This window comes from Mycobacteroides sp. LB1 (assembly GCF_013449725.1).
In the GTDB taxonomy this organism is placed as follows: domain Bacteria; phylum Actinomycetota; class Actinomycetes; order Mycobacteriales; family Mycobacteriaceae; genus Mycobacterium.
Genome location: NZ_JACCFF010000002.1, coordinates 459,044 through 515,619, shown reverse-complemented (window position 1 = coordinate 515,619; position 56,576 = coordinate 459,044). Strand labels below are relative to the sequence as shown.

At 61.9% G+C, this 56,576-nt stretch carries 55 protein-coding genes and 3 pseudogenes (2 of these 58 running past the window's edge); 28 read left to right on the top strand and 30 right to left on the bottom strand.

What is annotated here, in order from left to right; genetic code table 11:
- From MLB1_RS13245 to MLB1_RS13230, 4 genes are all read left to right on the top strand, one after another.
- A protein-coding gene (locus MLB1_RS13245; protein WP_180750251.1) for a helix-turn-helix domain-containing protein crosses the window boundary here: on the top strand, positions 1-27 show its end. Its footprint begins 642 nt before the window's first position; the window shows 27 of its 669 coding nt (coding positions 643-669); the start codon falls outside the window, past its left edge; the stop codon is at positions 25-27.
- A gap of 283 nt (positions 28-310) precedes the next feature.
- Positions 311-1,147: a metal-dependent hydrolase gene (locus tag MLB1_RS13240; protein ID WP_180750250.1), complete on the top strand. Its 837-nt coding sequence runs from the start codon at positions 311-313 to the stop codon at positions 1,145-1,147.
- Between the two features lie 917 nt (positions 1,148-2,064).
- Positions 2,065-2,409, top strand: a complete 345-nt coding sequence (locus MLB1_RS13235; RefSeq protein WP_180750249.1) for a heme-binding protein — start codon at positions 2,065-2,067, stop codon at positions 2,407-2,409.
- Between the two features lie 1,140 nt (positions 2,410-3,549).
- Positions 3,550-4,311, top strand: a complete 762-nt coding sequence (locus tag MLB1_RS13230) for a hypothetical protein (RefSeq protein WP_180750248.1) — start codon at positions 3,550-3,552, stop codon at positions 4,309-4,311.
- A 176-nt stretch (positions 4,312-4,487) separates the two neighbouring features.
- Here MLB1_RS13230 and MLB1_RS13225 read toward each other — a convergent pair whose 3' ends face one another.
- Positions 4,488-4,736, bottom strand: a complete 249-nt coding sequence (locus MLB1_RS13225) for a DUF3297 family protein (RefSeq protein WP_134087310.1) — start codon at positions 4,734-4,736, stop codon at positions 4,488-4,490.
- 534 nt (positions 4,737-5,270) lie between these two features.
- Here MLB1_RS13225 and MLB1_RS24270 point away from each other — a divergent pair.
- Together MLB1_RS24270 and MLB1_RS13220 are read left to right on the top strand one after the other, a co-directional pair.
- Positions 5,271-5,392, top strand: a pseudogene (locus tag MLB1_RS24270) (DUF2334 domain-containing protein); the annotation flags it as partial.
- Positions 5,393-5,446: 54 nt separating this feature from the next.
- Complete coding sequence (locus MLB1_RS13220) at positions 5,447-5,998, top strand: YaeQ family protein (RefSeq protein WP_134148056.1); 552 nt, start codon at positions 5,447-5,449, stop codon at positions 5,996-5,998.
- Between the two features lie 144 nt (positions 5,999-6,142).
- Here the strand turns inward: MLB1_RS13220 and MLB1_RS13215 are convergent, their stop codons facing one another.
- Both MLB1_RS13215 and MLB1_RS13210 read right to left on the bottom strand, forming a co-directional pair.
- Positions 6,143-6,568: an SRPBCC family protein gene (locus MLB1_RS13215; protein WP_180750247.1), complete on the bottom strand. Its 426-nt coding sequence runs from the start codon at positions 6,566-6,568 to the stop codon at positions 6,143-6,145.
- Positions 6,569-6,781: 213 nt separating this feature from the next.
- Complete coding sequence (locus tag MLB1_RS13210; protein WP_180750246.1) at positions 6,782-7,387, bottom strand: hypothetical protein; 606 nt, start codon at positions 7,385-7,387, stop codon at positions 6,782-6,784.
- 281 nt (positions 7,388-7,668) lie between these two features.
- Between MLB1_RS13210 and MLB1_RS13205 the strand changes: the two genes are divergently transcribed.
- Positions 7,669-8,199, top strand: coding sequence for an FKBP-type peptidyl-prolyl cis-trans isomerase (locus MLB1_RS13205; RefSeq protein ID WP_180750388.1), 531 nt, complete (start codon positions 7,669-7,671; stop codon positions 8,197-8,199).
- 45 nt (positions 8,200-8,244) lie between these two features.
- Here MLB1_RS13205 and MLB1_RS13200 read toward each other — a convergent pair.
- Positions 8,245-8,672: pseudogene (locus MLB1_RS13200) on the bottom strand (cellulose-binding domain-containing protein).
- Between the two features lie 452 nt (positions 8,673-9,124).
- On the opposite strand from MLB1_RS13200, the gene MLB1_RS13195 reads away from it, so the two are divergent.
- From MLB1_RS13195 to MLB1_RS13185, 3 genes are all read left to right on the top strand, one after another.
- Positions 9,125-10,375 (top strand): helix-turn-helix domain-containing protein, encoded by a 1,251-nt coding sequence (locus MLB1_RS13195; protein WP_180750245.1) that lies wholly within the window; start codon positions 9,125-9,127, stop codon positions 10,373-10,375.
- A gap of 120 nt (positions 10,376-10,495) precedes the next feature.
- A complete protein-coding gene (locus tag MLB1_RS13190) occupies positions 10,496-12,499 on the top strand; it encodes a fatty acid desaturase (RefSeq protein ID WP_180750244.1) in 2,004 nt (667 codons plus the stop codon).
- Between the two features lie 170 nt (positions 12,500-12,669).
- On the top strand, positions 12,670-14,073 hold the full coding sequence (locus MLB1_RS13185) for an aldehyde dehydrogenase family protein (RefSeq protein ID WP_180750243.1): 1,404 nt from the start codon (positions 12,670-12,672) through the stop codon (positions 14,071-14,073).
- A 96-nt stretch (positions 14,074-14,169) separates the two neighbouring features.
- On the opposite strand, the gene MLB1_RS13180 is transcribed toward MLB1_RS13185, so the two are convergent.
- Positions 14,170-15,171, bottom strand: a complete 1,002-nt coding sequence (locus MLB1_RS13180) for an NADP-dependent oxidoreductase (RefSeq protein WP_180750242.1) — start codon at positions 15,169-15,171, stop codon at positions 14,170-14,172.
- Between the two features lie 27 nt (positions 15,172-15,198).
- Positions 15,199-15,789, bottom strand: a complete 591-nt coding sequence (locus MLB1_RS13175) for a TetR/AcrR family transcriptional regulator (RefSeq protein WP_180750241.1) — start codon at positions 15,787-15,789, stop codon at positions 15,199-15,201.
- A gap of 116 nt (positions 15,790-15,905) precedes the next feature.
- On the opposite strand from MLB1_RS13175, the gene MLB1_RS13170 reads away from it, so the two are divergent.
- Positions 15,906-16,742: an alpha/beta fold hydrolase gene (locus MLB1_RS13170; protein WP_180750240.1), complete on the top strand. Its 837-nt coding sequence runs from the start codon at positions 15,906-15,908 to the stop codon at positions 16,740-16,742.
- Between the two features lie 25 nt (positions 16,743-16,767).
- Entirely contained in the window at positions 16,768-17,622 is an 855-nt protein-coding gene (locus MLB1_RS13165; protein ID WP_180750239.1) for an alpha/beta fold hydrolase, read from the top strand.
- A gap of 215 nt (positions 17,623-17,837) precedes the next feature.
- Here the strand turns inward: MLB1_RS13165 and MLB1_RS13160 are convergent, their stop codons facing one another.
- From MLB1_RS13160 to MLB1_RS13130, 7 genes are read right to left on the bottom strand one after another with little or no spacing between them, the layout of a single operon-like run.
- The gene (locus MLB1_RS13160; protein WP_180750238.1) at positions 17,838-18,674 is read right to left on the bottom strand and encodes an SDR family oxidoreductase; all 837 of its coding nucleotides are present in this window, start codon (positions 18,672-18,674) and stop codon (positions 17,838-17,840) included.
- On the bottom strand, positions 18,671-20,209 hold the full coding sequence (locus MLB1_RS13155; RefSeq protein ID WP_255485842.1) for an aldehyde dehydrogenase family protein: 1,539 nt from the start codon (positions 20,207-20,209) through the stop codon (positions 18,671-18,673). Before MLB1_RS13155 ends, MLB1_RS13160 begins: the two co-directional genes overlap by 4 nt.
- A gap of 8 nt (positions 20,210-20,217) precedes the next feature.
- On the bottom strand, positions 20,218-21,078 hold the full coding sequence (locus MLB1_RS13150; RefSeq protein WP_180750236.1) for an alpha/beta hydrolase: 861 nt from the start codon (positions 21,076-21,078) through the stop codon (positions 20,218-20,220).
- A gap of 4 nt (positions 21,079-21,082) precedes the next feature.
- Positions 21,083-21,970 carry an SDR family oxidoreductase gene (locus MLB1_RS13145; protein WP_180750235.1) on the bottom strand — a complete coding sequence of 296 codons (888 nt, stop codon included), beginning with the start codon at positions 21,968-21,970 and terminating at the stop codon, positions 21,083-21,085.
- A 33-nt stretch (positions 21,971-22,003) separates the two neighbouring features.
- Complete coding sequence (locus MLB1_RS13140) at positions 22,004-22,438, bottom strand: SRPBCC family protein (RefSeq protein WP_180750234.1); 435 nt, start codon at positions 22,436-22,438, stop codon at positions 22,004-22,006.
- Positions 22,439-22,485: 47 nt separating this feature from the next.
- On the bottom strand, positions 22,486-23,685 hold the full coding sequence (locus MLB1_RS13135) for a lipid-transfer protein (RefSeq protein WP_180750233.1): 1,200 nt from the start codon (positions 23,683-23,685) through the stop codon (positions 22,486-22,488).
- A gap of 13 nt (positions 23,686-23,698) precedes the next feature.
- Positions 23,699-24,553, bottom strand: a complete 855-nt coding sequence (locus MLB1_RS13130) for a MaoC/PaaZ C-terminal domain-containing protein (protein WP_180750232.1) — start codon at positions 24,551-24,553, stop codon at positions 23,699-23,701.
- 141 nt (positions 24,554-24,694) lie between these two features.
- Here MLB1_RS13130 and MLB1_RS13125 point away from each other — a divergent pair, with 141 nt between their 5' ends.
- Complete coding sequence (locus MLB1_RS13125) at positions 24,695-25,687, top strand: AraC family transcriptional regulator (RefSeq protein ID WP_180750231.1); 993 nt, start codon at positions 24,695-24,697, stop codon at positions 25,685-25,687.
- Here MLB1_RS13125 and MLB1_RS13120 read toward each other — a convergent pair.
- The 4 genes from MLB1_RS13120 to MLB1_RS13105 all read right to left on the bottom strand — a co-directional run bounded on the left by MLB1_RS13120 (position 25,684) and on the right by MLB1_RS13105 (position 29,785).
- Positions 25,684-26,805: a CaiB/BaiF CoA-transferase family protein gene (locus MLB1_RS13120; RefSeq protein WP_180750230.1), complete on the bottom strand. Its 1,122-nt coding sequence runs from the start codon at positions 26,803-26,805 to the stop codon at positions 25,684-25,686. The genes MLB1_RS13125 and MLB1_RS13120 overlap by 4 nt on opposite strands.
- Positions 26,805-27,929 carry an acyl-CoA dehydrogenase family protein gene (locus MLB1_RS13115; protein ID WP_180750387.1) on the bottom strand — a complete coding sequence of 375 codons (1,125 nt, stop codon included), beginning with the start codon at positions 27,927-27,929 and terminating at the stop codon, positions 26,805-26,807. Before MLB1_RS13115 ends, MLB1_RS13120 begins: the two co-directional genes overlap by 1 nt.
- Before the next feature lie 244 nt (positions 27,930-28,173).
- Positions 28,174-28,935: an alpha/beta hydrolase gene (locus MLB1_RS13110; protein ID WP_180750229.1), complete on the bottom strand. Its 762-nt coding sequence runs from the start codon at positions 28,933-28,935 to the stop codon at positions 28,174-28,176.
- A gap of 232 nt (positions 28,936-29,167) precedes the next feature.
- A complete protein-coding gene (locus MLB1_RS13105) occupies positions 29,168-29,785 on the bottom strand; it encodes a TetR family transcriptional regulator (RefSeq protein WP_219602996.1) in 618 nt (205 codons plus the stop codon).
- A gap of 119 nt (positions 29,786-29,904) precedes the next feature.
- Here MLB1_RS13105 and MLB1_RS13100 point away from each other — a divergent pair, with 119 nt between their 5' ends.
- Positions 29,905-31,647: a CocE/NonD family hydrolase gene (locus MLB1_RS13100; RefSeq protein WP_180750228.1), complete on the top strand. Its 1,743-nt coding sequence runs from the start codon at positions 29,905-29,907 to the stop codon at positions 31,645-31,647.
- 42 nt (positions 31,648-31,689) lie between these two features.
- Here MLB1_RS13100 and MLB1_RS13095 read toward each other — a convergent pair whose 3' ends face one another.
- The 3 genes from MLB1_RS13095 to MLB1_RS13085 form a co-directional block, all read right to left on the bottom strand.
- On the bottom strand, positions 31,690-31,917 hold the full coding sequence (locus tag MLB1_RS13095; protein WP_180750227.1) for a hypothetical protein: 228 nt from the start codon (positions 31,915-31,917) through the stop codon (positions 31,690-31,692).
- A gap of 130 nt (positions 31,918-32,047) precedes the next feature.
- Positions 32,048-32,500 carry a TIGR03618 family F420-dependent PPOX class oxidoreductase gene (locus tag MLB1_RS13090; RefSeq protein ID WP_180750226.1) on the bottom strand — a complete coding sequence of 151 codons (453 nt, stop codon included), beginning with the start codon at positions 32,498-32,500 and terminating at the stop codon, positions 32,048-32,050.
- Between the two features lie 103 nt (positions 32,501-32,603).
- Positions 32,604-33,515 (bottom strand): hypothetical protein, encoded by a 912-nt coding sequence (locus MLB1_RS13085; RefSeq protein WP_180750225.1) that lies wholly within the window; start codon positions 33,513-33,515, stop codon positions 32,604-32,606.
- Positions 33,516-33,937: 422 nt separating this feature from the next.
- On the opposite strand from MLB1_RS13085, the gene MLB1_RS13080 reads away from it, so the two are divergent.
- Positions 33,938-34,549 (top strand): FKBP-type peptidyl-prolyl cis-trans isomerase, encoded by a 612-nt coding sequence (locus MLB1_RS13080; protein ID WP_180750224.1) that lies wholly within the window; start codon positions 33,938-33,940, stop codon positions 34,547-34,549.
- A 9-nt stretch (positions 34,550-34,558) separates the two neighbouring features.
- Here MLB1_RS13080 and MLB1_RS13075 read toward each other — a convergent pair whose 3' ends face one another.
- The 5 genes from MLB1_RS13075 to MLB1_RS13055 all read right to left on the bottom strand — a co-directional run bounded on the left by MLB1_RS13075 (position 34,559) and on the right by MLB1_RS13055 (position 41,660).
- Positions 34,559-35,371 carry an SDR family oxidoreductase gene (locus MLB1_RS13075; RefSeq protein WP_180750223.1) on the bottom strand — a complete coding sequence of 271 codons (813 nt, stop codon included), beginning with the start codon at positions 35,369-35,371 and terminating at the stop codon, positions 34,559-34,561.
- Positions 35,368-35,832, bottom strand: a complete 465-nt coding sequence (locus MLB1_RS13070) for an SRPBCC family protein (RefSeq protein ID WP_180750222.1) — start codon at positions 35,830-35,832, stop codon at positions 35,368-35,370. Before MLB1_RS13070 ends, MLB1_RS13075 begins: the two co-directional genes overlap by 4 nt.
- 63 nt (positions 35,833-35,895) lie before the next feature.
- A complete protein-coding gene (locus MLB1_RS13065) occupies positions 35,896-36,276 on the bottom strand; it encodes a nuclear transport factor 2 family protein (protein WP_180750221.1) in 381 nt (126 codons plus the stop codon).
- Between the two features lie 28 nt (positions 36,277-36,304).
- Positions 36,305-40,432 carry a bifunctional nitrate reductase/sulfite reductase flavoprotein subunit alpha gene (locus MLB1_RS13060; RefSeq protein ID WP_180750220.1) on the bottom strand — a complete coding sequence of 1,376 codons (4,128 nt, stop codon included), beginning with the start codon at positions 40,430-40,432 and terminating at the stop codon, positions 36,305-36,307.
- A gap of 142 nt (positions 40,433-40,574) precedes the next feature.
- Positions 40,575-41,660, bottom strand: a complete 1,086-nt coding sequence (locus MLB1_RS13055) for a glycosyltransferase family 4 protein (RefSeq protein ID WP_358149152.1) — start codon at positions 41,658-41,660, stop codon at positions 40,575-40,577.
- Positions 41,661-42,023: 363 nt separating this feature from the next.
- On the opposite strand from MLB1_RS13055, the gene MLB1_RS13050 reads away from it, so the two are divergent.
- The 3 genes from MLB1_RS13050 to MLB1_RS13040 are packed head-to-tail and all read left to right on the top strand — an operon-like array spanning position 42,024 to position 45,612.
- Entirely contained in the window at positions 42,024-43,121 is a 1,098-nt protein-coding gene (locus MLB1_RS13050) for a glycosyltransferase (protein ID WP_255485841.1), read from the top strand.
- The gene (locus tag MLB1_RS13045; protein WP_180750218.1) at positions 43,118-44,128 is read left to right on the top strand and encodes a glycosyltransferase; all 1,011 of its coding nucleotides are present in this window, start codon (positions 43,118-43,120) and stop codon (positions 44,126-44,128) included. The genes MLB1_RS13050 and MLB1_RS13045 overlap by 4 nt, the downstream gene beginning before the upstream one ends.
- Complete coding sequence (locus MLB1_RS13040) at positions 44,125-45,612, top strand: glycoside hydrolase family 130 protein (protein ID WP_180750217.1); 1,488 nt, start codon at positions 44,125-44,127, stop codon at positions 45,610-45,612. Before MLB1_RS13045 ends, MLB1_RS13040 begins: the two co-directional genes overlap by 4 nt.
- Before the next feature lie 24 nt (positions 45,613-45,636).
- Here MLB1_RS13040 and MLB1_RS13035 read toward each other — a convergent pair whose 3' ends face one another.
- Positions 45,637-45,996: a DUF5994 family protein gene (locus MLB1_RS13035; protein ID WP_180750384.1), complete on the bottom strand. Its 360-nt coding sequence runs from the start codon at positions 45,994-45,996 to the stop codon at positions 45,637-45,639.
- A gap of 440 nt (positions 45,997-46,436) precedes the next feature.
- Between MLB1_RS13035 and MLB1_RS13030 the strand changes: the two genes are divergently transcribed.
- Positions 46,437-47,420, top strand: a complete 984-nt coding sequence (locus tag MLB1_RS13030) for an acyl-ACP desaturase (RefSeq protein ID WP_180750216.1) — start codon at positions 46,437-46,439, stop codon at positions 47,418-47,420.
- Between the two features lie 50 nt (positions 47,421-47,470).
- Here MLB1_RS13030 and MLB1_RS13025 read toward each other — a convergent pair whose 3' ends face one another.
- Positions 47,471-47,830: an Rv2640c family ArsR-like transcriptional regulator gene (locus tag MLB1_RS13025; protein WP_180750215.1), complete on the bottom strand. Its 360-nt coding sequence runs from the start codon at positions 47,828-47,830 to the stop codon at positions 47,471-47,473.
- Positions 47,831-47,932: 102 nt separating this feature from the next.
- Between MLB1_RS13025 and MLB1_RS13020 the strand changes: the two genes are divergently transcribed.
- The 9 genes and pseudogenes from MLB1_RS13020 to MLB1_RS12980 all read left to right on the top strand — a co-directional run bounded on the left by MLB1_RS13020 (position 47,933) and on the right by MLB1_RS12980 (position 55,572).
- Complete coding sequence (locus MLB1_RS13020; protein WP_180750214.1) at positions 47,933-48,373, top strand: ArsI/CadI family heavy metal resistance metalloenzyme; 441 nt, start codon at positions 47,933-47,935, stop codon at positions 48,371-48,373.
- A complete protein-coding gene (arsB, locus tag MLB1_RS13015; RefSeq protein WP_371750616.1) occupies positions 48,370-49,473 on the top strand; it encodes an ACR3 family arsenite efflux transporter in 1,104 nt (367 codons plus the stop codon). The genes MLB1_RS13020 and arsB overlap by 4 nt, the downstream gene beginning before the upstream one ends.
- A pseudogene (locus MLB1_RS13010) lies at positions 49,473-49,886 on the top strand (arsenate reductase ArsC); the annotation flags it as partial. The gene arsB and the pseudogene MLB1_RS13010, both read left to right, overlap by 1 nt.
- A 339-nt stretch (positions 49,887-50,225) precedes the next feature.
- On the top strand, positions 50,226-51,278 hold the full coding sequence (locus tag MLB1_RS13005; RefSeq protein WP_180750212.1) for an acyltransferase: 1,053 nt from the start codon (positions 50,226-50,228) through the stop codon (positions 51,276-51,278).
- A gap of 34 nt (positions 51,279-51,312) precedes the next feature.
- The gene (locus MLB1_RS13000) at positions 51,313-51,918 is read left to right on the top strand and encodes a class I SAM-dependent methyltransferase (RefSeq protein ID WP_180750211.1); all 606 of its coding nucleotides are present in this window, start codon (positions 51,313-51,315) and stop codon (positions 51,916-51,918) included.
- A gap of 165 nt (positions 51,919-52,083) precedes the next feature.
- Entirely contained in the window at positions 52,084-52,833 is a 750-nt protein-coding gene (locus tag MLB1_RS12995; RefSeq protein WP_180750210.1) for a glucose 1-dehydrogenase, read from the top strand.
- 91 nt (positions 52,834-52,924) lie between these two features.
- The gene (locus tag MLB1_RS12990; RefSeq protein WP_180750209.1) at positions 52,925-53,737 is read left to right on the top strand and encodes a helix-turn-helix transcriptional regulator; all 813 of its coding nucleotides are present in this window, start codon (positions 52,925-52,927) and stop codon (positions 53,735-53,737) included.
- A 93-nt stretch (positions 53,738-53,830) separates the two neighbouring features.
- On the top strand, positions 53,831-54,694 hold the full coding sequence (locus MLB1_RS12985; protein WP_180750208.1) for an aldo/keto reductase: 864 nt from the start codon (positions 53,831-53,833) through the stop codon (positions 54,692-54,694).
- Positions 54,695-54,732: 38 nt separating this feature from the next.
- Positions 54,733-55,572 carry an LLM class F420-dependent oxidoreductase gene (locus tag MLB1_RS12980; RefSeq protein ID WP_180750207.1) on the top strand — a complete coding sequence of 280 codons (840 nt, stop codon included), beginning with the start codon at positions 54,733-54,735 and terminating at the stop codon, positions 55,570-55,572.
- A gap of 14 nt (positions 55,573-55,586) precedes the next feature.
- On the opposite strand, the gene MLB1_RS12975 is transcribed toward MLB1_RS12980, so the two are convergent.
- The 3 genes in view from MLB1_RS12975 to MLB1_RS12965 are tightly spaced (at most 35 nt apart) and all read right to left on the bottom strand, a layout consistent with a single transcriptional unit that may run on beyond the window.
- Positions 55,587-56,102, bottom strand: a complete 516-nt coding sequence (locus tag MLB1_RS12975) for a flavin reductase family protein (protein WP_255485840.1) — start codon at positions 56,100-56,102, stop codon at positions 55,587-55,589.
- A gap of 26 nt (positions 56,103-56,128) precedes the next feature.
- Positions 56,129-56,356 (bottom strand): YdeI/OmpD-associated family protein, encoded by a 228-nt coding sequence (locus tag MLB1_RS12970; RefSeq protein WP_219603087.1) that lies wholly within the window; start codon positions 56,354-56,356, stop codon positions 56,129-56,131.
- Between the two features lie 35 nt (positions 56,357-56,391).
- Positions 56,392-56,576, bottom strand: partial view of a hypothetical protein gene (locus MLB1_RS12965; protein WP_180750205.1) — the end only. It continues 349 nt past the right edge of the window; 185 of the gene's 534 nt are visible here — the last part of the coding sequence; the start codon falls outside the window, past its right edge; its stop codon occupies positions 56,392-56,394.

Genomic DNA, 56,576 nt, shown 5'->3' with positions numbered 1-56,576 from the left:
GCTACGGCTGTGCCCGATCCTCGCTAGCCGGCGGCTTCGAGGCCGACTCGTCGGGCGGTGGGCCGTGGGCAAACTTCGATAAGCGGGTGGCGTGAGATCGACTTGGGGCGAACATCTTTCATCGTCCGGTAGGAGTCCAGAAGTATCAGATGATTAACTCCACAGGCCAACATCTGAGGCCGTCTTCACTCTCATTTTTGGTGCACATATGCATCTAATTTCAGTGAACGCTTGTGCACTGTTCAAGTTGGATATACCGTTGATACCAGAATATTGGAGCACGGCCAATGGTGCGGAGGTGTGGGTGGCTATGCAGAATCAGATTAGGGTTCGCCGTGTTGCGTTCAGATACTCGGCTGGAACGTTGGATCGTCACTACGTCAAGGGCGACCTGATCATGAGTCACATGGTTGCCGTTCTCTCCGCGGTGTTTCCCGAGGGGGAGGAGTTCTTCATCCGGTCGGTGCAGCATTTCTCGGCTCAGGTCACGGAGCCGGAGTTGCAGGCCGCAGTGCGGGGGTTCACCGGACAGGAGATCACCCATGGACGCGAACATCGGATTCTGAATGATCAACTGTACGAGATGGGTTACCCAACGCGCGGGATCGAATGGCTTGTGCAGAAGTACCTTTCGCGAGTATTCCGGCACATGCCGAAGCTGTACTCCTTGGCGTTGACCGCCGCATTGGAACACTTCACTGCGGCCGGTGCGGAAACCCTGTTGGAAGACCCGGAAGCTCGGGAACTTTTGGGTGACACCGAGGTTCGCTCAATCTTGCTGTGGCATGCGTTGGAGGAGAGCGAACACAAGGCGGTGGCATTCGATGTTTACCGCGTTGCCGGCGGAACCGAAACGATGCGAATCTGGACGATGCGACTGCTAATTGCCGGTGGCATGGCGACTCTGTTCTGTGCCACCGCGATCTCCATGCTGAGGGATCGTGCTACGTACAATCCGATTCGGCTGATCCGGAGTATCAATACGGTATGGCACTCACCGTTCTTTAGTCGCCAGTTCCTAGTACGGATACGTGAATACAACCGAGTTGGATTCCACCCCAATGACATCGACCGCACCGAGCTGGTCCGCACATGGCAAGAGAAACTGTTTGGCGAGGAAGGCGCACTTGCCGACCACCTCAAATAGGCTCGCTTTGCCATTGGTTCAGCGCGGCCTTGCATCACACACAACGGATAGCCGATTTCCACGATCGTATTGAAGATGTTGTGGGGCAACGTGATTCGAGATCCATTCGTCACCGTGACGTAATGCCCTGGTGGGGTAATGGCGGTGTATTAGGTTGGGTAGCTTCGGGTTTACCGATTGAACTGCAGCGTTCAACAAGTATGTTGGAACGTTTTAGTGGCGGCAGATGAGTCGCGGGGCAGATTGGAACCGTGGAGAAGTTTCGTTTCTGAATGGGCCGTCATTCTGCGTCATCTGCTGCGGTCCATGGCCGAGGTAAGCACGGATGCCCGTTGATGGTGGTTACCGGGGACGATCGATGGCCCTAGTCCGGGATCTGGAAGTTGAAGGTAGCGACGTTTTTGAGGATTCTCAGCCTCTACATCCTTCCGCCGCCGCATTCGCACATTAAGAGATATTGTGCTTTACGACGATGTTCTGGCCTTTCTGATCTTTCAAGAGTGAGAGGGGAAAGCAATGCGAATACGTCGCTACCTAATTCTGGGACTGGTACCGGTCGTCGCGCCGTTCTGGATCGCGATCGCTTCGCCAGCTTCCGCAGAGTGCGTGAACACCGATGGCGGCACGTTGTGCGCGCAAGGTGATGTGCGCGGCTCCGGTGGGGGGAACGGGCCCGGGTTTCAGGGTCCCATGGTCCCGTATCCCTGCGAGTACGACTGGTACTGCGACGATTGGGGCCTCAGCGTCATCACCGAGGTAAATCCGCCGGTCCGGCCGCCTTATCCCGGCGGCGGGCCTGTCCGTCCCGGCGGGCCTGGCGGCCCGAACCGTCCTGGCGGAGGAATCGGACCACGGTGACCTGCATTCGAGAATAGCGAAAAATCTTTTACGCCAATCGAATCCGACTAGGAGTGATCATGATGCACCCAACCCATCCGGCCCGCCGCATAGTCGGAGCGCTCACAGCCGGTGCGGCGGCTGGCGCCATGCTGATCGGCATCGCGGTAAGCGCTCAGGCCGAACCGCCGCCGAACTGTACCGCCGCTGATCTGGCTGGTGTCATGTCCGGGGTCTCCGCGGCTACTTCGGCCTACCTCTTCACTCACCCGGAGGTTAATGACTTTTTCACGACACTCAAAGGGCGCCCCAAAGACCAGATTCGCGCTGCGATAGCTGACTACGCCGAGGCCAATCCCCAAGTCAAAGAGGACCTTCAAGGCATCCGGCAACCAGCAGCCGATTTCAAAGAGCGCTGCGGATAGTCCGGGCGGCACACGTCCCTTTCTTCACTATTCGGCCGCAGCAAGGAAATGTCCCGAACCTGTTACATCGCAGCGATATTGGCAATTACGGCGATCGCGGCAGCAGAGGTTGCGCCAGGCACGCCGATCCTGATTGTCAATTTTCCGGTGGGCTTGGCTTTCCGGGGCCCGGATGGTGAACGTACCGCCGTTCCGCTGAGGGTCCGACAGGTCGCGTGGTGCCCGAGGCTTCTGTGGTGTCGTTGAAACTTTGGCGGCCAAAGATGTTGTGGGGCAAATGCCTTCGGGATATATTCGTCACTGTGACGTAATACTGCCGGGCGTGTAGGGGAGGGCTGGCGGTGGGGTAGCGTAGTTCTGTGACGGTTTGTGCGATGGCTCAAGCTTAGGTTCACGGACCGGCTCGCATATGACAAACACCGGGTGCGATTCCTCGAAGTATTCAAACGGGCACAATGGAATGTTGTTGGGCGGCAGATGAGTCACCGAGGGAACTGGGATCGCGAAAAGGTTTGTGTTGATGTCATTTCTGGCGAGTCCGAGTTCCGCCTTGGTTGACCGTCGGGCGCGGTTGTTCTGCTTGCGAACGGCTTGGGTTCGTTGAAACTCCGGCGTTGGAATATCGTCACAGTGACGTTTTGAGGGTGTGTGGCTGGACCATTCAAGAGTGGTTTAAACCGTCAATTCTGTTGTGCCCGATAGGTTTCCGGAATTCAAGGCGCAGGCGCCGGCGTGGCTGCGCTAGGCGCAGTCAGTGCGACGTCCATCGGTGGCAGCCGCTGCGGTGCGTGCGCCAGGAAGGTAGGGCGCGTGCGTACGCCATATGCGCAGGTGTGCGCCTTCTCGCCGCTTGTTCTGCGCTTATCTAATGCCGATAAGACACATTATGTCAGATAGAAGCCTGGTTGTTGGAGCGGATACATGATCGACCCCTGCCCTGGCTGGCGACTGACGGTTCCGAGATTGGGTGGTTGATCTGGGTCTATCGGCGGCCCGTTGAGTCTTGCTTCTCCCACTGCCCTGTAACGCAATGTTTTTGGTCGTGCTCCGGATCGGTAAGCATCGTGTCGACACAGGTTGCCCCTTCAAATGGATCCCGGTGGCCGCAGGGACGGTGAAGGAGTGGTTAGGGTAGCGAGCATGACTGTGCACGACCGGCTCGCTGAGCTTTCCCAGCGGATCATCGCGCTGACGGGGCAAACCATCAGCCGCGACCAGGTGACGGCAGTGGCCGACCAGGCCTTCAAGCAGCAGATCGATCTCGACGACGATGGCCAGCTGCGCACGCTGGTAGCAGAACTTGCTGCACCGCTAGCTGCCGGTGGACCCGCAGTGCCGGGCATACAGTCTGGCCAGCCTGCTGAATCGGAGAACGCTGCCTCGACCTTGCCGGCACCGACGCCTTCAGCCGCGTCGTCCGGGAACCGCCGGATGCGATGGGCGGTAGTCGCAGCTGTCGCAGTACTAGTGATCGCGGGGGGCACCACCGCCTACCTCGTGATCCGACGCGCCTCGAACCACTGCGACACCACGGTCGCCGCCGCCGAGGAGGTTGCCCACCTGAGCTTCGAGTTCACCGGTCTCGCAGATCAGAACCTGCCCGCGCTCAAGGAGCGTCTATCCCCTGAGGTCTACACACAGTCCGAACAGGCATTTCGCTCCGTCAGCACGATTCCGGGCGCAGATCGATACGTCTCGCATATCGCCGAGCTGACCAGCAAGCAGGTCGAGTGCTCCGGTACCAACGCCCGCGTTGAGTCACAGATCTCCTGGTCGGTAACGACACCTAGAAACCCTGCACCGCAGACCACGCACGGGACCTGGGCCACCACTCTCGAGTACCAGAAGAACCGGTGGATCGTCACCAAGGTTGAGTATGCGCTAAATAGATCCAAGCACTGATGTGGTCGGTCCTGAGCGATTTCGCCGCCGGTAGGCCATTCTGCCCGTGTCCAGGCCGTGCCTGGCCTGTTGCCGGCCACCGCTGGCATGGTCGAAGAAGTGTTGAAGTTCGCGCTTGGTGAATGCGCGTCTCTGGGGCTGGGCCTCGTTCTCCTGCTGGGCGTCGGCTATTCCGCTCAGCGGAAGTAAGGTTCAACCGTGCCACTGAGCTTGACGACCATAGGATTTCCGTGGCGATCCTTCGCGGTAGGGACTTCAACACGCACCCAACCCTCGGCCACGTTGTATTCGTGAACATTGGTTTTGTCGGCGCCATTAAAGCGAATCCCCACATCGCGGCGAAGCACCTCTTCGCTATAGAAGGCGCTGCGCGGATCGATGGAGAGGTGATTCGGTGGAATGTCTGTGTTCTGATCCTCGGACATGATGGCCTTCGTTGAATGCTGCGTTGGGTGCTCGGATCGTTCTCGAAGAATCTACGCGACCCTGTCGGAGTGCTGACTCTGGGCGGGCTGGTTATCGCGATCGCCAGCAGTGTCGCGTGAACCGTCACAATGCAGCCAGGGTGAACACCGGGTGGTTGGCGGGGTCCGGCAACCACCCGGAGGTAGTCCCTCGAAGACCTTCCCCCACGACGCGCCGATCCCGCGAGCGGACCCCAGCGACCCTAAAGCCGCAGAGCGATACCAGTTCTGGTCCGGCCGCTGGTGGCGATCTGGCCAGCAGTCCGCGCCTATCCCCTGTCACATCTCCCCATTCACAGCTGCGCATCGCGAGGAATACGGCGGGATCGAATATGGCGGGTTACCAGTAGTAAGTTAATTATTCACACGAAGTGCGGACACGTCCGCTTCTGATACTGCCCCACCGTGACGCGGGATAAGCCGCAGACAAGGGTAATTCGTCTTTCGCACCGTTCGACGGGACACGCTGCCTCCTTGGCGCTACGGCACGTAGGCCACCGCCCCAAGCCGGGGCCGCGGCGGGCCGTCCTCGACGCGGTTGACCTGGCGTTGCTGCATGGTGCGTGCCAGGGGTCTATCGGTGGCGACTCGATCCGACGGCTAGCGCCGCGGCCTGACCACTCCAAGCGGCCTGACTGCTCGGGGAATACCACCTGGGTGGACAATATGACGTGGCTCTTTCTGCAACAGTGTTCAAAGTCGAACTTGGCGTCTCCGATGTCGATCACGGTTACTACGCCGATCACACGCTGACCGTGGCCCGTCATCCCAGTGAGACCGATGAGCGGATGGTGGTGCGATTGTTGGCGTTTGGGCTGCGCGCACACCGGCTCAGCGACGTCGACGGTGAGTTGGCGTTCGGGGCGGGCCTGTCCACCCCTGGTGTACCGGACTTGCGGCTCGCGGACTACACGGGCCGGATCCTAGAGTGGATCAACGTTGGCCAGCCCGATGGACGCGCCTTGGGCAAGGCGGCCAGCCAGGCCGACCAGGTGGTGCTGTTCCCGTTCGCCGCCGGAGTGGCCACCTGGTGGCGCACCGTCGGCCCCAAAGTGGCGGGGCTGCCGAACCTGTCTGTGGTGCAGATACCGCATGAGCCGGTGCAGCAGCTGGCTCAGACTGTCGATCGACGGGTCGCGGCGCAGGTGATGGTGATGGAAGGTCAGGTGACGATGACCGTGGGCGGTGTCGACGTCACCTTCACGCTCGAGCCATTGAAGTGAACGTCTGTAGTTTCTCGCGGAGATCCGGCTCTACTCAACCCTGTCAGCCCGACGGTGGGCGAAGTCTTGCTGGGAGCCGTTTCCGAGATCGTCGGAGGCCGGCCCCTCTGTATTTCCAAGGGCCCGAGCCTGGTCTACGCGTGGTCAGTCGGTGAGTTTCGGGAGCCCCTTGGTGATCGCGGACGTGAGCACTTTGCCGACCAAGGCGGCGAGCCCGGGGATCGCTGAGTCGAAACCGATCGTGTAGTTGAGCGTGGTGCCGCCGCTCGCAGTCGGTGTGAGCTCCTGGCGGCCCCAGTGGCCGCGTAGTGGACTGCCTTTGGTGATCTTGTACTCGATGAGCGTGTTCGGTTGGGCTGTTGTGGTGGTTTCCTCGAACGCCGGAAGAGGACCAATCTTGAGGCGACGGACCGAGCCGGTGCCATTGCGAGAGGTGGTGCCGTCGCTGACGCGGGTGACGTTGGCGCCGAAGACCGGGCCGAGGTTCTCGTGCTCGGCGAGCTTGTTGAACACGGTCTGCGGGTCGGACTTGAACTCGTGAGTGATGTGGACACGTTGCGGTGTTGTCATGGGTTCGGATGCTAGGGCATGAAGGGGTGGTTCACAGTCCCCCGCGTTCGATGTCCTCGACGACTGGGACCACGCGCGTCATTGACGGAACTCCGGCCACGGCAGAATCTTTCAGTACAACCGCGAGTTCGTCCCTGCCGTAATTCAATTCCTGGACAGCTGACCAGAGCGATCGCCAAGCACGGATCCGCCCGCACGAATCGTCGCCGCCGTCTACAGCCCGGACGGTACAACCGTGCCGTTGACCATCACCTCGACCTGGCCGGTCTTCGCGTTGTACTCGATCTTGCCGTGCTCGAACGTCGACACGAGTAGATCTCCGACGGCGTCCTCGTCGCTGGTGGGGAGGCCCAGCGGACCTGCCGAGCCGTTACTGCCAGTTACCGACGGTGTGCCGTCCGGGTCGCGCTGGATATTCCAGGCATCGCGGATCTTGCCCACGACGATGTATGCAGGTGTGCCCGCCTGGTTGTTCTTGGCGATGATGGCGCCGCCCTGGAACTGCTGGAACACCGCGCCACTCTCGCGTGTGCCCGCGTTGCGGTCACCCGTCAGTGCCTTGCCGAGAGCCTGCTTCTGATCCTCGGTTGCCGACGAATACTTGGCAGCGATCGGGCCAGTCAGCGTCACCTCGACGTCCCTGTCCCCGATCAGCTTGACCTCAGTGGGCTGCGTCGGCGCTGCAGACGAGGTAGTGGCGATCAACCCGACCTGAGGCGACGACGTGTCGACGCTCTTGCCATTGCTGCAGCCCACGGTGATCAAAGCGACGGCGGCCAGACCGACGACTGCGGTGTAGCGGTATGCGATGGTCCCCATGGACTTCCTCTCGCGTCTTCCTGCGGTATTGGTCAAGTTACAGCTAAACCCCTTGCCCGGCCGGACTATACCCAGCCGGGGGCAACCGATAAGGCGATCTGGAAGGGCTGGCGCCCAGAGGCGGAAGAAGGCTCCAGTTGTCGGGTCCCCTATTGGCCGCTGGTGAGAAGTCTGGTTATTGCACCGGACGGACATTGCAACGCAGCTGTAGCGTGACAACCGTGAACCTCTCGCGTGTGTCCCCTTCTGTTGCACTTGCGGCCTGTGCCGCCTCATTCGTTGTGGCGCTCGCAGCTTGCGGATCCGATGCGGAGGCCAAATCAGCACCTGCTGACCCGCCCACCACGGCCAGCGGGTGCCCAACGGCAGCACCGCAGGTCGGTGGCACACCCGAGTGGACGCTGGCAGGGAGCACCGGCAATGTCGCGGTCACCGGATCCACGGATACGGCGGCGCCGTCCATCAATGTGACTGCTCCGTTCAGTGTGACCGAGACCCAGGTACACACACTGCAGGCTGGGACCGGGACGATCGTCGGAGACTTGGCCACGGTTTCGGTCTGCTACATGGGTGTCAACGGGCGCGACGGGTCCGTGTTCGACAGCAGCTACGAACGCGGCACGCCGGCCCAGTTCCCGCTTGGTGGGGTGGTGCCGGGCTTTAAGAAGGCGATCACGGGACAGAAGGTCGGGTCCACTGTGGCTGTCGCGATGACCTCTGCCGACGGTTATCCGGCCGGTCAGCCCAGCGCGGGCATTCGCGCGGGTGACTCGCTCGTCTTCGCGATCAAGATCCTCAACGCCACAAACTGACTGGCCGAAGCGGTCCACCGGTCGAACCTTGCTGCGCAGTTGCCCTTAGCTGCAAGGGTATTGCCCGTTGAGTACACAATTCAACGGTGGTGTGTAGGAACCGCTCAGCACGCCTCTCATGCCACCTGTGGCTGAACCACCTGGTGCGATGGTGCGATTCCAATTCGCGGGACCGAGAACGTAATGCGTGCCAGATTGCGCAAGGGTGCTACTCCACGTGTGCCGGACGGACTCTCCCATCGGCAAGTCGAATTCAAGCTTCCAATCGTTTAGCGGCACCGTACTTAAGTTGGTGATGGTGAAGCCGGCGATGAAACCGGTCTGCCACGTCGATGTCACCGACAACGTGGCGTGGCCGCAGCCGCATGAGCTACGGGGGCGATGGGAAGTCCGAGGATGACAAGCATCAACGCCGACACGGTTACGTGAAGCGCTGCACGCCAACGCTTCACGTAATTGTCAAGTGCCGCCATAGCGGACAACACTAAAGCCAGACAGGCGATAACGGTCCTCGCATCGCCAGTAAGCTGCAGTACCTTTGCTCAACTGAGACCGTCATGAAATTTAGGTCTCGATCCACCCCCAATCTTGTCGCGGTCCGGGCCGAATGCGAACTTGCGGTCTGTGCGTCACTGCTAGGGCGCCGCCCGCGGTATTGCCCACCGACCACTCCCCTGTCGTCGCCACTCACGGATCTCAGTTGCCCGTCCAGCTCGGGTGAGTTCGTTTGCGATGACGACGCGGTCATCGAGTTGCAGTGCGCCTTCCAATTGACGGCTTGGCAAGTATTTGTTTCGATCGGGGCAATTCTCCTGCACCAGAGAAGACGCGTTCCAAAGACAGGTGATACTGCGTAGTGATTTTCGTGCTGCATCGATCGCGAATGGTCGGCTGTGGCGGTTTAGTCGGGCGTTAGTGTGCAGATATGGACGTGCTAGAGCCGGCCGACGGCGCGGTCGCTGGAAGGGCCGTCGCTGCATCTCTCCTGGCGAATACGTCCAGCCTGGCAGACGACATGCTCAAGTACTTGGTCGACCGGATCCCGGAGATCGGTGCAGATGCCGAGCTTCTCGGCCTGACGCTGGGGTCGTGCTCGTCGAATCTTGAAGCGGTGCTTTCGATGGTCCGCTATGGGATCGACATTGCGGCTGTCGAGGCGCCGGTAACGGCGCTCGAACACGCGCGAGCCATGGCATCACGGGGACACAGCGTCGATGTGATGCTGCGGTTCTATCGGCTGGGCCATGAGTTCTTCACCGAGAAACTTTCCGATTCGATCACTGACCGGGTCGCGGACCCCGCCGTCGCGCTCAGGACATTTGTCGATCTGGAGCGGTTCGGATTTCGCTACATCGACCGCATCTCCAGTCTCGTGGCCGCCGAGTACGTCGCCGAGCTTGACCGACGCCAGAACCAGGCAAGAGCCGAGCGCGCCGATGTCGTGCGGGCGCTGCTGGCCGGGGAACGTGTCGACCTTGCTCGGGCCGAACGTGTACTCAGCCACCGGCTAACCGGTAAGCAGATCGGCTTCGTGTGTTGGGTCGAGGACCGCGGTGTCGACCTTGAGGGATTCGCCCGGCGGGTCGGTAGGTTTCTCGGGGTGGGTCACTCGCTCGTGGTGACGGATGGCCCCCTCTCGGTGTGGGGATGGGCATCGATCACGGGTGATGCGAGGACTTCGCTCGCGGACAAGGCGACGGAATTTGCCGGTAAATCTGAAAACGTACACATCGCGGTGGGCTCTCCTCATCCGGGGGCTGCAGGCTTCCGCGCCTCCCACTTGGAGGCTCTACGCACTCGTCGGGTCATCGAATTGTCTGGGCGCGCGGCGCCATCGATCACTGAGTTCGGCGATGTTGCGTTGGTGGATGCCATTTCGCGCGACCTGGATGCGGCAAGGGCCTTCGTTGCCGCCCAGCTTGGCGATCTCGCGCGGGACGACGCGAAAGAGCGGGGCGAGCGCGACGCATTGCTGGCTGTTCTGGACGCCCAAGGAAGTCTGGCTACCGCGGCACGCACCTTGGGAATCCACCGGAACACCGTCCTGCAAAGGGTGCGCCGTGCCGAAGAACGCCGGGGCCGGCCCGCAACGATCAATATCGTCGAACTGCATGCTGCCCTGCTCGTTTGCGACGTGCTGGGCGCCTCGGTGTTGCGCGAGTCATCGCCTCACTGACCGGAGTCCGGGCGCGCCGGGATGTGCTCACAGCACACCGGAGAGGGCTGGGAGGGTCTTGTTGACGGACACCGGCTGTTTGTAGGTTGCGAGGCATCCCAAAGCGCGAAGGAGCAGTCGATGACGACTCAACAGCCCGAACTCCCGGTGGCGGCCCCGCACTATGCCTTGCCTGATTCGGGCGAGCAGGTACCGGCGCTGTCCTGGCCGATAGTTGGCATCTTCACATTCGCGTTGGCGGTTTTCGGCGCGTCAACCTGGGCTGTCCTCACCGAGGCTTTGCCGGTGATCGTGACCGTCGCCGCGAGTTCTGCGGCCATCTTCGTCCTGTTCACGGTGTTGCACGACGCCTCGCACTATTCGATCAGCTCGCATCGCTGGGTCAATGTCGCCTTTGGCCGCGTGGCGATGTTCTTCGTCTCGCCTTTGATCTCGTTCAAGTCGTTCGCGTTCATCCATATCGAGCACCACCGCAACACCAATGACGGTGCGTCTGATCCCGATCACTTCGTCAGCTCCGCGCCCTGGTGGCAGTTGCCCATCCGCTTCCCTGCGATGGACTTGCCGTACATCAGTTTTCTGGTGCGTCATGTGCGGCGGCGCCCACGCGCTGAGATTCTCGAAACCGGGGCCTTGATGATTTTGTCGGTGGCGGTGATCGTGTCGGCCGCCTTTGCCGGGCATCTGTGGATGCTCGCGGTGATCTACCTGATTCCCGAGCGGGTCGCCATGTTTGTGCTGGCATGGTGGTTCGACTGGCTACCCCACCACGACCTGAAGGACACCCAGCGCGAGAACCGCTATCGCGCGACCCGCAACCGCGTCGGCTCCGAGTGGATCCTGACACCGCTGCTGTTGTCGCAGAACTACCACCTAGTCCACCACCTGCACCCCTCGGTGCCCTTCTACCGCTACGTCGCAGCCTGGCGACGCAACGAGGCCGCCTACCTCGAGCGGGATTCGGCGATCAGCACCGTCTTCGGGCAGCAGCTCGACGCCACGCAGTACCGCGAGTGGAAACGTCTCAACGGCAAACTCGCTGCGCTGCTCCCAGTCCGAATGCCGCGGCCTTCGGAGGCACGCCATGCCAGCACCCACCCGATCTCCGTCAAAAGCGTTGAGCCCCTGACACCGGACAGCGTCAAAGTCACCTTCGACGTTCCCGATCACCTCAGCGATCAGTTTCAATTCCAGGCGGGACAACATCTGACCGTTCGACATCGCATCGGCGGCCGGGAGGTGCGGCGAAACTACTCGATTTGCGTCTCGGCCACATCGGGTGAACTCGCGATCGCAGTGCGGCATGTCGCAGGTGGGATGTTCTCGACCTTCGCGGTGGAAACACTGAGAGTCGGTGACGTCCTGGAGCTGATGACACCCACGGGCAGCTTCGGTGCACCTCTTGATCCACTGGCTCGGCGCGAATACGTCGCCGTAGCGGCGGGCAGCGGTATTACGCCCGTCCTGTCGCTCCTGCGCACCACGATGGAGATCGAGACCGAGAGCCGCTTCACACTGTTCTACGGCAACCGAACCGCTGAGTCGACCATGTTCGCCATCGAACTCGATGAGCTCGAATCACGATACGCAGACCGGCTACGCATCTTCCACATCCGCTCCGCCGACGCGCATCACCCCGCTCCCCTTCGCGGCCATATCGACCTGGCGATGGTTCAACGACTGCTTGCCCGCGATCTCACTTCAATCGATCGGTGGTACCTGTGCGGCCCTGGCGATCTCGTTACCACAATGCGCCGCGGGCTCACATCCAAAGAAGTGCCGACCGAGCAGATACACCTTGAACTGTTCCGTGCCACGAACCGACCCACACACCTCGATGACTTCCCCAATTCAGAAGTGACCATCACCGTGTCCGGGGCGGACCACACCGTGCAACTCGCCGCTGGTGAAACCGTTCTCGAATCCGCACTGAAAAACAACATTGATGCGCCGTATGCCTGTCTTGGCGGCGCGTGTGGCACGTGCAAAGCCAAGATCACATGGGGCGCAGTATCGATGGAGCAGAATTTTGCACTCAACACAGCCGAGATCAAGGCGGGTTTCGTACTGACCTGCCAGTCCCATCCCACCACGGCAACGGTCGCAGTCGACTACGACAGCTGAGCCAACACATGCATTGGCGCCGCCACCTAGAGGTCCTGCTCGCACACCAAATTGACGGCACATCCTGCACGACAAACACTTTCGTGCCAGCACCGCGGGCGTGGAACAACTCATTCAACACGGGCTGATCGGTCGCCCAAGGCGGCACGGAACTTCTCGGAGGTAAACAGATGTCTACACCGACTACTGCACCAGTGGTCTCCAATTTGCCCGACATTCCCGATGCCGTGGCACGGGTTCGCCGCGAGTTCGCCTCAGGCCGGACCCGAGACCGCGCTTGGCGTGAGAAGCAGCTGCGGAACCTGATTCGGCTGCTGGACGAGCAGGAGGATCAAATCGCCGCCGCGCTGGCTAGTGATCTTGGACGCAGCCGGGCTGAAACCTGGATCGGCGACATATCGTCCACCAGGGGTGAGGCCGCGTTCGCGCTGAAACACCTGCGCCGGTGGATGCGCCGGCGGCGACAGTCGCTTTCGCTGGTGCAGTATCCGGGTTCGGCCTGGGTGCAGTACGAGCCGCTCGGGGCCATTCTTATCATCGGCCCGTGGAATTACCCGGTGTACCTGACTCTTTCGCCGCTGGTGGCTGCGTTGGCCGCGGGCAACTGCGCGGTGCTCAAGCCCTCCGAGCTGGCACCGGCCACGTCGGCCCTGCTGGCACGGTTGGTTCCCGAATACCTGGACTCCGAGGCGGTCGTCGTGGTCGAGGGCGACGCCCTGGTCACCCAGGAGCTGCTGGCGCAGGGTTTTGACCACGTACTGTTCACCGGCGGCCCCGAAATCGGAAAGAAGATCATGGCCGCCGCTGCGGCGACGCTGACTCCGGTGACTCTGGAACTGGGCGGTAAAAGCCCGGTGATTGTGACTGCTGATGCCGATCTGGACATCGCGGCCCGCCGGATCGCCTGGGTCAAGTGCGCGAACTCGGGGCAGACCTGCATCGCGCCGGACTACGTGCTGGCCGATTACCGTATCCGCGATCAGCTGGTGGACAAGATCGTTGCGGTAATCGAGCAGTTCGAGCGGGCGGGGGGCGCAGACGGCCGCCGGATCGTTAACGAGCGCCAATTTGCCAGGCTGGCAGCCTATCTCGCGCAGACTCGCGGCAAGATCGCGACGGGCGGACGGGTCACCGAGGCGACTTTGTCGATCGAGCCGACCGTGATCGTCGACCCGGATCTCGGTGATGCGGTCATGCAGGAGGAAATCTTCGGACCCATCCTGCCGGTGCTGGCGTACGAAAGCCTCGACGACGCGATTTCGTTCGTGAACTCCCGACCGAAACCGCTTGCCGGGTACTATTTTACGAAATCGGCAGCGGTGGGTGAGCGTCTGGTAGACGAGATTCCGTCCGGCGGTGCGGTGATCAATCATGTTGCGATGCACTGCCTGGTGCGGCAGCTGCCGTTTGGCGGTGTCGGCGCCAGTGGGATGGGCGCCTACCACGGCCGCTGGGGATTCGAAGCACTCAGTCACAGGAAATCGGTGCTACGTAAGACCTTCCGCCCGGACCTACAGCTGATCTATCCCCCGTATAGCGAGCGGACGCTGAAGATCCTACGCAAGATCCTCTAAGAGGCCGCTGAATTCGGTGTTGGTGGCTCGGCATAGCGAGGATCCGATCGACCGCGCCGCTCAGTGACTCACTGGACGCACCTCGGCACGGGCTCGTCAGTCGAGCGTGACAACGACTTTTCCGGCTTTGGCTTTGCCGTTCTCGACGTAGGCGAGCGCTTCGATTGTCTGGTCGAAGGCGAAGGTTGAGTCGAGGACCGGCCGCAAGTGACCGGCGTCATAAAGCGCGGCGAGCTCGCGAAGCTGTGTGCCACTGGCCTGCATGAAGAAAAACAAGTAGCGGACGCTGAGCTTCCTGGCGACTCTGCGGACCTTGCGACTCAGGAACGACAGCACGAACTCGAAAGGTTTGGGTGCGCCGAGTTGCTTGGCGAATCCAGCGTCGGGCGGGCCAGTGACACTGATCGCCAGGCCCCCGGGCTTGAGCACGGTGAGCGATTTCATGAGGTTCTCGCCACCGACCGAGTCGAGTACTAGGTCGTAGCCGGACAGGATCTGGGAAAAGTCCTGCGTGGTGTAGTCGATGACGACGTCGGCGCCGAGGTCGCGGACCAGCTCCGCTCTGGCGCCGTTGGCGGTGGTGGCCACGTGCGCACCGAGATGCTTGGCGAGCTGGATGACGGTGGACCCCAGTCCCCCAGCCCCGGCGTGGACGAGAACCTTCTGCCCGGGCTTGACGTGTGCCTGCTCGACCAGGATCTGCCAGGCGGCCAGCGCGACCAACGGGACCGCGGCGGCCTCATACACGGACAGGGTGGCCGGCTTAAGCGCGACATCCTCGTGGTCGATGGCGATGTACTCGGCAAACGTCCCGATATGAAGATCGCGTGGGCGTGCATAGACCTCATCGCCGACGGTGAAGTCGCGGACGCCCGCACCAACCTGGACGATCACACCAGCAACGTCGTGGCCGAGCACGAAGGGTGTCTTGTACTTGAGGAGCTGCTTGAACTCACCGTTACGGACCATGATGTCCAGTGGGTTGATGCCGGCCGCGCCGACCCGAACTAGAACGTCATTGTCGCCAACGCTCGGCTCAGGTACGTCCGCGGCGTGGACCTCGTTCTTGCCGTATCGAGCGACGACGAATGCCTTCATATGGTCTTTCCTTGCCTAAGAGGGGCTTTACTGAAGAGACTGCTCACCGTTCAGGATGATCTGCGCATTGCGGATGCCTGCATCAAGAACTTCGTCGGAGAGTTTCCGGTCGGAGACGGCGCGCGCGAGTTGCAGCGTGGCGACGAGGACCGTGATCAGTCCTAGTGCCCTGGTTCGGGCGGCGGGTGGGTCGTACGAAGACAAGTGCGTCGCGATTACGTCGACGACGGATTGGATTCCGGCGGTGTAGGAATCGCGGATCGCGTCATCGCAGCGGCCAATCTCGTCGAGTAATGCGGCCGACGGACAGCCCATGCCCGGATTATCGCGGTGATGTGGCGCGAGGTACTCGCGCACGAATTCCTCCACTGCTGCCTGGCCCCTAGGTAGTGACGCCAGGACGGCACGCTGGCCGCCTAATTGGTCAGCGATCACCTTGGCGACCAGATCGTTTTTGGACTCGAAGTGTGCGTAGAACGCGCCGTTCGTCAGGCCCGCATCGGACATCAGTGTCGCGATACCGGAACCATCGATGCCGTCCTGCTTGAAGCGCCCGCTAGCCGTCTCGATGATCCGACGTCGAGTGTCGGCTTTGTGCTCCGCGTCGTATCTCGCCACAGCTTGTCTCCTCCGTCGTCACCTGAAGCTCGTCCTTGCGGATCATATCCAATTAACTTACAGTCATAATAGTACGATCGTATGCCAATGGTGTCAACGGCGAGGAAGGACATGAGATGGCGACCTGGAAAGACACTCCGACTCGCAAGATCAACGTCGACGGTGTCGAGTTCGCATACCGCGAATTCGGCTCCAGCTCAGATGTTCCGGTGATTTTCCTGCACCACTTGACCGCGGTCCTCGATGATTGGGACCCGCGCGTCCTTGATGGCATCGCCGCGTATCACCGTGTGATTGCCTTCGACAATCGCGGTGTCGGCGCCACCGGCGGGTCGGTGCCGGCCACGGTCGAACAGATGGGCACTGACGCGATCGGCTTCATACGCGCACTAGGCCTAGAACGTGTTGATCTCTTCGGGTTCTCACTCGGCGGCGGTGTCGCGCAGATGGTCGCTCTCCAGGCGCCAGAACTCGTGCGGCGCATGATCCTTGCCGGCACCGGCCCTCGCGGCGCCGGCGGCATCGACAAAATGGCAACCATCGTCGGAATCGCCTATCTGAAAGCGGCACTCACGTTCAGCGACCCCAGAAACTTTCTGTTCTTTCCCCGCACTGTCGAGGGCAAACGCGCTGCATCGGACTACCTGCACCGGCTCAAAGAACGCACCCTGCATCGGGACAAACGAATCTCGGCCCGGGCCCGCATCGCTCAGCTCAAAGCCATCCGGCACGCCGGGCTAAGCCAGCCCGATGACCTGTCGGTCATCGCCCAGCCCGTCCTCGTCGCCAACGGTGACCGCGACCTCATGGTCGACAGCAGCCACTCCACCGACATGGCACGGCGACTGCCGAACGCACTGCTGAAGATCTATCCCAACTCCGGCCACGGCGGAGTGTTCCAGCATCACCGAACCTTCGTACCCGACGCACTGGCATTTCTCGCCGAGCACTGAACGCCAACACCACTAGGAGCACAAAATGAACACCAATCACACCGTCATCACGTCGTACGTCCAAGCGCCAACTCGCACGGTCACCGCTTCAGGCGTGGCATATGCCTACCGCGAATTAGGGCCGAAGGGTGGGGTTCCCGTCATCTTCTTCGTCCACCTCGCCGCCACGCTGGACAACTGGGATCCCCGGATCATCGACCCGATCGCGCAGCAGCATCACGTCATCGCCTTCGACAACCGCGGCATCGGCGCCACCACCGGCACCGTGCCCGACACTATTGAATCGATGGCCGACGACGCCTACACGTTCATCAGAACACTCGGCTTCGACACCATCGACGTCTTCGCCTTCTCGCTCGGCGGCATGATCGCCCAAGCGCTCGTGCTGAAACATCCCGAACTCGTCCGCAAGCTGATCCTCGCCGGGACCGGACCCGCAGGTGGAAAGGGTATCGACAAGGTCGCTGGGACCACCTACTACGACATGATGCGTGCCACCCTCACCCGGGTGGACCCCAAAGAGTTTCTGTTCTTCAACCGCGACGGGATCGGGAAACGCGCCGCAGGGGCATTCGTCGAGCGCCTCAAAGAACGCACTGACGATCGAGACGCGCCGATCACAGTGAAGGCCTTCCGAACCCAACTCAAAGCGATCAAACGTTGGGGGCGTTCAACTCCCGCCGACCTGTCGTCGATCACTCAGCCGACGTTCATCGCGAACGGCGACAACGACCGGATGGTCCCCACGACACTCTCCGAAGATATGCACCGCCGGATCGCCGACTCGAAACTCACCATCTACCCTAACTCCGGCCACGGCGGGATCTTTCAGTACAACCGCGAGTTCACCCCTGCCGCAATCCAATTCCTGGACAGCTGACCGGGCGGCCTCTCAGCGACAAAGTCAGCTGACGAAAACGGAAGGGAATTACCCCAGTTTGGATCAACGGCAACCAGCTATTCGCCGTGGCGGTGGGAGCACCCGGTGCACCGTCGCGAACGGTTCACTGTCGCAAACTGACGGCACCGAACCCTAAGCAAGAGGCTGCCAAGACAACAGTGGCCACGGTGTTCATCGAGATCGAGCTACTGCCTTTATAGTTCACCGCGGGCACGGTCTTCGTATGCCTTGCGCTGCACGTTGTCGACCTTGTCGGTGAATACGTGCTCACCGCCGAAGAGTCTGTTCAATTTTTCCGCCACGACGCGCGGCATGAACTTTTGCGAGGCCACCAGTGCGCCGGCCAACCGGGTAACTCGCACCTTCGGCCGTGGCGCGATGATGAGATCAACAATGGCGCTTGCGATATCACTGGGCTCAGCGTTCTTAACGCCCTTGATACCTGTTGTGCCCGAGGTCAGTTCGGTGTTGACGAACGACGGCAGTACCGTCGAGAAATGCACCCCCGTCGTCCGATTCTCAACGCGCATCGCGTCGGTGAAACCGACCACCGCGTACTTGCTTGCACAGTAGGTGGCGAGCCCGGCCGTGTATGTCTCGCCGGCCAGCGAGGCCACGTTGATCACGTGTCCCGATGTGCGCGGAACCATCCGCTGCGCAGCGAGTTTCGTCCCGATAATCACCCCATACGTATTTATGTCCAGGATTCGCCGGGTCACCGCATCGGGCTCGTCGACGAGCCTGCCCACTGGCATGATGCCCGCATTGTTGATCAGCACGTCGAGTGGACCGAGTTCACGTTCCACCTCGTCGAGGAACGACGTGAACGACCCGAGATCGGTTACGTCCAGCCTGGATGCGAACACGTCGATATCGCTACCCGACTGCTTGACCGCCGTCTCGTCGACGTCACCGATGGCCACCCGAGCGCCAAGCGCGCGCAAGGCCGAAGCGGTCGCGAATCCGATACCGCGAGCCCCGCCGGTGATTGCGATCACCTTGCCGTGCAGGAGATTTGATCTATTCGTCATCTGTCCTTCTCCTTTGGTAGACCGAACCGGCGCAGGCCGCGCGCGCCGACGGCACGCATGGCACCGAAGACGAACCGAATCCGGGCCTTGGAATACGGAAACCACATGGGCTCATTGATCACCGGTGGCAGGCGTGGCTCGGTGATGGCGGTCTGGCGGCAGTACTTGCGAACGCCTGCATTACCGCCCCACCGCGACCCGATACCGGACTGCTTCCAACCGCCCATCGGCAGCGCGAAACTGAACAAGTTCGCGACGGCATCGTTGATATTGACCGCACCGGCGTCGAGTCGACGCGCTACTCGCTGCCCCTGGGCGCTATCTCGCGTCCACACCGATGCCGATAATCCGTAGCGTGAGTCATTCGCGAGTCGAATCGCTTCATCCGCATCGGCGACCTTGATCACCGGGATCGTCGGGCCGAATGTTTCTTCCTGGATGCAGGACATCGACTGGTCCACGTCGACGAGCACTGTCGGCTGAAAAAAGGCGCCGATGCCAGTGGGGTTACCGCCGACGGTCGCCCGCGCACCAGCCGCCACTGCCTCCTCGACATGGCGCTGGACGATGTCACGCTGGTCCATGTTCGCCATGGGCCCGATATCGAAGCCGAAGCCTCGATCGTCCTGACCCTGACGCAGTTCGCCGACACGCTGCGTGAGCTTCGTGACGAACTCGTCATAGACAGGAGCTTCGACGTACACACGCTCGATCGACACGCAGACCTGGCCGGCGTTGAACAATGCTCCCCAAGCGATGCCGTGCGCGGCGCGGTCGATGTCGGCGTCGGCCAGAACCAGCGCAGGATCCTTGCCACCGAGTTCAAGGCTGTATGGCTTCAGTTGGTCGACGCATTGCCGCGCGACAGCTTGCCCGGTCCGCGTCGAGCCGGTGAACTGTACGTAGTCGACAGCGTCGACCACTGCCCCACCGGTATCACCGCTGCCGGTATCACCGCTGCCGGTGGCAACGGCGAAAACCTTTGGTGCGCCGATCTCGTCCCAGCCGCGAGCGAGTTCAAGAGCGCTGAGCGGAGTGACCTCAGACGGCTTCAGTAGCACGGCAGCACCGGCCATGAGTGCGGGCGGGATGTCCATTGCGGCCATGCCGAGTGGAAAATTCCACGGAGTGATCACGCCAACCAGCTGATACGGCCGGAACGTGGTCGTGAGCTTTTTGGTCCAGCCCAGCGGGCCGTGCGGCCGCGGCCGCACGTCTGCCAGGAACTTGCCCGTGTTGCGCGCGAAGTAGTTGATCAGATCGACCCACGCCGGCACCTCGAGTTCGGCTTCAGCGCGCGGCTTCCCGGTTTCGGATTGCAGAACATCGGCGATATGCGCTGAGTGGTCGAGTAGCCAGGTCTGTAACTCGAAGAGCCAGTAGGCACGGACCTTGTGTCCCAACGCTTCCCATCCGGGTTGGGCTCCGCGCAGCGTACGCGCTTTCTCGGCAACCGATTCCCGAGTCTCGTCTACAACCCTGCCGACGAGCCTGCCGTCGGCAGGGTTGTAGACGTTGACCGCGGTCTGCGCCATGAGCTCCTTCATGCAGGTCTGGATTCGTTGTGTGCAACCGCGGTCAGGCCGCGCGCGAAGCCCACGATCACATCGGGTGCGTCCAGTTGCGGACAGTGTCCCGCCCGCTTGAGCACCACCAGTCGGCTGTGCGGAATCACTTGGTGCCAGCCCTCACTCGATGCGAGTGCCACAAGTCGATCCCGGCCACCGTGCACGATCACCGTAGGACAGGAGATACCGTTGATCGTTGGTTCGGCGTCGACTTCGGCCTTCATATGAAGTGCCTGTGTGAGCAGTTCGCGGGCGCCGTGACGACTGTGCAACTGCGAACTGAGGGTGCGCACCAAGGTCATGTCCAGCGCCGCCCGGTCCCCGTAGATCAGGTGACCGACGATCGTGTCGGCGCCGCGAGACCGAATGAACCGGGGAGCACAGACAGTCGCCGCCCGTAGGAGAAAGCGAACGTTCCCGGCGAGGCCTGCCCGGACCAACCGCGTCCACCCCATGCCTGGAGTGGCCGTGGGCACAATGCCGCGGATCGGAAGCCGCAGGGGTGAGGCCGCGGCGCGGACGGTCAGGAAGGAGCCGAGCGAGTTGCCGATCACGACGACCGGAGCGTGTTGACCATGCCGTGCGATCGCCTCCCCGACGAAGCGGTCCCCCTGCGGCAGCCACGCGCCCGGCCGAGCCGGGCCGGCGGCACCGAAGCCTGGCAGGTCGACCGCGACGGCGGCCTGCCGGGCTTCGGCGAACCGATTCAGGACCGGCCGCCATGCATCTGCGGAGTGGGAAAACCCGTGCAGAAGCACGACGGTCGGCCCCTCCCCTTCGACGAACAGTTCGCGTGTGCTCACACTGGCGTGGACAGCGCGTCGCTCATTGATCATGCGTTCAGCCCTCAGCCGCCCAATGATCCAGCTGGTTGGGCAGCTCGTCGAGCAGCCACGGACCTTCGGTCTCGACGGTTTCTTTGGATGTCCAGCCCGTGAGCAGGGTGATGGCACCGCCCTGGACGGCGAGAACCTTGCCGGTCAGCGGACACTTCTCGTCTGCCAGGTAGGCGACGATCGGCGCGATGTTGGCCGGGCTGAACGCATCGAACTCACCCTCGGGAACCTCTTCGGCGAAGATCGCGCTCATGCCCGGAGTCGCCAGGGTCAGGCGAGTTCGCGCGACGGGGGCGATGGCGTTCACCCGCACGCCGTAGCGCTCGAGCTCCAGGGCGGCGACCTGGGTGATCGCCGCGATACCGGCCTTGGCGGCGCCGTAGTTCGCCTGACCCGCGTTCGTGAGGAAGGTGCCCGACGCGGATGCGGTGTTGATCACGGAGGCGTTGACGGGCTTGCCCGCCTTCGACTGATCCTTCCAGTACCCGGCGGCGTGCCGCAGTACCGCGAAATGCCCCTTCAAGTGCACCCCAATGACGCTGTCCCACTGCGATTCTTCCATCGCCGCGATGAAGCCGTCACGCAGGATGCCTGCGTTGTTGACCACGATGTCGAGTCCACCGAACTCCGAAATTGCCTGTTCGACAAGTGCCTTCGCACCGTCCCAGGTTGCAATGTTGTCGGTATTGGCCACGGCCTTACCGCCGGCAGCCACGATCTCGCTTGCGACTTCCTGCGCGGGGCCGACATCGGTACCGGCGCCCTCGTTGGAGCCGCCGAGATCGTTGACAACGACGCTCGCGCCCAGCTCGGCGAGCAGTAACGCGTGCTCTCGCCCGATGCCGCGGCCGGCACCGGTGACGACCGCGACACGGTTCTTCATTGAACCCATATGAGTTTCCTTCTCAGAGTGAATGATCGGATGTCAGGAGACGAGGGCGGCGAGTTTGTCGAGGGACTCGTTGAGTTCCTTCGTCGATGCGCGTTCGATCGCTCCACCGATGGCGCCGACCATCATCTGACTGATGAACTCGGCATCGACAGTCGCGATGGAGGCGTCGTCACCCTTGGGTTCGACCGTCAGCTTGAAGCTGATCTTCGCGCCGGCCATGCCGGTGCCCGAGAACTTGGTGCTGCTCGGGGCGTCGAACTCGTCGACGGTGAACGTGATGGTGTTCGCCATGCCCATGATCGTGAGAATTTCACTCATGGTTGCCCCCTTGGATAACTGTGCTGGTGGGGCTTCCTTCCACTTGGTGTGGACAGTCAGCCACTCCGCGAAACGCGCGGGATCGGAAATGGTTGCCCACACCTTTTCTTGCGGTGCGGCGATTTCTTTGGACACGTTGGCCTTAGCCATGATGCATTACTCCTCTTTGGTAGGAAACAATTGCCGGATAACAGAATTCAGCGGTTGGCGGGCCGGTACGCGGTTACGACGGCGGATCCGCCGAGACCGATATTGTGTTGCAGCGCAACCTTCGCACCGTCGACCTGACGCTTGTCCGCGGTGCCGCGCAATTGCCAGGTCAGTTCGGCGCACTGCGCAAGACCGGTCGCACCCAAGGGATGCCCCTTGGAGATGAGACCACCGGACGGGTTGACGACCCAGCGACCGCCGTAGGTGGTGTCACCGTTGTCGATGAGCTTGTGGCCCTCCCCCTCCGCTGCGAGGCCGAGCGCCTCATAGGTGAGCAGCTCGTTGGGTGCGAAGCAGTCATGCAGTTCGATTACATCGATGTCGTCCGGGGTGATCTGCGCCTGCTCGTATACGCGATTCGCCGCAGTACGGCTCATACCGGCGCCGACGAGGGTTGCCATGCTGCCCGATTCGAACGTCCCCGGCACATCCGTAACCAGCGCCTGACCGACGATCTCGACTGCCTGCGCCGCAAGGTTGTGCTTCTCGACGAATGCCTCGCTGGCGAGGACCGCCGCGCCGGAGCCGTCGGAGGTTGGCGAGCACATCGGGCGGGTGAGCTGGGCCGGGGCGTAGATCATCTTGGCGCCCGCGATCTCTTCCTCGGTGTACACGTCCCGGAACTGCGAGTATGGGTTGTTCACCGAATGGTTGTGGTTTTTGACCGCGATCCGCGCAAAATGCTCGGGAGTGGAACCGTATTTCTGGTTGTGTTCCACGCCTGCCGCACCGAACATCCATGGCGCGACGGGGAATGCGAATTCCTGAAGTTCGGCCATTGCCGCCAGATGCTGCTGCATCGGCTGCTCGCGGTCGTCGTATGTGGAGCCGAGCGAACCCGGCTGCATCTTCTCAAATCCGATCGCCAGCGTGCAGTCCGCAAGTCCACCGCGAATCGCTTGTGCGGCAAGGAATAGCGCGCTTGAACCGGTTGAACAGTTGCTGTTCACGTTGAACACCGGGATGCCGGTCAGGCCGAGGCCGTACACCGCGCGGTGCCCGGAACACGATTCGCCGTAGCAGTAACCCGCGTAGGCCTGCTCTATCAGGTCGTACGCGATTCCTGCGTCATCGAGCGCTTTGGTGCCCGATTCCCGCGTCATCGCCGGGTAATCCCAGCCCTCGCGCCGTCCGGGCTTCTCGAACTTGGTCATGCCGACGCCGACCACAAATACCTTGTTACTCATAATTTTTGCCTTTCTAGGTGAATTCGGCCAAGCCGTCAGTGATGACGAATTTCCCGGGTTTCTCGTCACCAGAGGTTTCGAACGCGTAGGTGCCCTCACGTGTGTTCCAGAACGTGCTGGTGATCGTTTCGTTAGGCCGCGCGGGCTTACTGAGCCGCACGGCGAGCCGCTTCAGACTGGCCGGATCATCCGGGGACAACTGCGACAGCAGGGCATGCGAAGTGAACGCGATCGTGCACAGGCCGTGAATGATGATGCCCGGCAATCCCATTGCCTTCGCGAAGTCATCATCGAGGTGGATTGGCATCGGATCGCCCGCCGGTTCGCTGTAGCGGAACGTCTGGTCCTCGTCAAACGTTTGGACCGCGCTGAAAGCCGGCTCGTTGTCACGCAGCGACGCGTCGAAGCTGTGTTCAGGGCTTCTCTCCCCCGCGGTGCCGTCGAACGAGCCGCCACGGAAGAAGCCGATAAAGTACTGCTCGTTCACCAGATCGCCGCGGTCGCTGCGGGTTTCCATCAGGCTCGTGACGACAACGCCAGAATCCTTGCCCTCGATACCGATCGGCTTCGCACGTACCGTCAGGATCTCGCCCGGCTCGATCGGTCGGTGAATGCGGAAGTCATGTTCACCGTGCAGGATCCGCATCATCAGTTCGTCGGGGACCACGCTCATGGTCGCGTCGGCCATCATCGCGGTGACTGGTACGACCGCGAACACCGGTGGTGCATAGGTGCCGTCCAGATGGGCGGCGATCGGATCGTTTGTTGCCTGGGCATAGGCAATTGTTTGTTCCCGCTCGACCTTGAATTCCTGTTCACCGGTCCACTGACCGAGGCGGTCGAGATTGAATCCATTGTGGTTGACCATGCATTCTCCTTGCGCAGCATCGAATCTGGTTAAGACGCTATGTGGTCGAGATCTGCGAGGCGATGACCGAAGTTCTCGCCTTCTTGACCGAACTGCTCGCGTCGGCACGGTAGTTTCATCTATGTGCCTCCTGTCGATGCGATGACCGCATATACGCTCCCGATCCAGCGGGTTCAGGCCTTCGCCGGACTGGCGTTGCGCCATGGCTGGGACGTTGAGGCGATGCTGGACACCGCTGGGGTCTCGCCGACGCTGCTGGTAGAGGGCCGCTCTCGGGTGACGATGGATCAAGCCGGCGTCCTGTTCCGGGAGCTATGGCGCCAAACAGACGACGAACTACTGGGACTCGGACTCACCCCGGTCCCCCGCGGCACGTTTCGGCTTCTCTGTTACGCCCTCATCAGCGCGCCGGATCTCGGTGCTGCCATGCAGCGGTTCGAGGACGTCAACCGGGCGGTGCCTGGAATCCCGCCCGTCGAGCTCACGGTCCAGGGCGACATCGCCCGGCTGTCGGTCGATATCAGCGGTATTGAGCAGCCGGTCGATCTTCTGATCGATACCCTGCTCGCCACAGTGCACCGGTTCATTGGGTGGGCCATCGGGAAGCGGATACCGCTGCACCGGGTCGAGGTTCCCTACACAGAGCGTGTAGAGGTCGATGACTATGACCTCATATTCGGAGTTCCCGTGATCTTTTCGGCTGACCGGCCGGCACTGGTGTTCGACAGAGATCACCTGTCGGCGCCTATCGTCCGAGACGAAGGTTCATTGGAGAACTATCTTCGTGACGCGCCTGCGAGCGTGCTCACCTATCGCAGCTACGCGACGTCGACAGCCAGCCAGGTACGTACGCTGCTTGCACAGGGGCTGACGGGAAACTGGTTGAGCTTCGACGAGATCGCCACCCAACTGGCGATGAGCCCACAAACATTGCGCCGCAAGCTCCGCGACGAGGGCACGTCTCCGCGGGAGATCAAAGAAGAGATCCTGCGGGACGCGGCGATTACCAGCCTGGTGCGCAGTGAGGAGACGGTCGCCGCGCTCTCGCGGCGGCTCGGATTCTCCGAGCCCAGCGCCTTCTCTCGCGCCTTCCGTCGTTGGACCGGCAGCCCGCCCGGGTCCTACCAGCACTAACTGGTTAGCCGCCCTATCTGATTCTCGGCAATCCCCCAGTCGGACAGCAGCTTAGCGACTGCCGACGAGTCCGCGGTCTGTGGTTGGGGATGGGCCGCCGGGGTGCGACTGAACCGCGGCGCGGGGGCCGGCTGGCGTATCCCCGCGACCTCAATGAATGCCTCACGAGCCTGGTTGTGCTCGTGTTCGTGTGCCTCCCAGGGGCTCAACACCGGTGTCACGCAGGCGTCGGAGTTTGCGAATACTACGGCCCACTCGTCACGCGTGCGTTCCTTGATCTTCGCCCCAATCACCTCTTTGAGCTGTGCCCATCCGGACGCGTCCATCTGGAACGGCAAGTCCGGATCGTCGATGCCGAGCGCAGCCAAAAGTTCTACATAGAAAGGAAATTCCACACACCCGACGGCGAGATAGCGACCGTCCGCGCATTCGTAGGTGTCGTAGAACGGTGCGCCACCGTCCAGTGCGTTCTCCCCGCGGGGCTGGTTCCACAAGCCGACCGCATGCATTCCGTGCATGAACGCGGTGTACAGCGAGGCACCGTCCACCATCGCAGCATCGATGATCTGTCCTCTGCCGGACTGCCCACGCTCGTACAACGCAGACACCACGCCAAGAGCCAATAGCATTCCGCCACCGGCGAAGTCGCCGATAATGTTGCCCGGTGGTATCGGGCGCTCACCCGAGCGTCCAATGAGATCGAGGGTGCCGGTTAGTGCTATGTAATTGATGTCGTGCCCAGCGGTGCTGGACAGCGGGCCCTGCTGGCCCCAGCCAGTCATCCGGCCGTAGATCAGGCGTGGGTTGCGGCTCTCCAGATCTGCAGGTCCGATACCAAGGCGCTCAGCCACCCCGGGTCGGAATCCTTCGACGAAAACGTCGGCGTGCTCTACCAGCGCACACAGCGCTTCCACGTCATCAGGGTCTTTTAGGTTCAGCTTGACGGTGCGTTTGCCTCGGTCGAGCGGACCGTCCGGCGGGGCGAGTCCGTCACCGGGTGCGCCGGCACGCTCGACGCGCAACACGTCGGCCCCCAGATCGGCGAGCACCATGCACCCGAACGGCGCTGGCGCCAGGCTGGCGATTTCGACGACCTTGACTCCTGCGAGCGGCCCCATCAGAGGGACTTCGCGATGATCGTCTTCATGATCTCGTTGGTGCCGCCGTATACCTTCTGAATGCGCGCATCGGTATAGAGCCTGGAGATCGGATACTCCTGCATGTACCCGTACCCGCCGAACAGCTGCAGGCATTCGTCGGCCACCCGGCATTGCTGCTCGGTAAGCCACCATTTCGCTTTCGCGGCCATCGGCACATCCAGCTCACCCGCGAGATGTTTGATGATGCAATCATCCAGGAAGCTCCACGCGACGGACTTGATGGTGTCGCTCTCGGCGAGCACGAACTGCGTGTTCTGGAACTTGAAGATTGGCCGGCCAAAGGCTTCCCGCTCCTTGGTGTACGCGAGGGTGACGTCGACCGTCACCTCGATCGCCGCGGCCGCGGCGACAGCAAGTACCAGGCGCTCCTGCGGCAACTGCTGCATCAACTGGATGAACCCGAGACCCTCGAACGCGCCCACCAGATTCGATTGCGGCACCCGGACCTCGTCGAAAAACAGTTCACAGGTGTCCTGGCCGTGCTGGCCGATCTTGTCCAGATTGCGTCCCCGCCGGAATCCTTCGCGATCGGTCTCCACGAGGATCAGCGACACACTGTCCACACCGTTGCTGTCTAGGTCGGTCTTCGCCGCCACGACGACCAGATCGGCGAGGTGCCCGTTGGAAATGAAGGTCTTCGCGCCGCTGATCAGATAGTCGTCGCCATCCTTGACAGCCTTCGTCCTGATCGCCTGCAGATCTGAACCGGTTCCGGGCTCGGTCATCGCGATCGCACTGACGACCTCACCCGAGGCCATCTTCGGCAGCCACGTCTGCTTCTGCTCCTCGGTGCCGTAGGAGCCGATGTAGTGCGCGATGATGGCACTGTGCAGTAGGCCGCCGAAACTCGGTGCCATGGCGCGGATCTGCTCGATCGCAACGACCGCATCGTGGGCGAAGGTTCCCCCGCCACCGCCGTACTCCTCGGGAATGCTCAAGCACAGCAGGCCCAGTTCGCCGGCGCGCGTCCAGACGTCGCGGTCGACAGACTGCTGCTGGCCCCAGCGCTGCTCGTTCGGCGTGCATTCCTTTTCGAAGAAGCGCCGCGCCAGCTCGGCAAGCGCGTCCAGATCCTTGTCCATCCAGGGTGAGCGATGCAACGCCACAGCAGAACTCCTTCGTCGGTATTTGGTTCCACCGACGCTATGGCGAGCTGCTCACGTGGCCAATGACCGCGACGCCCACAAGTTTGACAGGACTGCTCACGCACCCGACCGCGCAGCGCCTCAGCGCGAGCGCTGCCGACTGTGCTCAGGGTTGTCGAAAGCTTCACGCCTAACCCCGGCAGTTGCGGGGACCATCACCGGACGCTGCCACCCGTTCGCGTCAGTCCGAAGCCGTGTCGGCGGCCCGGCCGAGGTGGCGAGCGAAGAACCGAGCCGAGCTGTCGCGCTCGTATTCGGGCACCGGGTAGTGCTTGCCGGAGTAGGCGTGCAACGTCTTCTCCTTCGAGGCGAAGGCGTCGAATAACGCGACCCCGGATGTGCGGTCGAATTCCTTGTCGTCCCAAGGAATCCGGTACTCGACCGGGACGGTGATCCTTCCTGCAGCTTCGATCAGGGCGTCGTGGACGAAGACTCCACCGAAGCTCACGGCCGCAATCCGGGATTCGATCGTCGTCAACATCAGCCCGGTCACCACACCCAAGGACACGCCGCCGTAGCCGATCGGCGCTTCGACACCGATCTCGGGCAGCGCCTGCAGGGCGTCGAGGGTCGCCTGCCATTCCGGCACCGCACGCTTCGCCAGCGATATGTTGTAGTCGATGACGATCGGGGCGATCGGCTCGGCTGCCGCCCGGGCCTGATGGATCGCCTTGGCCCACTGTTGATCCTGAAGGGTTCGAGGCCGGTCGCCGTGTCCGGGCGCGTCGATGGCGGCGACGGTGAACCCATGGGTGGCCACGCTGTGGAGTGCAGCGGCGACCAGCCCCGGCGCCTTCTTGTGCATGCCGCCGCCGTGCCCCGCCAGCAGCAGTGGTGAGCCGATTGTTTCGAATGCCGGTGACCAGAGCACGCCTGTGATCTCGTCCAGAATGAAGCTTCGTTCGATGACACCGTTCGACGATGTCTCAGAGGTGAATTGCATGGTGTTGCCTTTCGGGATTGCCTTGTTCAGGCGCTCCCGGCGACACCTACGTCTATCGCCCGACTGTGAACACGAGCGGGAGCACCCACATGGTTACTGCGTTCATGGGTCTCACCTCCTCGCGTGATGTCACGGTCTCGCGCACGCTATCAATCCGATCTGAATCCCGTCCACCGATTTTCCTGACCACATAACCCCATCAGTAAACGAACTCGCCCGTGAGGCTCAGTATTTAGCCACCGGCCAGGATGGTTTGCACGGCCGGCGCGATGAGCGCTACAAGTGTGTCGGTGTTCGTTTGGGCCAGCGTGGGCACCTGGACTAACCGCCGACCGAACATCACGCCCACAAGCATCGAGGAAGCCAGGCCGACCCGGAGCTGTGCCGTGCCGTCGTCTGGCAGCTCGAGCCGGACTTCGGTCAGCAGGCGCGCCTCGATGAACTCGCGCAGTTGCCGGGTAGCTTGCTCGGTCGTGGTGGCGCCACGGAGCATGGCCAGCAGCGGCTCGGAATTGAGCGGATCGCCCTCCCATATCTCGAAGAATGCTCGAGTTACCCGCTCCCCGATCCGGACTCGTGGACCTCTGAAGGCCTCCGCGAATAGTGCGAGGGCGCTCGGGGTTATCGACATGACCTCGGCAAACAGGGCTTCCTTAGATTGGAAGAGCTGCATGATCAGAGAGGCGTCCACGCCGGCGTCCGCGGCTATCTTGCGGATCGTTGCACTGGCGTAGCCGTCGCGCGCGAAGCGGATCCGGGCCGCCGCCAACACCGTGTGTCGGGTTTCGGTCGGCCCCGGCCGACGGCCGCGCCGCGGACGTTCGACCTGTGCGGATGCATCGATGGTCACCGCCGAAGTCTAGCTCGGCGGAACATATATAAACAACTGTTGATATACGAGCCTACGCGCCGTACGGTGGGCTTTGCGAGTTCCAGCCGTGCCGCGAAGACTCTTGGAAGGGAACGTATATGGATACCGAAGACTTGATGTTTGTGCCTTCGCATCCGCTGGAATCGGGTGACAGGTACGGGGTGTTCAGCGGGTTCGAACCTGGCATCCGAACTCTGCCGGCCGGCTTTCGGCTCGCGCCCGCGTTCAGAGCCCTGCCTGTCGACATCGTGTTCGAGAAGGACGTCGCAGTCACCCTGCGAGACGGAGCACGCATCTACGTCGACGTGTTCCGCCCGGCCGGCTCCGCGAAGGTGCCCGTCATCGTGGCGTGGAGTCCGTACGGCAAGGGGCAGGGCAGCTCCACTAGTGCAAGGGGCGTGTTCCAGTTGGTCGGCCTGGACGACGGAATCGTGTCGGGGCTACACAAGTTCGAGGGTCCTGATCCCGCCTATTGGTGCGCGCAGGGCTACGCGATCTGCAATCCGGATATGCGGGGCACTTTCAATTCTGAGGGTGACAGTGTTCTATGGGATCGACAGGAAGGGCGTGACGGCTACGACCTGATCGAGTGGTTGGGTGTCCAGGACTGGTGCAACAGTAAGGTTGCGATGAGCGGAACATCGTATCTGGCTGCCTCGCAATGGTTTACGGCAGCCGAACGGCCCCCGCACCTGGCTGCGATCAACCCCTGGGAAGGCGTGAGTGACACCTATCGCGATCTGGTGATGCGCGGCGGCATGCCGGACACCGGCTTTGCGGAGATGCTCCAGGAGAGTGCGTTCTGGGGCAAGGGTCGCAAAGAGGACATCCTCGCCGAGGCCGAGTGTTACCCGACGATGAATAGACTGTGGGAGAACAAGATTCCTCACCTCGACCGTATCGCGATACCGGCGTACGTGGTTGCAAGCTATTCGAACACATTGCATACGATTGGCACGTTCCGAGCCTGGCGGCGGATCGAGTCGGAGCAGAAGTGGCTGCGCGTCCACAACAGCCAGGAGTGGCCCGACTACTACGACGAGGCAAATCGGGACGACCTGCGTCGGTTTTTCGATCACTTCCTCAAGGGTGAGAACAACGGCTGGGAGCACACCCCGCGCGTGCGGTATGCCGTTCTAGACCTTGAAGGCGGCGACCGGGTGAACGTCCCGGCCGGGCACTTCCCTCCCGAAAGTGTGTCCCCCACCAAGTACTACCTGGACGGGCAGGCGCGCGCGCTCCGCACCGAAGCGCCCGCGGACGAGGTGACCGTGACATACGGTGCGCAGGCCAACCCAGGTTGGGTGTCCTTTGTCGTCCGCTTCGATGAGGAGACCGTGTTGGTTGGCTATCCCAAGGCGCAGCTCTATGTCGAAGCCAAGGGTGCCGATGACATGGACCTGTTCGTCTTCGTCCAGAAGTTGGATGCGCATGGAACACCGTTGCAGTCATTCACCGTGCCCAACCAAAGTGCGAGGATGCACGATGTCACCGAACGTGGAGCTTCGATATTGCGGTACAAGGGATCTCAGGGCCGCCTGCGTGTGTCGATGCGTCACTTGGATGGGGTGCTATCCACCGACGAGGTCCCAGCTCACACGTTCGACCGGGTCGAGAAACTGTTACCCGGTGAGGTTGCCGAGATCCAGGTCGAACTGTCCCCGCTCGGTCTGGCCTTTCACCCGGGCCAGCAACTGCGGCTCATTGTCAGCGCCCAGAACCTATTCGGCTCGATGATGCCGGGGAACCGCGAATACGTCCCACAAAACAGCGGCCAGCACGTCATCCATACCGGCGGATCACACGCTTCGTACCTTCAACTGCCCGTCCAAGCCCGATGAGGCGCTAGCCCTTAGCGGCGTCGCGATAACAGGAGACAGCGCTTAGCGTCGGCCAAAACCGGGGCCGCCAAACCCGATTCCGAATTCGTCGTCGCCGGGCCACATCCATGGCGCAGTGACGTCGTCATCGTCGGGTCCTTGCGTGCACGCCGAATCGGGGCCTAGCCCCCCAGAGAACTGGCAGTTAGGCTCGGCGCGGGCCGGTGCGGCCCCGGCTACCGCGATCGCTGTTACCGCCAATATCGCTGCGGCACACGCGCTATGACGCATTGTCTGCACCCCCTTCCTGGAGGCGAGGGCCGTCGGACTCGATAGTGACTTTAGCACCCGAATCGCAGATACACACTGGTCAGAGGCATCTTCTTCTTCGATGAGCGCGTCAACGCTCTTCTTGTCTGGGCTAACCAGTCGTAGGGTTGGAATAGAAGCGGTGAGGCGCGACGAGTACGGCGGCCCGTCGTTCCTCGGCCATGACGCGGTCGTAGGTATCCCAGTCTTCATGCGTCCCGCCTGCGGCTTGAAAGATGCTGCGTAGCAATAGCCGTAGGGTCTCGCTGTCCACACCGGCATGCGGGTCGTCCGGGCCGATAATCTCGGCGGTTCCCTCGACGGTCGCCCACTGCCATCCGGCCTGGGCGACGATGGTGATTCGAGGATCTGCGCGCAGATTGCTCAGCTTTCGGGTGCCGCCGGCGGCGACCAGCGCAACGACCGGATCGGCGGTTCGTGGGTGTGGCATGACGCCTGCATTGACCACAGACGATTGGACACTGCCATCGCCTCGGATCGTGTTCACCACGCAGAGCCCGTGATCGCGGTCCAGCAGTTCGGTGAACCGGGAAAAGTCGGTCACGATCGAAACTCCTTTCACTACTCCCCTGCGAGTAGTCACCCATCCAACCTTAGAGATTTCCACTGGCAGGCATCGTGGCGGAGGTCCGTTCCGGTGCACGGGTCTACTTCTCGGTGGGTCCCACCGGTTCAGCGAGCCCGCTCTCCGTCGCCGCGGACTGTGTGTGCTCGACGGCGCCGAACGCGGCGACGGCCACTGCTGAGATGACCGCGACGAGGAATGCCAAGGCAACCAGCCAGCCCAGCCCAGGGCGTGCAGTGTCACCCAGTAGCACGACCCCGGCGACGCCAGGCACTACCGTCTCGCCGACAACCAACGCCGCCGCGGCACCGGTGACCGAACCAACCTGTAGCGCAACGGTGAACAGGTAGAAGCCGCCCACTCCCGCGATGATCACGGCGTAGGCCGCGGGATCGGCGAGCAGCACCTTGATACGCACCGGATCAATCCCGTCCACCACCCGCACGGCGACAGACATTGCCCCGTACAGAATGCCTGCCGACAACCCGGCCGGGATCGCGGCACGGGTCCCGAGCAAGCGAATAAGACCGATGCCGATGACCAGCACAGCCACCGACGTCAGCAGCACGCCCCAGTGAACGGCCGACACCGCGGCGTCCGCGCCGCGATGGCCTGCGGTTACGCCCAGCACACACAACGACAGCAGGACGGCGGAGATCGCCAGCCAGTCCCGTCGGTGCAGCCTCACGCCCAGCACCGCTATGCCGAGCACCGCGGTGACCACCAGGTTGGCACTCATGATCGTCTGCGAGAGAAACAGCGGAATCAACCGCGCTGAAACCAGGGTGCCCGCGAACCCGACGACATCGAGAGCCATACCGGCAATGAACGCGGGAGTCAGCATGGCGGCGACGGTCGACCTCAGCGTCGGGCCGCCGTTTCCCGGCGGTCCGTGAACCTCCGCTGCGGATTCACGTGCACCGTAGCCCTGTAGCACCGACGCGGTCCCGTACCCGGCGCACGCGAGCAGCGCCGCCATGATGCCGATCAGCATGGGACTGACGCGTCATGGGGGTCGGGTGTCGGCATTGCTCGATTGTATTTACCGAGTCCAGGCGGCACCGCCCCGGGAAGTGCAACCGCTCCCCGTCAGCGACTACAAAAGAACCGATTCAACAACCAAACCGAGGACCGTGACGACTGCTGTCGCTACGCCACAGGCCATCACAGACTCAATGATCATGCGGTTGTCGCTGATTATCTTCTCCCTGCCGCTGACCTTCTGCTCCGCGGCTGACCCGATCCTATTCCCGCAGGGCAACTTCCGATGATTGCAGGCGGGGTATGTGTTGGACATGATGCAAGACTGCCGATGAGGCACTGAGACCTCGCTGAGAACAGCATGTCCAGTCCGAGCCCAGGCGGCGAGGAAGGTTACTGCGGCCGGGTGTATGACGCGGCTGTAGCGTGGCGACCGTGAACTCCTCCCGCGTGTCCTATTCCGCAGTGCTCCTCGCCTGTGCGGCGCCATTCGTCATGACGCTCGCCGCCTGCGGCTCCGATACGAAGACTTCCTCGGCAAGCTCGCCCTCCGGCGCGGAAGTGGCCACGTCCTCCCCCACCGCCGCCAGCGGGTGTCCGACGGCAGCGCCGGCGAATGGTGCAGTTGACTGGACGCTGCCCGGGGCAACCGGCAGCGTGGCGGTCACCGGATCGACGGATAACACGGCGCCACAGGTCAAGGTGGAGGCACCGTTCAGCGTGACCACTACCCAGGTGCACACACTGAAGGCCGGTGACGGACCGGTCATCGCAGACACCGCAACGGTTTCCGTCTGCTACATGGGCGTCGACGGGCGTGACGGGACAGTGTTCGACAGCAGCTATGAGCGGGGCACACCGGCCGAGTTTCCGCTCGACGGCGTCGTGCCCGGTTTCCAGAAGGCCATCGCCGGACAGAAGGTCGGGTCCACCGTCGCCGTCGCAATGGCCTCCGCCGACGGCTACCCGAACGGTCAGCCCAGCGCCGGAATCCAAAAGGGTGACACGCTCATCTTCGCGATCAAGATCCTCAGCGCCTCGAGCTGAGCGCGGTATTCAGCGGCGCAGCGCGGGGTGTTGCCGAGCGAGCATGGGCACTAGCAAGCGGTTGGGCACAAACCGCGAGAGAAGCGCTGCGGCTCGGTTAGCCACACCGGGGATCACAATCATCTGACCCTTATCGAGACCCTCGACCCCTGCGCGTGCCACGTCCTTGACGTCGACCCACATGACCGGAGGCAAGGCAGCCTCGGCGTCCTCCTTGGAGAAACCGGCGGCTTCTCCAAATCCTGTGTGAACGGGTCCCGGGCATAGCACCGTCGCGGTGACGCCGGTCCCGAGCAACTCGCCGTACAGGCTCTGGGTGTACGAGAGTACGAATGCCTTGCATGCGCCGTAGCCTGCCTGCCCGGGCAGGGGCTGAAACGCGCCGGTTGAGGCGACGTTGAGGATTGCACCGCGATGCCGCTCGACCATGCCCGGCACGAACCGGCTGCACAGATCGGCGACCGCAACGGCATCGACCTCGATCATGTTCATCTCGGCATCGGGGTCGGACGCCGCGATGGCGCCAAGCGTCGATAACCCTGCGTTGTTGACCAGGATGTCAGGTGTCACACCGAGATTCACGATACGACCGTGCAGTGCCGCCCTCGCATTGCGATCGGCGAGGTCGGTCGGCAGCACTTCTGCTTGGCCGCCCGATGCGGAAATCTCTGAGGCAAGCTCCTGTAGTTTCTCGGCACGCCGAGCCACCAATGTCACGTGATGACCGCGAGAGGCGAGTTCACGCGCGATCGCCGAACCAATTCCCGACGACGCGCCGGTGACCACGGCCGTGCGGCCAGCTACGGGTTCAGGCAAGCTCATCGATCCGCCACCAGCTTTTCAATACCGGCCAAGGTTGCCTCCATGTTGAGACGTGCCTGAGCCCCCAGTCCGCTAATCAGCGGGCGGGTAAGCGGGGATTCCCTTGATATATCCCAGCTCTCGCGCACCAATGTGCCGCCGTCGACGGGCTCGAGTTCATACCGCCACACCCGGCCCGCAACGTACTTGCCGAGCGCTGTCGGCCCGCGCGTCTGCCAAGCAATCCTGCGGTCCTTCTCATATTCGACCACCGTGCTCGTCATGCGATAGGGCAGGCCGGCCTTCATCGACATGCTGAATGTGCTGCCGAGGACGAGGGGGCCGGTGTCGGCTCGGGCCGCACGGACCGCACCGGAACCATCGAATTCGCGATGCCGATTGGGGTCTGTAAGCAAAGCAAATATCGGCCCAGGGGCGGCCGCGATCATCCGCTCGACCGTTTCCACCTGGGATGACTTCATGCACTGAAGGGTACAGACCAGCAGGCGTGTTTGAGGCGATGCGCTGTGCGCTGGCTCCACCTCTCAGTACATTCGCTCGACCCACTGAGCGCGAGATGCCCCGGGCTCGAATGTCTCGGCGAAGTACTGAGTCTCGCGGACCACTTCCCCGCTCTCGAACTCCATGACGCTCACCACGTAGAACGGTTGCTCGTCGTAGGTCAGGACAAGTTCGCTGATCCACAGAGCGCCTGCGCCTACTATCCGCCGCACTGTGAAGCGCTTTTTGTTTGGTTGAGCGACTCGTGACGCCTGAATGTTGAGCAAGCCGCGGATGCGCTCGCCGGACTGCGGATACTCGAGCACCGCATCAGCTCGGTAGATCTGGTGTTCCCCCGCAAAGTCATCGGCATCCGCAGCCGCCCAATGGTGCTGCAGTGCGGAGCGCACGCTGTCGTCGTCCACGCTAGAACAGTAGCGCCGCTGGCAACTTTCAGTAGACGTCGCGGAGGTAGCGCTTGTTGGCGACGAGTTCGCGTTTGTAATCACGGGCGTGCTCAGGTGAGAGCCGACCGTGGGTTTCGATGATTGTGGTCAGTGCGGTGTCGACATCTTTGGCCATTTTGCTTGCGTCACCGCAGACATACAGATGAGCACCGTCCTGTAGCCAAGCCCATACCTCTGCGCCACGGTCGATCATCTTGTGCTGTACGTAGATCCGCTTCTTCTGATCGCGGGAGAAGGCGAGCTCAAGCTTGGTGAGGAATTTGTCGGTGACCATGTCGGTGAGGTCGTCACGGTAGTAGAAATGTTGCGCGGCATGCTGATCGCCGAAGAACAGCCAGTTGGGGCCGGTGTGGCCGAGTGCGCGACGTTCATGCAGGAATCCGCGAAATGGTGCGATACCGGTGCCGGGACCGATCATGATCATCGGCGTACGCGAGTCTTCTGGCGGTCGGAAATGAGGAGATTTTTGCAGGAAGACCGGCGTGGGTGACTCACCCGCTCGGTCGGCGAGGAATGTTGAGCACACGCCGCCACGTTCTGCCCCGTTCGCCCCTTGGTAGCGCACCACCGAAACTGTCAGTTGCACTTCATCTGGGCTGGTCAGCGGGCTGGAGGATATCGAATAGGAACGTGGGGTCAGGCGAACCAGGACTTCTTGCCACTGTTGGGCGTCGGCCCGGACGGGGAAGTCGTGCACTACGTCGACTCCGTTGCGCCCGAATGCCCAGGTACTCAGGTCGGCGCGCGCGGCGCGCAGAGCCTTAGCGGCTGCGGTGTCCTGGGTTGTGTCGGCTAGGAAGCTCAGAAGATTCGGGGTGATACGGCCGATGTCGTAGGCCGTGGTCAACGCCTGGCGAAATGTCTGTTCGGTGCCGTCGACCTCGACGACCTCCTCTGCGTCTAGGCCGGTCGCGGCAAGCCATGCGTCAACGGCCTCGGCGTTGTTGGTCGGATAGACCCCGAGCGCGTCGCCTACACCGTAGGTCACGCCGTGTCCGGAGATATCGAAACCGAAGTGGCGCACTTCTTTTGTTGAGGATTGAGGTGTCAGGACCATGTTGCGGCATAGCCGCGCCGTGACGGGGTTCGCGCGCGTAAACGTCTCGGTGGTCACGGCGGGTGCACTGGACGGTGAAGTGGGAGCGACCGTCTCTGTCATTGGGGCAACGGCTTGTGGGTTGGGCTGGCCGGTGTTGGATTCCTGTGCCTTGATCAGAGTGGTGACCTGTCGCGCCCAATGCGCTAGCGGCTCGTCGTCGTAGATCTCACAGTCCAGTCGATCCATCAGGCGGCTGGCGCCGAGTGCTGCCATTCGTTCGTCGATGGACTTGGCGTGGCCGCAGAAGTTGTCGTAGGCGCGGTCCCCAATCCCCAGTACGGCGAAGCGCGTTCCGTGCAACGCCGGTGCCTGCGGTCCGTGGAGTCGTTCCCAGAAGTCCGCACCGTTATCTGGCGGGCCGCCGTCGCCGAAGGTACTGGTTACCACCAGCACATCACGAACCGTGGCTAGATCATCTAGCGTGCATTGGTCCATGCTGACGATTTTCGCAGGGGTCCCGGAGGTATCGAACTGTGCGGCAAGCTTACCCGCGAATTCCTCGGCATTGCCGGTCTGTGATGCCCACAGCACCAGGGGCGTAGGTGCAACAGCGGAAGCCACTGCGGGGACCGTCGGCGCGATGGTGGCTCCATCGGAACGGGAGTACATCCCTGCCAGTGCTCCGTCGATCCACAGCCGAACCTGGGCACTCAGCGGTGCCGCTGGTGGCAGAACTGGGACACCTTCGGCACCACTGGCGACAGTTGCGAAAAAGCCTGTGAGATAAAGCCGCTCATCGCCGGAAAGTGATGGCGCTGGCTGTGGTGTCAGGCCGATCGCCTCGGCGACAGGGTGCATAGCTGGTGCCTCCGTCCGAATAGGTACATGGACAGTCTTGGTGGGACGCATACTCACCGCGCACACCTTCAGCTCAGGCTGCAACGAATCGGGGTCAACGGCATCGCTGGTGAGGGCATTGATGGCTAGGTATTCGCCGTGCTCGTCGTTCCAATGGAACGGCACAAAGCAGTTCCCGGGTCGCACACGATCGGTGACGACAGCGGGCAGCACCGCCCTACCCCGTCGTGACTGCAATTCGATCGGCTGGCCGTCGGCGATTCCTAGTTCGGCGGCATCGTCTGGATGCACTTCAACGAATGGGTCACTGTTGAGTTTGTTGAGCTTGGCAACTTGTCCAGTCTTGGTCATCGTGTGCCATTGGTGTTGCAGGCGGCCGGTATTCAGGATGAACGGGTAGTCATCGTCGGGCAGTTCGCGAGCATCCATGTGCGGGCGGGGGTGAAAGACCGCACGGCGCGACGGGGTCGCGAAGGCGAGCCGCGGTTGCTGTCCGCTCTCGTCGACAAAAAGGTTCTGGCTGATGCCGTCGTTGAGGTAGCGGATCGGGTGTCGATCATCGGTGTCGTCCGGAGGGCAGGGCCACTGCAATGGGGTCTGGCGTAACCGCGCGTAGCTCGCGCCGCGAAGGTCGTAGCCGGTCTTGGGATTCCAGAATTGCTTGATCTCATCGAACACCTCTTCACTGGAGGCATACGTGAAGTGCTCCCCGAACCCCATCGCGGCGGCCACCTGGCAGATCAGCTGCCAATCTGGCCGTGCCTCGCCGATCGGCTCGACGGACTGCTGGAGCAAGGTGAGATTGCGTTCGGAGTTGATCATCACCGCATCGGCTTCAGCCCACAAAGCAGCGGGCAGCACAATATCCGCATACCGATTCGTCGCCGTGGCTTCGTAGGTGTCCTGTGTGATGACAAGCTCGGCAGTCTCTAGCCCGGTGATGGTGTTTCCGCGATTTGGCACTGTCGCAACAGGATTAGTGCAGATGATCCAGCAGGCCTTGATCTCCCCTGCCGCCATGCGCTCGAACATCGCGACGGTGCCCGGACCCACGTCGGTTCGGATGGATCCTGGAGCCAGCTCCCACATCTCTTCCACGAACGCCCGGTCATCGGCGCTGACCACTGACCTTTGCCCGGGCAGGCCCGGTCCCATGTAACCCATCTCGCGGCCGCCCATCGCGTTGGGCTGACCCGTCAGCGACATGGGTCCACTGCCCGGCCGGCAGATCGCGCCGGTCGCCAAATGCAGATTGCAGATCGCGTTGGTGTTCCAGGTACCGTGCGTGCTCTGGTTCAGGCCCATCGTCCAGCAGGTCATCCACTCGCCGGCCTCGCCAATCATCTTGGCCGCGGCACGGATATCGGATTCGGGGATGCCGGTGATCTCGGCCACTGCGTCAGGTGGATAGTCCGCCAGAAATTCCGGCATCGCCGCCCAGCCCTCGGTGTGCTCGGCGATGAACTCCTCATCGATTGCACCGGACTCCACCAGCAGATGCAGCAGCCCGTTCAAGAGCGCCAGATCGGTACCAGGATTGATCTGCAAGAACAGATCCGCCTTGTCGGCGGTCGCAGTACGGCGTGGATCGACGACAATCAGCTTCGCGCCAGCCTTCAACCGATCGGCCATCCGCAAAAACAGGATCGGATGACAATCGGCCATGTTCGCGCCGATGACGAAAAACACATCAGCACAATCGAAATCGGTGTACGAGCCAGGAGGTCCATCGGACCCCAGCGACTGCTTATAGCCCGTCCCGGCGCTGGCCATGCAGAGCCGCGAGTTCGACTCGATATGCATCGTGCGAACAAATCCCTTGGCCAGCTTGTTCGCCAGATACTGCGCTTCGATCGACATCTGGCCCGACACATACAAGGCAATCGAATCGGGCCCGTGCTCGTCGAGAATCGCCCGCAACCTCTGACCCGCCTCGGTCACCGCAGCATCCACCGGCGTCGTTACGAACTCCGCACCGGGCGAAGGACGAACCAAAGCGCTCGTCATGCGCCCGTCGACGGCATCCATCAGTTCGGCGTGGGTGGCGCCCTTCGTGCACAACCGACCGAAGTTCGTCGGATGAAGCTTGTCCCCCGACACCCGAGCGATCACCGTGCCCGAGGGACCCGGCTTCGTGTGAACCTCGATGCCACAGCCGACACCGCAGTACGAGCACGCTGTCCGCGTGGAATTACCCGTGTCGCTTGGGCCGGCCATGCCATAACAGTCGTCAGCAAGTGTTTCCAGGGGGTTTCGGGCGATGTTAGGGCGAGGAAAACTCCCCTCACAATGCCTTCGAGGCGAATGTCAGCACTGGGATTGGCCCGTTGCAACCGTCTCCCAGCTGGTACCTGCCGACCTAGGAACGCCGCTGACAAATCCTTTCGAAGAGCGCCAGATACTCCTCGACACATCGGTCTGCGGTGAAACGCTCGTTCACATCGGCCCTGCATGCTCGGCGGTCCAGCTTGTCGACATCCGCTACTGCCGTGACGGCACTCTCGATATCGGAAACAAGAAATCCTGTTGAGCCGTGCCGGACAAGCTCCGGCATCGACCCCAACGATGTCGCGATAACGGGAGTGCCCGTTGCGAGGGATTCGACAACCGATAGCCCGAACGGTTCGGAGAAACTGATCAGGTGAAGCAACGCTCGCGCACCACCCAATAGTTCATCACGTCTCGCGGGTCCCACCGGACCGACATATGTCACCTCGGTGCCGGTGATATGCGGTTCAACGGCGGCACGAAAATATTCCTCGTCCTGGATGATTCCCGCGATAATAAGCGGGAGGCCCGCGCGTTTTGCCACCTCGATCGCTACATGTGTTCCCTTTTCGGGATGAATCCTGCCGAGAAATAGTAGATATTTTCCTCCAGCAGGTTTGAACGTAAAACTTGACAAGTCTACGCCGTGATAAATCGTCGACTCATAATGTAGATCCGGATGTCTGTTCGCATTACTGATCGCTACATAGTGCGCAATATCGTCGAAGGCTTGATAGACCGGCACGATTTTTGGCGATGAAAAGCCGTGAATTGTCGTGACCACTGGGACGGACACCAGGCGGCTGTAGGTCAGCGGCATGAAATCGAAGTGATTGGCCAGTATGTCGAACTCGCCGGCATGCTCGAAGACGATCGAATTATGCAGTGCCTCAGCGACTTTTGCATCAACTCCGGCGGATTCCTCATACCCAGATGGCACCGTGCCGACCAGTCGCGCCGATGTCGCTGAGTCCGCGGTGGCGAACAAAGTGACTTCGTGCCCATGGGCCACAAACCCCTCGGTCAGTGTCGACGCAATTTGTTCCCAGGGCCCGTAGTTCAGCGGCGGTAAACGGTGAGCCACGGACGCGATGACGCCAATTTTCACCAGATCCTCGATTTCCGGCGCGATCTTGTCGACAGGGATTATTTTCGACAGGTTGGGTGCCAAATTCACGGTATCAGGGAAAGCGACTCGGTGATGAGTTCGGTTTAGTTCCGGGTTCTACAGTCTCTCTGCCAGCGCATTTCTCGAAAAAATGCTACGCTGACGTCTGTTGCTCACTCTGTGGAGCAACAATTTCTGATCTACCCCAATTTATGGTGGTCGGTCTGCCCGCGTGATGCCTGGGCGGATTCTCAAGCGCTTCAGCGCGGCACGGACAGCCAATTGAGTGGCGGCAAGCGGTGGCGCGATTCGTGCTGTCCGCAGCAGGAAGGCCGGCACATGTCAGTTCTGTCCTACGGAGTTTTGAGTACTTATCCCCCTACTCAGTGCGGTTTGGCGACCTTCACCCGGTCACTGGTCGAGTCACTCGCTATGGACGATAGCGTCTCTGCGCCAGGTGATTTCGATCGTGCTCCGACCGAAAGGGCGCCTTCAGTCGGAGTTGTCGCGCTGGTCGATGCGGTCTTCGAGACACTCCCGCCCGGCGTCGTGCATCAATGGGTACGCAGCGCCAGGAACGGTGCCGCGGCCGCCGCGGTCGTGCTCAATCGCCACGACGTCGCGATTATCCAACATGAGTACGGGATATTCGGCGGCAGGGACGGGGCCGATGTATTGGAAACTGTTCGGGCACTGAGGGTTCCGACTATTTCCGTATTCCACACCGTGCTGGTCACCCCGACCGCACACCAGCGGACAATCCTGGAGAAGCTCGCGGATGCGACCACCGCGATCGTCACAATGACAAGCACGGCTCGCCAACGTCTCATAGATCACTACGCGGTTGACCCGGCGAAAATCCGGGTAATACCGCACGGCGCGGCCAACATCCGATCCCAGCCCGAATACCAGCATCAGCCGATCACGCGGACCCCGGTGATCTTGACCTGGGGGCTCCTTGGTGATGGCAAAGGTATTGAATGGGCCATCGATGCGATGGCCCTGATCGCCAACTTGCGACCGGCACCGCAGTACCAGGTAGTCGGCCAGACCCACCCCAGGGTCCTGGAGCGGCACGGCGAGTCCTACCGAAACCGTCTCATCGAGCGTGCCCACCGTCGCGGCGTCGCCAACACGGTGCACTTCGATGCTCGTTACCTTGACCACGTAGAGCTACGCCGGTTGATTCGTCAGGCAGATGTTGTCCTGCTCCCCTATGACTCGCGCGAGCAGGTGACATCCGGCGTACTGATCGAAGCCGTCGCGGCGGGCAAGCCGGTGGTATCAACTGCCTTCCCACATGCACAGGAATTGCTGTCAACCGGCGCGGGTCTATTGGTCGATCGACAAGACCCCGCAGCGATAGCCTCCGCATTGCGCCGCGTACTCACTGAGCCACAACTCGCGGCCCGCATGAGCGCAGAGGCTAATCGCATTGCTCCCGAACTTTTTTGGCCTGCGGTCGGTCGAAAGTATCGCGAGCTGGCCACCGAAATACATGATGCCGATTCCGTCATGGTGTCGGCATGAGCACCATCGCCATCTCCTATGCGCACCTAGCCCGACTCAGCGATACGTGCGGCATTTTCGAGCACGCGAAGTTCACCGAGCCCCGCATTGATCACGGCTACTGCCTCGACGATGTGTCGCGTGCACTCATTGTCATAGGACGCGAGCCCGAGCCCTCGGAGCGACTGCGCGCACTCGCACGGACGTACCTAAGTTTCGTCGTGGGTGCGCAGAGCCCGGATGGGCGGTTCCGCAACCGACAAACGGTCGACCTTGTTTGGGAGGACGATCCGAGCCTCGCCGATCATTGGGGCCGTGCCATCTGGGCGCTGGGCTCGGTGACCAACCAGATCCCGGAGCTGGCAGAGGAAGCGTTGGTGCACTTTGATATCAGTGTCACGTGCCGCTCACCGTGGCCGAGGCCGATGGCTTTCGCGGCGCTGGGCGCGGCCGAAGTGTTGCGTACGCGCCCTCGCCACAAAGGCGCCCGGGCCCTGCTCGAGAGTGCCAGTGCGCTGATTGGGGCGCCGACCCGCCGATTCGACTGGCGGTGGCCACAGCCACGCCTGCACTACGCCAACGCGGCGCTGGCGGAAGCCTTACTGGCGGTGGGCACTGGGCTCGGCTTGGGGCGGACCCACGCTGACGGGCTCGCGATGTTGCGCTGGCTGCTCGCGATCGAGACCTCAGGGGACCATCTTTCGGTGACCCCGGTGGGCGGATGGGCGACCGGAGAACCGCGACCGGGATTCGATCAGCAGCCCATCGAGGTATCAAGCTTGGCCGACGCCTGTGCTCGTGCCTACGACGATACTAGTGACCGTCGGTGGTACGACGCCGTGATGCTTTGCGAGGCTTGGTTTCTCGGCGTCAACGACACCAATATCTCACTGTTGGACCCCGTCAGTGGGGGCGGCTGCGACGGACTCGAGCGATACGGCAGGAATGAGAACCAGGGCGCTGAGTCGACCTTGGCCCTGATTTCCACCCTCCAACAAGCTCGCCGCCTCCGGCAGTTGGGACGATGACGAGCCACGCCACGACCGCACTGGACGAATCGGTGCGACGTGGCTCGCAGGTCCTCTATCCCGATGCAAGCCGTGTGCTGACGAAGCTGTTCCTCCCCGGTCAAGAGATTCGGGCCCAAGGTATTTCACGCGCCGATGTCATCATCGACCGCGTGCTGCGCCTGACGCCGGAGGAAGCTCAGACAACCCTTGCCGACATCGTGAGTCGGTTCCGCGAGCGGCACCGCGAGCTCGACGCCACGTTTGCGGCGCATTTTGCTCTCGTCAAACATCGTCTCCCTCAGACAGCATCGCTGACGCACGAACGCCAGCAGCTGATCGGTGCCTGTTTCACCCAGGAATACGCCATTGAAGCTGCGGCACTGCTTAATCCTTCGATGGTCGCGCACCCCGACCAGTCAGGTCTGGAGGCCGACGAATGCCGCTTCATCATGAGCCTGCGCGCAATCGGCGAGGGACATGTTTCGAGCGTCGAGTTCCGAACCGGCGTTCTCGCGCCTAACGATTCAGTACGCATCGACGCACCCGGGCACTTCGCGGATGCCGGTCGGTACTCCCCTGCGGCGCTATCGCGCAACTTCCTGCATGCCGCACTCGCCGAGCGCGGCGACGCCGAGGCCGCCACACATGTACTCAGCCTGCTGCCAGAGGAGTTCGACTCGGCAGCCCTCGGGGAAGCGCTGGCCTCCGTCGGCCGTGATCGCCTCACCCGCGGTAGTACAGACGCCATCATCGAACACATCCGGTGGATTGCCTCCTGCAGCTACCGGCTGACGTTTCCGCCCGACCGCCCGGTATCCGAGCGAGTCATCTTTCCGACAAGCCCCGACGGGAGCCACGGAGTCGAAGATGCGCGCTTCACTCAATTCCGGGACGACGATGGCACCGTCAGCTACTACGCGACATATACGGCCTTCGACGGCTCCAAAGTCGGACCGAGGCTTCTGCATACCCGCGACTTCGTCACCTTCGACAGCACCCAACTAACCGGTCCTGCAGCCAAGGACAAAGGCATGGCACTATTCCCCCGCCGGGTACACGGCGCCTATCTCATGCTGTCCCGCTGGGATCGCGAAAGCATCAGCCTCGTCAGCTCACCGGATGCTTTGGTGTGGAGCGACCCGGTCACGATCTACAGTCCGAGCCGCCCGTGGGAGCTTATCCAGCTCGGCAATTGCGGGCCACCGATCGAAACAGCGGATGGCTGGTTGGTGCTGACTCACGGTGTTGGCCCGATGCGGACCTACGGGATTGGCGCGATTCTGCTCGATCTCGACGACCCGGCCACGGTCGTCGGCGCGTTGCGCGAACCATTGTTGGTGCCGAACGAAACCGAGCGCGACGGCTACGTGCCCAACGTCGTGTACTCCTGCGGCGCGCTGGTTCACCGAGACACTCTGGTGCTGCCCTACGGATGCAGCGACTCTGCGGTCCGGTTCGCCTTCGTCCATCTGCCCGCGTTGCTGGAGAGCCTCAGGGCGTGATCCTGGTGATGGCAGGCTAGCCTGTCAGGCCGCCATGATGATGCGGAGCGCCGCGCTGACTTCGTCCTCTTTAGGAGAGTCGAGCAGAGGCATTTGCGCAGCCAGGCGCATGATCATCCTTGCGAGAAGGCGGTTGGTGCGCGCCGGCACCATGAGCATCTGGATCGTCCGATGCTCACCCCGGAGCGTGACTACCCAGTGGAACGAACGGTTCGCGAGGGGTGGAGGCATGGCCGCTGACCTCATGCTTGACCGAGGCGACCCTGCCTTCCAGTTCAGCGATACTTGGCTGACCGTGCCAATGTGTTCGGCCAGCTCGTCGATCAAAGGCGACAGTTCCCGCGCAATCAGTCCGTCGTCCTGTGGCCACCACGCCCCGTTCATCCTGCCGGTCTTGCGCGGACCTAACGTAAAGCGGATCGGCGGGCCGGGGTACTCAGGTTGTGTCATACGTACTCCCTTGTTGCTCAGTGGGACTCAGACAACGGAATTCGTATGAGCCAAAACAGTTGGCGCTAACTAGGTGCCACACGGCGATAGATACTTCACTGACAATACCCCCCTTTGGTGGGTCCGCCGGCCATGATTTGTAAGTGGTTGGTGTCCAATGAGTTTGGATATCGAAATGGCAATCGGCCGGTTAGGTTTGGCGATCGGAGGGTTTGCCCGTCGAACCCATGGGCGGTCACGGAATGCTTTCAATTGGGCGAGCAATCCCTGTAGTCACGCATAGGCGATTCTGACATGCTAGATTTCTGTAACTGCTGGATACGGGTACTGCTAGTTGCGGTTTCTGTCTGGCTCCCCGATGTGAGGACATATCGATGCAGAAGGACTTCACCGACCTCGAGTTGCTCCATGAGCTCGAGCCCGTGGTCGAGGAGAATGTCCATCGTCATCTCGGGGTTACCAAGGATTGGAACCCGCACGATTACGTGCCGTGGTCCGATGGCAAGAACTACAAGGCGCTGGGGGGCCAGGACTGGGACCCGGAGCAGTCGAAGCTCTCTGAGCTGGCCCGGGTAGCGATGATCACCAATCTGCTTACCGAGGACAATCTGCCCTCGTATCACCGCGAGATCGCCATGAATTTCACCATGGACGGGCCGTGGGGTACCTGGGTGAACCGGTGGACCGCCGAGGAGAACCGTCACGGCATCGCCATCCGTGACTATCTCGTGGTGACCCGGTCGGTGGATCCGCTGGAGCTCGAGAAGCTCCGCGTCGAGCAGATGACCAGTGGGTTCTCCCCCGGCCAGAACCGGCAAAACGTAGCGTCCGCGGATGGGCTGTTCGATTCGGTCGTCTATGTGACTTTCCAGGAGCTGGCTACCCGCGTCTCGCACCGCAATACCGGCCGCGCCTGCAATGAACCGATCGCTGACGAGCTGCTTAAGCGCATCTCGACCGATGAGAACTTGCACATGATCTTCTACCGCAACATGGTGGCGGCCGGTCTGGAGATGGCCCCTAACCAGGCCGTGCGGTCCGTCCACAAGGTGCTCGATAACTTCGTGATGCCGGGCTACACCATTCCGGGATTCCGCCGCAATGCCGTCACCATCGCCACCGGTGGCGTCTACGACCCGCAGTCGCACCTCGACGAGGTCGTACTGCCGGTGCTGCGCAAGTGGCGCATCTTCGAGCGTGACGACATCACCGGTGAGGGCGAGTGGTACCGCGAAGACCTCGCCCGCATTGTCGGCGACCTCAAGAAGACTTCCTGTGATTTCGAAGAGGTCAAGGCCAAGTACTTAGAGCGGCAGGCCAAGCGCGCCGAGCGCAACGCCGCCAAAGTCCTCGTTTAGCTCCGGGATGCCGAATCTATTGTGCGTCTAATCGATTCGACTACCGAACCTCACTGGCAGCAGGTGGGATCCAGAACTGTGCACAGCGCCGTGAGCGCATCCGGGACCGGTCGGTGATAAACGTTCATGCCGCGGCGGTCCGATTCGACCAGCCCTGCCTTACGTAGTTGGTTCATGTGGTGACTGACGGTTGATTCGGCGAGTCCGAGGATGCCTGCGAGGTCACCGCTGATGATCTCCCCCTCGGGCGCGCCGAACAGCTGGGACATGATCTTGACCCGCACCGGATCGGCCAGCGCTTTGAGCCGCAACGCGACCTCTAGCGCCTGCTCGTCACTCATCGGGCCGGCCGCCACGGGAGCGCAGCACACGGGACCGGTGGTGTCGACCACGGGAAGAGTCTTGGGCATGGCTACAGCATCCCGAATGGTTTGACATATGTCAAAGAAGTGGCACACTGAGCGCATCAGACAAGTTCGATGAATATCTCATTAGTTCCGGAGGTGGACCCAGTGTCCCGTGTGCAGCTGGCTCTCAATGTTGACGATCTTGATGCGGCAATCGACTTCTACTCCAAGCTCTTTGGTGTGCAGCCGGCTAAACGCAAGCCGGGGTACGCGAATTTCGCGATCGATTCCCCGCCGCTGAAGCTGGTGCTGTTGGAGAACCCGGGTCATGGCGGCACGATCAACCATCTGGGGGTGCAGGTCGAGTCCAGCGAGCAGGTGCACGCTGAGATAGGCCGCTTGACCGAGGTCGGCATATTCACCGAGGAAGAGATCGGCACCACGTGTTGTTTCGCGACGCAGGACAAGGTGTGGGTCACCGCGCCCGATCACGAGAAGTGGGAAATCTACACGGTTTTGGCCGATTCGGAGACCTTCGGCACGAGTCCTGAGCTCCTCGCTCAAACCGCCACCGCGGACGCCCCGTCGTGCTGCCAGGCACGGTGAACCGAGTACCCACCCCCGCTGCGGTTGGGAGGTTGTCGACGCTGGACCGGTTCTTACCGCTTTGGATCGGGTTGGCGATGATCACCGGACTGCTGCTGGGCCGTTCGATACCCGGACTGAACTCTGCGCTGGAAAAGGTTCAGGTTGACGGGATCTCACTGCCGATCGCGGTCGGGCTGCTCGTCATGATGTATCCGGTCTTGGCGAAGGTGCGCTACGACCGCCTCGATGCCGTCACCGCCGACCGCAAGCTACTGATCGGCTCGCTGGCCTTGAACTGGGTGCTTGGCCCGGCGTTGATGTTCGGTCTTGCATGGCTGCTGTTACCGGATCTGCCCGAATATCGCACCGGTCTGATCGTCGTCGGCTTGGCCCGCTGCATCGCCATGGTGATCATCTGGAACGACCTTGCGTGTGGTGACCGTGAAGCCGCTGCCGTGCTCGTCGCCTTGAACTCGATATTTCAGGTGGTGATGTTCGCGGTGCTTGGTTGGTTCTATCTCTCGGTGCTGCCCGGTTGGCTGCACCTGCCGCAAACCGCTATCGACATCTCGCCGTGGCAGATCGCCAGATCTGTGCTCATCTTCCTCGGTATCCCGCTCGCAGTCGGATACTTGTCCCGGCGTCTCGGTGAACGAGCCAAGGGGCGCGTTTGGTACGAGACGCGGTTCTTGCCGATCGTCGGTCCCTGGGCGTTGTACGGGCTGTTGTTCACCATCGTGATCCTGTTTTCCCTCCAAGGCGCCCAAATCACCTCCCGACCATGGGATGTGGCCCGGATCGCGGTGCCGCTGCTCGCCTACTTCGCGATCATGTGGGGCGGCGGGTATCTGCTCGGCGCTGCCCTGAGGCTGGGCTACCCGCGCACCACCACGCTGGCCTTCACCGCTGCCGGCAACAACTTCGAACTGGCCATCGCCGTCGCGATCGCCACCTGGGGTGCCACCTCCGGCCAGGCCCTTGCCGGCGTCGTCGGTCCCCTGATCGAAGTGCCCGTTCTGGTTACCCTCGTCTATGTGTCTCTGGCGCTGCGACGCCGATTTATGCCTGTACCACAACAGAATTCGCCCGAAACCGTGCGCGAGGAAGCGGCCCGATGACTGACGATAAGCCCACCGTGCTTTTTCTGTGCACCCACAACGCGGGCCGCTCGCAGATGGCCCTCGGATTTTTCGCGCACTTGGCCGGTAATCGGGCCGTTGGGTGGTCGGGCGGTTCGGAGCCCGGAAATGAAATCAACCCTGCCGCCGTCGAAGTCATGGCCGAGGTGGGCATCGATATCACCGGTGAGTACCCCAAGCCATGGACCAACGAGATCGTGCAAGGCGCCGATGTCGTGGTCACCATGGGCTGCGGCGACACCTGTCCGTACTTCCCCGGGAAGCGTTACGAGAACTGGGACCTGCCCGACCCCGCCGGCCGGCCCATCGAGGCGATCCGTCCTATCCGGGACGACATCGAACAACGGGTACGCAGCCTACTCACCGAACTCAACATCACTGTCACCCAATAGACCTGCTCTCCTGGCGAGAGCAAATGAATGCATCGACGCCGCATCTTTCTGGAATTCGCGTTCGCCGACGGATGTCCAAAGGTGACATCTTGCGCTCGACGCTCCTGATCTTGTCGAATGCCGCCTAATCAAACGCGATGGATTTCCGCCGGACGTAAACTCGTAAAGCTCCTTGTGTTCCAATGCAATTCGCCCGTGCTATCTCAGAAAAGATGTCAGGGTTCGCAAGTCCGGCTCGGGCTTCAGAGCGTCGGCATTTCTGGATTGGGCTAGCCGTAATGCCTTCGGAAATATGCAGTATGTTCATTCGCAAAGCGAAGCATCGGCATCTAGGGGTTTATGAAGCTGGGGCAGGTATTCGATCGGCGCCACAATGTACTGACGTTGTGGCGTCTCATTCTCGCGATAGGCGTGATCTTCTGGCATTCCTGGCCCCTGACCGGCCGCGAGATCGGCTACGCGCCTGCGGAGCGATTACTCGGCGACATTTTCGCCGACGGATTCTTCGTGATCTCGGGGTTTCTCATCACGGCAGCGTGGATACGCCGCCCGTACCTGAAGGAATATTGGACGTCCCGCGTGCTGCGAATCTTCCCGGGCCTTTGGGTATGCCTGCTTGTGATTGCCTTCGTCATCGCCCCGATCGCCGCGAAAATCAAACACACCACGGTCGCGTGGTCCTCAGAGCTCGGCTATGTGGTCAACAACGCTCTACTCAATGTGGCCTACGCCGGTATCGACGGCACCCCCACGGATGTGCCGTATCCGGGGGTGTGGAACGGATCTGTCTGGACCCTTTTCTTCGTTCTGCTCTGCGATGTGATGGTCTCCGTACTCGGCTTTGTCGGCTTACTCAAGCGGCGCTGGGTAATTCCGACCTTGCTCGTCGCGGCGATAAGTTGGTCGGCCTACGTCTCATACACGCCGCCGTTGTACAGCTTGCCGCAGATGCTGGCGCGGTTTTTTGTGGTGTTCCTGGCGGGCGCGCTGTTGTGCCAGTACCAAGACAAGGTGCCGGCCCGCTGGTCGTTGGTCGCGCTCAGCGTCGCCATCGTCGCGGCGTCCGGCTTTACGCAGAACTATCGAGTCATCGGCGCCCTACCGCTGGCGTACGCCGTCATCGTTTCGGGCGCCCTCATCCGTAAAGCACGGCTGCGCAATGACTTTTCGTATGGCGTGTACATCTACGCATTCCCGGTCCAGCAGTTGCTGGCCACCTTCGGGCTTGCTCGCTTGAATCCGTTCGTGTTCGTTGTCCTTGCGACGGCGGCTACCTTGCCGGTTGCCGCGGCGAGTTGGTTCGTGGTGGAGAAACGGGCGCTGGCCCTGAAAGCTCGGATCGTCCGGAGGTCCGTCAAGCACTCTTCGGTGAACGCGGACGTGACGGCCTGATCGGCCCGCGAGCCCCGCTTGCGACAATGGACGCATGGTCGAGAAGAGCATCTGGATGCAAAAGGTCGCGGCCGATCCCAACCATTCGCATTGGTACATCGAGCGTTTTCGCTCGCTGGCGCGTGACGGTGAGGATCTGGCCGGTGAGGCTCGCCTCGTGGATGCGCTGGTGCCCCGTGCCGCCCGCATCCTCGACGCCGGTTGTGGCTCCGGCCGCGTGGGCGGTTTCTTGGCTGCGGCCGGTCACCAGGTGGTCGGTGTGGACGTCGACCCGGTCCTCATCGAGGCGGCCGAGCAGGATCACCCTGGACCGCGTTGGGTGGTCGGCGATCTCGCCGAACTTGACCTACCCGCACGCGGTATCTCCGAGCCGTTCGACGTCATTGTCTCGGCCGGAAACGTCATGGCATTTCTTGCCCCAAGCACCCGTGTTCAGGTGCTGCGCCGACTACGCGCACATCTTCAGGGTGACGGCCGGGCGGTGATCGGCTTCGGCGCCGGTCGCGACTACGAGTTCGCCCAGTTCCTCGACGACGTCGCAGCGGCCGGATTCATACCGGATCTGCTGCTCTCCACCTGGGATCTGCGGCCATTCGCCGATGACTCCGACTTCCTGGTCGCGATCCTTCGCTCGGTGTAGCCGTGCCACTTCCCCACTGAGGGCATCCCATGCTCCCGAGGCACATTCGTTCCTGAGTGGGTGCGAAGCACCCTGTTTCATCCGTGTTGGTGCCCATACCGTCGGTGGTTACGACGACAAAGTGTGGCTTGCATCCGGCATGGGGCAGACGTGGAAGGACTGAATATGGGCGCACTAGAGGGCAAGACAGCGCTTGTCACCGGGGCATCGAAAGGCATTGGCGCGGCGGTAGCACGCGAACTCGCTGGAGCTGGCGCACGTGTCGCAGTGCACTACTCCTCGAACAGCGGCAGCGCAGATGCCGTAGTTCAGGCGATTCACGACGGAGGCGGACAGGCATTCAGTATCCAGGCGGACATTTCCAACCCAGCTAGCGTCGAAGCACTGTTCGGTCAGCTCGCGAATCAGGTGTCGAGTCTGGACATCCTGGTGAACAACGCTGGGATCTACGACATCGGTGACATCGGTGACGTTTCACTCGAGGAGTTCCATCGGCAGTTCACCCTCAATGTCTTTGGCCTGGCGTTGACGATCAAGGGGGCTCTCGGCACCGTAATGAAAAGCGGTGGAGCGATTGTGAACATTGGTTCTAGCGTGACTAGCTTCACGCCAGCAGGTTCGACGATCTACACGGCATCCAAAGGCGCAGTCGATGCGATAACTCGGACACTGGCCAACGAACTGGGTCCACGCAGGATTCGGGTCAACTCGGTGAACCCGGGACTGACCGTTACCGAGGGTATGCGCGCGAGCGGATTCTCGAGCCAGGCGTTCCAATCCGAGATCGAGAAGATCACTCCCCTGGGCCGGATCGGAACTCCCGGCGACATCGCGCCCGCGGTGGCGTTCCTAGCCTCTGACGCGGCCTCATGGATCACCGGCGAGATTCTGGTGGTCGGTGGCGGACTGCACTAAATGCCTAGCGCAGTCCCGTTCGCCCCTGCGTGTTCTGGGTGGGTGTGTTGCACCCAGGCGTGTTTCGACAAAGAGCACTAGCGTCGAATTCATGGTTCGGCGTAATGAGCTTGGCGAGTTCCTTAGGGCGCGGCGCTCGTTGATTTCTCCCCAGCAAGCAGGCTTGCCCGATGACGAGCCGCGGCGCGTGGATGGGCTGCGACGCGAGGAGGTGGCGATGCTTGCCGGGGTCAGTTCCGATTACTACACACGACTTGAGCAAGGGCGCGAGCGCCGCCCTTCGGAACAGGTGCTGGATGCGTTATCGCGGGCTCTGCATCTCGATGTGCACGCCTCTCAACACCTCTTCCGCTTGGTCCAGCCAGCACCGGAATCCGTGCCGGCTGTGGCGCCGGCTGTGGCGCATCCCGGTGTCGTCGCGATATTGAACGATGTCATCGCGGCCCCCGCGATGGTTCTCGGCCCGGCTCTGGATGTGTTGTCCATGAACTCTCAGGCCAGAGCCCTCTACAGCGACTTCGCGTGCACCTCGAATCTGCTGGAGATGGTCTTTCTCGACGAGGTGGCACGTTATTTCTACGTCGACTGGGAAACCGTGGCGCGCGATTCGGTGCGAAATGTGCGGGCGTTGTCGATGCCCTTCCACAACGATCCCCGGATGCTCGCGGTAGTTGGCCGTTTGAGTATCGAAAGCGCTGACTTCGCGCTCTTCTGGGCCCAACACGACATCAGGCCACGCCTGGGTGGAACTAAACGCTTCCGCCACAGTGTCGTTGGCGAGATCGACCTGAGTTTTGAGGGCTTTTCTGTGAACGAGGCACCCGGGCAACAGCTCCTGATCTATCGGGCCGACCCCGGTAGTGCCAGCGCAGATGCCCTGGCACTACTGAATACATTCGAATGACTTAACCAGGCGGTTTATGGATCGTCCTGTCCAAGAAGGCATCCCGTCGGGTGGCCTTCTTTGCTAAACCCTGCCTACAGAAGGAGCGAAGACATGACTATCGATGTGCCCACGGCCACCACGTTCGATCTCGGTGGTGACCTCACTGTGAACCGAATCGGTTACGGGACAATGCAGCTGACAGGCCCCGGAGTGTGGGGGCCACCGAGCGACCTCGACGCCGCCCGCGGCGTGTTGCGACGCGTGGTCGATGAAGGCGTCAACTTCTTGGACACCGCGGATGCCTACGGGCCGTGCACTGTCGAAGAGCTTATCTGTGAAGCGCTCTACCCTTATCCGGAAAACCTAGTGATCGCAACGAAAGTCGGACTGGTTCGAACAGGCCCGAGTCACGGTGACTGGATTCCCGTGGGCAGGCCAGAATATCTACGCCAGCAGGTGGAGATGTGCCTGCGCCGTCTGCGGCTGGAGCGCATTGACCTGCTGCAGCTGCACCGCATTGATCCCACAGTGCCACTCGTGGACCAAATCGGTGTTCTCGCCGACCTCCGGCAAGAAGGAAAGATTCGGCACATCGGACTTTCCGAAGTGTCCATACGCGAGCTGCAGTCTGCGCAGAAGATCGCACCGATCGCCTCGGTACAGAATCTGTTCAATCTGGCAGATCAGAGTGCGCACGATCTTCTCGAGTATGCGCAGGCCCACGGCATAGCGTTTATCCCCTACTTTCCGCTGGCGACCGACGGCTTACCCGATGGCGGGGCGATCCTGGACCGCATAGCCAATGACCACGGCAGCACACCCAAACAGGTAGCGCTGGCCTGGCTGCTCAAGCGCTCGCCAGTGCTCGTGCCCATCCCCGGGACCTCATCCATCCCACATCTGCTTGACAACCTCCGAGCGGCCCGGATTGACCTCGCTGCACACGAAATCAGCGAACTTTCGATCAGCGACTAGGTATCGATGTAGCGGGCGATGGCGAAAGGAAAGCCTTTATGCACGTTGGAATATTCTCCCCCATCACCGACGAAACTCCTGGTCCTAGCGAGCTGGCCGGCGAAATAGAGGCCCGCGGATTCGAATCCCTGTTCGTTCCCGAGCACACCCACATACCGGTCGCCATTGAGGCAATCCACCCGGGATGGGACCAGATACCCCGCGCATACGGCAGAACCTATGATCCGTTCGTCTCGTTGGCATTCGCGGCCGCAGCCACCACAACACTCAGGCTCGGTACCGCGGTAACTCTGCTCGTGCAACGAGATCCCATCACCTTCGCCAAAGAGACCGCGAGCCTGGACCGACTCTCCGGCGGGCGCCTCGAACTGGGCATCGGATCTGGCTGGCTCCGGGAAGAAATGCAGAACCATGGCACGAATCCCAAGACGCGAGTCTCGCTGCAAACAGAGAGAATCGACGCGGTCACCACCATCTGGACCGAGGAGCACGCCGAGTTCCATGGAAAGTACGTGAACTTCGATCCCATTCAGTCCTGGCCCAAACCACTCCAGCGCCCACGCCCACCGCTATGGCTAGGAGGCTGGGGGCCGTCGACGCACGAGCGGATCCTCGCCCAGGCCGACGGCTGGCTAGCGCCGACCGGGTTGAGCGTCAATGAGATCGAGCGTGGTGTGGCAGAGCTGAGGCAGCTCACCGATGCTCGCGAGCTTCCTCCAGTGCCCGTCACGGTCACCCTTCTGGACCCGCAACCGGGAGACCTCGAGCAGATGCGAGAACTGGGTGTGTACCGGGTTCTGTGCGGACTACTTCCCGCTACGTCATCCGAGGCTGTACTTGGGCGTCTGGACGATCTCGCCATCCTCGTAACGCAGTAGGGCACATCTGACCCTCATGCTTCGTGGCCCGGAGTGAAACCTTTGACGTCGCGGGATGTCACGTATCCGGTCACTGCTGGCGGCCGGCCGATGGCGACCGGTGATAACACGTGACCAATGTGATCGCCAAGCTCGATGCGCGCCAGGATCTCGCCCACGAACCAGGCCGAGGCGTCTCGCAGAATCGGCACACCATGCGGACCGGTACGCCAGGTACACAATGCGAACTTGTCGACCCTGTCGCCGGTCTCCTCCCCAAAAAGGTGCACCAGCTCATCTGCGTCCCGCGGGATCACGTGCACGCCTAGGTGGTTCGACCCATGTGACACGCGCAAGGTGTGGTTCTGTTCGGAGAGCCCCACGAGGAACAACGGCGGATCAATACTGACCTGACTGGCGAAACCAACCAGACAACCCGACGGGCCGTCGGATCCTTGCACGGTCACCACGTACATCGGGTGGTGCAGTTGGCCCATAAGGCTCTTGAATGCCGTACCGGCGTCGAGTCTTGGTGAATCCTCGCCAGGCATCCTTCTGCACGCTCCCTTACCCGCGGTTACTTGCCGGTGCGCTCGCGGTGTTTACAGCCGGGCCAGCAGCATGGTCGGCGCTTGCCTTCCTCGAGTTCCTCCTGGGTTCGGCGAATGCGTCGCTCCCTGGTGACGTCTTGCTTGGCATCCTCGACCCAGCAGATGAACTCGTTGCGCCCCAGCGGTGTGATGTCCTGCCACAGGGCCAGAGCCGTGGGATTCCCGATTAGTGCCGTGCGCAGATCGGCGGGCAGCGTATGCACTACTCCGCCCGCGACCTTCGGAGCACTCACGGGGCAGGGCTGCCCGGAGCCGGAGCGGTCGGCTCGTAGCCGGGCGGCGGAGGTCCCGTCAACGGGGTATACCCCGGCGGTAGCGGCGGTCCCGAGGGCGCCGGTCCGGCATACGGGTCCCGCGGAGCTCTGGGGGTCGACGAACCCGGGTCGGTTAAGGAGATGTAGCCGGGGGGTAGCT

Coding starts and splice junctions, on each gene's coding strand:
- MLB1_RS13240 (WP_180750250.1), top strand. CDS start 311: ATGCAGAATCAGATTAGGGTTCGCCGTGTTGCGTTCAGATACTCGGCT.
- MLB1_RS13235 (WP_180750249.1), top strand. CDS start 2,065: ATGATGCACCCAACCCATCCGGCCCGCCGCATAGTCGGAGCGCTCACA.
- MLB1_RS13230 (WP_180750248.1), top strand. CDS start 3,550: ATGACTGTGCACGACCGGCTCGCTGAGCTTTCCCAGCGGATCATCGCG.
- MLB1_RS13225 (WP_134087310.1), bottom strand. CDS start 4,736: ATGTCCGAGGATCAGAACACAGACATTCCACCGAATCACCTCTCCATC.
- MLB1_RS13215 (WP_180750247.1), bottom strand. CDS start 6,568: ATGACAACACCGCAACGTGTCCACATCACTCACGAGTTCAAGTCCGAC.
- MLB1_RS13210 (WP_180750246.1), bottom strand. CDS start 7,387: ATGGGGACCATCGCATACCGCTACACCGCAGTCGTCGGTCTGGCCGCC.
- MLB1_RS13195 (WP_180750245.1), top strand. CDS start 9,125: ATGGACGTGCTAGAGCCGGCCGACGGCGCGGTCGCTGGAAGGGCCGTC.
- MLB1_RS13190 (WP_180750244.1), top strand. CDS start 10,496: ATGACGACTCAACAGCCCGAACTCCCGGTGGCGGCCCCGCACTATGCC.
- MLB1_RS13185 (WP_180750243.1), top strand. CDS start 12,670: ATGTCTACACCGACTACTGCACCAGTGGTCTCCAATTTGCCCGACATT.
- MLB1_RS13180 (WP_180750242.1), bottom strand. CDS start 15,171: ATGAAGGCATTCGTCGTCGCTCGATACGGCAAGAACGAGGTCCACGCC.
- MLB1_RS13170 (WP_180750240.1), top strand. CDS start 15,906: ATGGCGACCTGGAAAGACACTCCGACTCGCAAGATCAACGTCGACGGT.
- MLB1_RS13165 (WP_180750239.1), top strand. CDS start 16,768: ATGAACACCAATCACACCGTCATCACGTCGTACGTCCAAGCGCCAACT.
- MLB1_RS13160 (WP_180750238.1), bottom strand. CDS start 18,674: ATGACGAATAGATCAAATCTCCTGCACGGCAAGGTGATCGCAATCACC.
- MLB1_RS13155 (WP_255485842.1), bottom strand. CDS start 20,209: ATGGCGCAGACCGCGGTCAACGTCTACAACCCTGCCGACGGCAGGCTC.
- MLB1_RS13150 (WP_180750236.1), bottom strand. CDS start 21,078: ATGATCAATGAGCGACGCGCTGTCCACGCCAGTGTGAGCACACGCGAA.
- MLB1_RS13145 (WP_180750235.1), bottom strand. CDS start 21,970: ATGGGTTCAATGAAGAACCGTGTCGCGGTCGTCACCGGTGCCGGCCGC.
- MLB1_RS13140 (WP_180750234.1), bottom strand. CDS start 22,438: ATGGCTAAGGCCAACGTGTCCAAAGAAATCGCCGCACCGCAAGAAAAG.
- MLB1_RS13135 (WP_180750233.1), bottom strand. CDS start 23,685: ATGAGTAACAAGGTATTTGTGGTCGGCGTCGGCATGACCAAGTTCGAG.
- MLB1_RS13130 (WP_180750232.1), bottom strand. CDS start 24,553: ATGGTCAACCACAATGGATTCAATCTCGACCGCCTCGGTCAGTGGACC.
- MLB1_RS13125 (WP_180750231.1), top strand. CDS start 24,695: ATGACCGCATATACGCTCCCGATCCAGCGGGTTCAGGCCTTCGCCGGA.
- MLB1_RS13120 (WP_180750230.1), bottom strand. CDS start 26,805: ATGGGGCCGCTCGCAGGAGTCAAGGTCGTCGAAATCGCCAGCCTGGCG.
- MLB1_RS13115 (WP_180750387.1), bottom strand. CDS start 27,929: ATGGACAAGGATCTGGACGCGCTTGCCGAGCTGGCGCGGCGCTTCTTC.
- MLB1_RS13110 (WP_180750229.1), bottom strand. CDS start 28,935: ATGCAATTCACCTCTGAGACATCGTCGAACGGTGTCATCGAACGAAGC.
- MLB1_RS13100 (WP_180750228.1), top strand. CDS start 29,905: ATGGATACCGAAGACTTGATGTTTGTGCCTTCGCATCCGCTGGAATCG.
- MLB1_RS13095 (WP_180750227.1), bottom strand. CDS start 31,917: ATGCGTCATAGCGCGTGTGCCGCAGCGATATTGGCGGTAACAGCGATC.
- MLB1_RS13085 (WP_180750225.1), bottom strand. CDS start 33,515: ATGCTGATCGGCATCATGGCGGCGCTGCTCGCGTGCGCCGGGTACGGG.
- MLB1_RS13075 (WP_180750223.1), bottom strand. CDS start 35,371: ATGAGCTTGCCTGAACCCGTAGCTGGCCGCACGGCCGTGGTCACCGGC.
- MLB1_RS13070 (WP_180750222.1), bottom strand. CDS start 35,832: ATGAAGTCATCCCAGGTGGAAACGGTCGAGCGGATGATCGCGGCCGCC.
- MLB1_RS13060 (WP_180750220.1), bottom strand. CDS start 40,432: ATGGCCGGCCCAAGCGACACGGGTAATTCCACGCGGACAGCGTGCTCG.
- MLB1_RS13050 (WP_255485841.1), top strand. CDS start 42,024: ATGGACGATAGCGTCTCTGCGCCAGGTGATTTCGATCGTGCTCCGACC.
- MLB1_RS13045 (WP_180750218.1), top strand. CDS start 43,118: ATGAGCACCATCGCCATCTCCTATGCGCACCTAGCCCGACTCAGCGAT.
- MLB1_RS13040 (WP_180750217.1), top strand. CDS start 44,125: ATGACGAGCCACGCCACGACCGCACTGGACGAATCGGTGCGACGTGGC.
- MLB1_RS13035 (WP_180750384.1), bottom strand. CDS start 45,996: ATGAACGGGGCGTGGTGGCCACAGGACGACGGACTGATTGCGCGGGAA.
- MLB1_RS13030 (WP_180750216.1), top strand. CDS start 46,437: ATGCAGAAGGACTTCACCGACCTCGAGTTGCTCCATGAGCTCGAGCCC.
- MLB1_RS13025 (WP_180750215.1), bottom strand. CDS start 47,830: ATGCCCAAGACTCTTCCCGTGGTCGACACCACCGGTCCCGTGTGCTGC.
- MLB1_RS13005 (WP_180750212.1), top strand. CDS start 50,226: ATGAAGCTGGGGCAGGTATTCGATCGGCGCCACAATGTACTGACGTTG.
- MLB1_RS13000 (WP_180750211.1), top strand. CDS start 51,313: ATGGTCGAGAAGAGCATCTGGATGCAAAAGGTCGCGGCCGATCCCAAC.
- MLB1_RS12995 (WP_180750210.1), top strand. CDS start 52,084: ATGGGCGCACTAGAGGGCAAGACAGCGCTTGTCACCGGGGCATCGAAA.
- MLB1_RS12990 (WP_180750209.1), top strand. CDS start 52,925: ATGGTTCGGCGTAATGAGCTTGGCGAGTTCCTTAGGGCGCGGCGCTCG.
- MLB1_RS12985 (WP_180750208.1), top strand. CDS start 53,831: ATGACTATCGATGTGCCCACGGCCACCACGTTCGATCTCGGTGGTGAC.
- MLB1_RS12980 (WP_180750207.1), top strand. CDS start 54,733: ATGCACGTTGGAATATTCTCCCCCATCACCGACGAAACTCCTGGTCCT.
- MLB1_RS12975 (WP_255485840.1), bottom strand. CDS start 56,102: ATGCCTGGCGAGGATTCACCAAGACTCGACGCCGGTACGGCATTCAAG.